This is a genomic window from Pseudomonas sp. WSY_20, assembly GCF_043104335.1.
GTDB lineage: Bacteria > Pseudomonadota > Gammaproteobacteria > Pseudomonadales > Pseudomonadaceae > Aquipseudomonas > Aquipseudomonas parafulva_B.
Genome location: NZ_JBICKP010000045.1, coordinates 1 through 57,146, shown reverse-complemented (window position 1 = coordinate 57,146; position 57,146 = coordinate 1). Strand labels below are relative to the sequence as shown.

The following is a 57,146-nucleotide window of genomic DNA, read 5'->3' as shown; positions in this document are numbered from 1 at the left end:
CCGCACGCAGCACCGCTGGCTGCGAACGGGCGCGCCACCACAGGGTGAAGCCCAGTAGCGTGGTCAACGCAAGCACAAGGGTCGCCACCTGCCAAGGCCACAGCAGCGCGCTGCTGCCATTGCCCACCACCGGAGTCTCGGCCACCAGGGCGGGGTTGTCCTGCACGGTGATCGAGCGTGCAGGCAGGCCACTGTGCTCGAGGTGATCTTCGCGTGTGTTCCACCAGGTCACTTCCAGCGCAGGTAAGGCCAGCGGGCCGCTGTGGGTAGGGATGAGCGCCTCGCGTTCCTCGCGGGTGGCGGTCATGCCCCGTTCGCTGATCTCGTTGCGCAACAACGGCTGGTCGGGGTAGCGGCGCAGGCCGTTGGCCTCGGTGGGCGGCACTGGCGGCAACTGAGCGCTGGACAGGCCTTCGGCGCGCAGGGTGACGGTGCGGGTCAACGAGTCGCCGATCTGGGTCTGCTGAGCGGCAGGATCGGGGCTCCAGCGTTCCTCCAAGGTCAGGCTATGCGCGGGCAGCCAGGGCAGTCCGGCTGGCCACTGGGCCGGGACGGGCCGTACCGTCAGGCGCAGCGGCAGTGAGCTGACCTGTATCTGGCGGCCGGCACGTCCAGCGCCGTTGCCGTTCTGCTCGGCCTGGCTGCTGGCCGCAGCCGTGGCGGTGAAGGTCAGTGAAGGAATGTCCAGGGTGCCGCTTTGCTGGGCATAGACCGCATAGCGCGTTTCGATCACGCCATGGCGCACACCCTGGATTTCCTTTTCGTAGGTGCGCGATTCGCCCAAGGGCTCGACCTTGGCGTTGTCCAGTTGCAGCGGGCTGAGGCTGCTGTCGTCATACAGCGCCACCGAATGGTAGATGCGCAGGGTCAGTACAGCCTGGGCCTGCACGTAGACATCGGTGCTGTCCAGGGTTGCCTCGATGAATACCTGGGCGTTGTCCTCGCGGTTGGCATCGGCTTGCAGCACTTGCAGGTCCACCGGCTGGCTGAACGACTGCCCCAGTTGCAGAGCAGGAATCTGCAGGCTGCCGCTGCGCCGGGGCAGGAGCGTGATGATCCAGCGGGTGCTGGCGCGGGTTTCGCCATCGAGGGTGTGCAAGCTATTCAGCTGCCGGGTGCTGCGCACCTCGAAGTCGCCTTCCAGGGCTCGCAGGTCAGGCTTGCCGAACTCGGTCACATCCTGGCTTTCGAGGGTCAGCTCCAGGCTCTCGCCGGCTTCCAGGCGGGTACGGTCGACACTGGCCTTGAGCGACGGCTCGGCATGAGCCAGCAGGTTCCAGAGCAGCATGAGGAGAAAGACGCCGCAGCGACTCATCGTGGGGTTTCCTGTTGCAATTGCTGTTCGTACCAGAATTTGCGCCGGAGCAACTGCGCGGGATTGTCGGGGATTTCTCGTAGCCATTGTTCAAGCGCCTGGCGTTGCTCGGCATCCAGCGCGGTGGTGACAGGCGTGTGGGGTGGTTCGACCACATCGTCATCCTCGCCTGGCGGGTTGCCAGGTGCACCCTGGTCACTGCCGTCGCCTTGCGCCGAGGCGCCGTCCCCCGCCTGCTCGTCGGAACCGGGCGCAGGCTCTGCCGGGCTGCCTTGTGCGCTGCTGTTCCCCTCGGTTTCACGGCCTGGCGAACCCTGGGCTTCGGTGCTGGCGGGCTGTTCGGCAGCTTTGCCCTGGCGCTGGGCCAGCATTTGCTCGACCAGGGCCTGATTGTCCAGCGCCGCCTGCAAGTCCGGCTGACGCTCCAGGGCTTGATCATACGCGTCCAGCGCTGCTTCCAGTTCACCACTGTACGCCAGGGCATTGCCGCGATTGTAGTGGGCGGCGGCGGTGTCCACCTGCAGAAAGGCCTCGGCGGCGCCGGCATAGTCGCCCGCCTGGTACAAGGCCATGCCCCGCCATTGAGGGTCACGGAAGCGGCCGGCGGCTTCGGCGGCTCGACCCTGTTCGAGCAGGCGCTGGCCTTGCTGGTCGGGGCGCAGCCACAGATCCTCGAGTTCGAACGCCTGGCCGGGCTGGGGCAGGGCGAGCAACAGGGGCAGGCAGAATAGCCAACCCCGCCGACCGGCACAGGCTGCCAGCAACAGCAATGGAATCAGCAGCCAGTACCCCTGGTCGGCCCAGCTGTCCAGTTGCAAGGTCTGGCCCTCGCTGCGTGTGCTGCGCGGGTTGTCGAACAGCCCGAGGCCGCGCAGGTCCAGGTCATCGATGCGGGCATGCCGGTAGCGCCCGCCGGTGCCGTTGATGAAGCCTCTAAGGGCTGCACTGTCCAGCCTTGGCAACAGGATCGCGCCCTGGTCATCCTTGAGAAATTCGCCGTTGGCCTGGCGCACTGGCGCTCCGTCACGGCTGCCGATGCCCAGCATCAGCAGGCTCGGACCATGGCGACCCAGTGCCTGGCTGATGCCTTGGCGCTCGGCGGCGCTGAGCGAGGACCCGACCAGCAGCAATCGCCCCTGGCCAAGGCCGCTCTGGGCGAGCAGCGCCAAGCCCTTGTGCACGGCAAGGTCTGCCCGTTGGCCGGGCTTGGGCATGATCGAGGGGTCGAGCGCTTCGAGCAGGTTGCGGGTGGTGGCCAGGTCATCGGACAGCGGCACCAGGGTATGCGCCGACCCCGCGTAGACCACCAGTGCGGTCTGGCTGTCACGGCGGTGCTCAAGTACGTCGAGGACCTTGCGGCGCGCCTGCTCAAGGCGATTGGGCGGACTGTCCTCGGCCAGCATCTGCGGGGTCAGTTCCAGCAGAATGACCAGAGGGTCGGCAGGCCGCTGGTGGTTTTCCTCCACGCGTTGCCAACTCGGGCCCAGCAGGGCCAGCACCACCAGCAGCCAGGCCAGGCCCAGGGCTATCCAGGGTAGCTTGCTGGTGGCGCCGCTGCCGCCACCGAGCAGCACGTTGTGGAAGGCCGGGGGCAGGATCATTTGCCAACGCCCGGTGCGCCTGCGCCGGTGCCATAGCTTGAACAGCAACCAGCCGAGCACGGGCACGCTCAACAACCACAGCGGGCGTAGCCATTGGGGCCACAGATCAATCATCGCGGCCTCCTCAGGCGCAGGCGTTTGAGGCGCTGCCGCCATTGTGGGTGCGGTTGCAGAAAGCGCGGCTTGCGCAGCTGGCGCTGCAGCGGGTTGTCCGGCCACTGTTCGCTGATCACCAGCAGCACGCTCAGCAGCAACGCCAGGGCCAGCGGCCAGGCATACAGGGCCTTGGCGGTACGCGCCTGGGTCGGCTGCTGCGCCACAGGTTCCAGCCGGTCCAGCGTGTCGCCGATGGCGTCGAGTTCGGCGCCATCATGGGCGCGGAAATACGCGCCCTGGGTGGTCTCGGCGATTTCGCGCAAGGACGCTTCATCCAAGTCCAGGCTGGGGTTCAGGCCCAGCAGGCCAGGGGTGCCGGTGGCTTGCGGGTCGGCGCCAATGCCGATGGTGTAGATGCGCACGCCCTCCTGAGCGGCCAGACGGGCGGCGGTGAGGGGGTGGATCAGCCCGCCATTGTTGGCCCCGTCGGTGATCAGCACCAGTACCCGGCTCTGCGAGGGCCGCTGGCGCAGCCGCTTGACGGCCAGGCCGATGGCGTCGCCGATGGCGGTGTTCTTGCCGGCGATGCCGATCTGGGCTTCATCGAGGAAGGTGCGCACCGTGCGCCGGTCGAAGGTCAGCGGAGCCTGCAGGTAGGCCTGGCTGCCGAACAGGATCAGCCCCACGCGGTCACCTTCACGGTCCTGCAAAAAGTCGCCCAGCAGGGCCTTCACCAGGTCGAGCCGGCTGATGTCCTCGCCCTGCCACTGCATGTCCGGAAAGTCCATCGAGCCAGACACGTCTACCGCCACCAGTAGATCGCGCCCACTGGCTGCCACCGGCATCGGCTCGCCCAGCCATTGGGGGCGAGCGGCGGCGCACAGCAACAGCAGCCAGATCACGACGAACGGCGCCTGCTGGCGCCAGGTTGGCAGGTTCAGACGGGCGCGGCGCCCCGCCAGGCTTTCGAGCTCGTGCAGGAAGCCGACTTTCAGCACGGGCTCCCCACTGTCGGCGGCAGGCAGGACGAGCCGTGCCAGCCAAGGCAGGGGCAGCAAGGCGAATATCCACGGCCAGGCCAGTTCAAACATGCTTGCGAATCCAGGTTTCCACCGCCTGGCTGAGCCCGGCGATGGCCTTGTCGTCCAGGCGGCATTCGGGCTTGTAGGCCCCTTCGACCAACACCATCCAGCGGGTCAGGCCTGCCGCCGGGCAGCGGTTGTCAAGAAACGCCAGCCACTGCCGGCCATTGAGCGTGTGGCTGTTGGCCAAGGGGTAGTGACTGCGACACAGCCGTTTGAGCAGGGCGTTGATCTGCTGCAGCCAGGCGCCGGCAGGCGCTTTGTCATAAGGGCGGGGCAGGCGCGCCAGTTCCTCGAGGGCGGCCACGCGCACCGGGTCCAGCGGCTGCTCGGTGCGCGGCACCGGCCGTTTGCGGGGGCGCCAGTGACGCAGGCGCCACAGGCCCCAGGCCAGCACGGGCAACAATGCCAGCAGCAGCCACCAACCAGGCGCCGGCGGCCATGGGCTGATCGGCGGGGGCGCGATCAATGGCTGCAACTGGTCAAGCGGGTTCATGAGGCGTTGCCCAGGCGTTGTGCGCTCAGGTAATCGCGCAATTGCTCGATCATCTCGCTTTGCGTGGTCAGGGGCATCAGCAGCACCCTGAGCTTTTGCGCCATCAATTCCCAGCGCTCGATGCGCGCCTCGGCCTGTTGCCGGTAGGCCTGGCGCAGCCCTTGGTCCAGCGTGTCCAGTTCCAGCTGCGCACCCCGTTGCGCGAACCTCAGCAAGCCGGCTGCCGGCAGGGCGTGGTCCAGTGGGTCCGATACCGGCATCAGCAACAGGTCGCAGTGACGGGAGAGCATGGCCAGGTGCTGTTCGCACTGGGGCGTCAACGAGCGCTCATCGCAAATCACGATGGCCAGGCTGCCAGGCCTCAATACTTCCCGCGCCCTGCGCAGCGCAAGGCCGAGGCTATCGGTCTGGGCCACGCCTTCGGTGTGCAGCGACTGGTTGACCTTGGCCAGGCGATTGAGCAGTTGCAGCAAGCTTTGCTTGCTGCGCCTGGGTTTGATCTCGTGGGGATCGTTGTCACCGAACACCAGCCCCCCGATCCGGTCGTTGTGCCCCAGCGCGGCCCAGCCGAACAGGGCAGCTGCCTGAGCCGCCAGTACCGACTTGAACACCAGCCCGGAGCCGAAGAACAGCCGCTGGCTCTGCTCAACGAGAATGAAGATCGGCCGCTCGCGTTCTTCGTGGAACAGCTTGGTGTGGGGCTCTTGGGTACGGGCAGTGACCCGCCAGTCGATATTGCGCACATCGTCACCGGCCTGGTACACCCGCACCTGATCGAAGTCCACACCCCGGCCCCGCAACTTGGAATGGTGCAGGCCCACCAGCGGGCTGCGTTGGCCGGGGTTGGAGAACAGTTGGATTTCGCGCACGCGGTGGCGCATGTCGATGAGTTCGGCAAGGGTGATGCGAATGCCGGGTTCGATCAGCGGGGCGCTGGACATGGGGTCAGGCAACGGCCACGACGTCGAGGATACGCTGCACGACCCGGTCCTGGTCGACCCCCGCCGCCTCGGCTTCGAACGACAGGATGATGCGGTGGCGCAACACGTCGAACAGTACTGCCTGAATGTCCTCGGGGCTGACGAAATCGCGCCCGGCAAGCCACGCGTGGGCCCGTGCGCAGCGGTCCAGGGAAATCGAACCGCGCGGGCTGGCGCCGTAGGCAATCCAGTCGGCCAGTTCGTTGTCGAATTTGGCCGGCGTACGCGTGGCCATGACCAGTTGCACCAGGTACTCCTCCACCGCGTCCGCCATGTACAGACCGAGGATCTCCTTGCGTGCTGCGAAGATCGCCTGCTGGCTGACCCGCCGTTCGGGCTTGGTCTCACCCCCCAGCGCCTCGCCACGGGCCTGGGCCAGGATGCGGCGCTCCACGGCGGCGTCGGGGAAGCCGATCTTGACATGCATCAGGAAACGGTCGAGCTGCGCTTCGGGCAGGGGATAGGTGCCTTCCTGCTCGATCGGGTTCTGCGTGGCCATGACCAGGAACAGCGGCGACAGGTCGTAGGTACTGCGCCCCACACTGACCTGACGCTCGGCCATGGCTTCGAGCAGCGCCGATTGCACCTTCGCCGGCGCCCGGTTGATTTCGTCCGCCAGCACCAGGTTGTGAAAGATCGGCCCCTGCTGGAACACGAAGCTCCCTGTCTCGGGCCGATAGATCTCGGTGCCGGTGATGTCAGCGGGCAGCAGGTCAGGGGTGAACTGGATACGGTGAAATTGCGCCTCGATGCCCTCGGCCAGTTCCTTGATGGCCTTGGTCTTGGCCAGGCCCGGTGCACCTTCCACCAGCATGTGGCCATCGGCCAACAGCACGATCAGCAGCCGCTCGACCAGCTTTTCCTGGCCAAGGATCTGGGAAGAGAGAAAGGTGCGCAGCGCGATCAGCGCCTCACGGTGTTCCATCGGCGACGGTTCCTGATAGAGGACCAGGCGGCTGATGGCAGCGGCCCGGCAAGGGTTGATACTTTAATCCATCCGAGGGGGTGGCGACCAATGGCGGCTTGGAAATTTATCCATCCTCGGCTGCCTGGCACCCGGAAATGTCCTGCCCGATGATCGCCATTGCCTGATGGTTTGGCATCGTGCCGTGGCGCTTGGTTGTGCTTTTCAGCCAGGCAGGTAGCACTACAATGCAGACGCACATCACCGGGAGCCACAGGGCAGACGCTATCGAAATACGTCTGGGCCTATTCTTCGACGGCACGGGCAACAATCAGCACAACACCACGGTGTCGCACGGCAAGGGGGCAAGCTACGACAATGCCTTGAGCAACGTCGCACTGCTGCATGACCTCTATGCGCAGCAACCGGAAGACGATGGGCAGCGCGTCGTGCTCAAGCACTATGTCCAAGGGATTGGCACCCAGGCTGGGGAAGCCGATGACATCTATGCATCGGCCACCGGTCGCGGGCGTACGGGCATCCAGGCGCGTGTGGAGCAAGCGCTGGCCGATATCGCCGCGCTGTTGCGCGACTGGCAGCAAGGCCATCGGCAAACGCGCATCGAGCGGATAAGTGTGGACCTGTTCGGTTTCAGCCGCGGTGCAGCGGCGGCCAGGCATATGGCCAATGTGTTGCGCAACGAGCCCGCGCGTTTGTTTCCACACTGCCCGATCGTCATCCATTTCATCGGCTTGTTCGACACGGTGGCAGCCATCGTTGCACCCCTGCAAGGGGATTTCGACCCCGCCGATACCCGTCAGGGTGGGCTGCAGCTCGGGTTGCCCGAAGGCATTGCCAACCATGTCGTGCAACTGGTGGCCGGGGATGAGCAGCGCCACAACTTTCCCCTGATAGGCAGTGGGCACGACATCGTGCTACCGGGTGTGCATTCGAATATCGGTGGTGGCTATCAGGATGTGGTCGACGAAGACGTGCTGCTGTGCAAGCCCCAGTCCCAGCGGGTAGCGGCTGGGGTGCCTGCACAACAGACCGGCGTCTACACAGCCGTCGCCGCATTGATGGTCACCGCGTTCAAGGACCTTGGCCAACCGCCTGCGCGGGTGGTTAGTTGGGAACATCCTGTGCCTGGTGGGGAGCCCCGTGAACCGCAGAAACAGGTTTATGCCGCCATTGGTCGAAGGCGACAGGTAGCCGGGCAGCTGTCACGGGTCTACTTGAGCATCATGCGCGAGTACGCAGCGCGCGCGGGCGTGCCCTTTGCACCGCTGGGCTGCCACAGGCAGCACGCTGTACCGGAGGAGCTGCGTGGCATCAGCGACAAGTTGCATGCCTATGCGTTGGGGGCCTGCCCATCGCTGGAACTGACCGAGCCGGAGCAAACCCTATTGCGCGAGCGCTACATCCATACCTCGGCGCACTGGAATGCCGTCAAGGGCATGCGCAGCAGTTCACTGGACGTGCTGTTCATCGACCGGCCGGGCGTAGCGGGGCGGGTGGTGCATCCTAATCCTGTCTAGGGTGTTCGGGTGCAGAGTGGGGCTGCCTTGCACCAAATCCGTAGGCTATCGGGTTTTCCGGGGGTGCAGCTTAGCCGCGATGGGCCGCAAAGTGGCTCCCCGACATTCTCGGCTGCAAAGCTGAAATATTGGGGCCGCTTCGCGCCCATTGCGGTCAGTCCGGCCCCCCGGCAAGCCCGCTCCCACAAAGAATCCCTCACACCTCGGTATCCTGAGCCCTGCACGCTATCGATCACAGCGATAACCACTATCGAGCGGCCGGCCTCTCGCCTGGCAGCCCTTGCTCTTATACTCGCGGCCTGATTTAGCCTCTCGTGCGCCTGTCTCAGGCGCCCTGTCATGGAAGTGTGCACAATGCCAAGCGTCAGCCCGGCCCCTCGTGGTCTGCCCGAACACCAACAGCAAAGCCTGCTCCAGCAATGGCTGGCCATTCTCTCCGTGGCCGTGGGCGCGTTCGCCCTGGTGACCAGCGAGTTTCTCCCAGTAGGCGTGCTGAACGACGTCGCCAACGATCTGGGCATCAGCGCAGGGCTTGCCGGGCTGATGGTCACCTTGCCCGGCATCATGGCGGCCCTGGCGGCGCCGACCATTTCTGTCGGTGTCGGCAACCTGGACCGGCGCTACCTGCTGATTGGCCTGACCCTGATCATGATCCTGGCCAACGCCATCGTCGCCTTTGCCGGTAACTTCCACCTGTTGCTGCTCGGGCGCGTGCTGCTGGGGGTGAGTATCGGTGGCTTCTGGGCGACCGCCATCGCCTTGAGCAGCCGCCTGGCGCCCGAGGGCGTCGGGGTGGCCAAGGCCAATTCGATCATCATGGCCGGCGTCACCCTGGCCACGGTCATCGGCGTGCCGGTGGGTACCTGGCTCAGCGGGTTGATGGGCTGGCGGATGACGTTCCTGGTCACCGCTGTGGTAGGGGTGCCGGTACTGCTGGCGCAGGTCATGCTGCTGCCCCGGTTGATGCCGGAAAAGGCGATCCGCATCAGCGACCTGCCGGCGTTGTTCATCAACCCGCAAGCGCGCGTGGGCCTGATTGCCGTGTTGCTGATCGGCCTGGCGCATTTCGCGGCCTACACCTACGTGGCCCCTTTCTTCAAGCAAAGCGCCGGCTTCGATGGCCCAACCATTGGCTCATTGCTGCTGCTCTACGGTGTGGCAGGCTTCATGGGCAACATCTTCGCCGGCTTTGCGGCCAACCGCAGTGTGCGGCATACCCTGCTGCTGGTGGCATTGCTGATAGCCACCAGCACGGCGCTGTTCCCGCACTTTGCCACTGGCATGACGGGCGCTGCCATGCTGATCGCGTTATGGGGCTTTGCCTTCGGGGCGTTTCCTGCCTGCGCGAACATCTGGATGTTCGTGGTCGCGCCCAAGGATGTGGAACGGGGCATGCCGCTGTTCGTGGCCATGTTCCAGGTCATCATCGCCGTGGGCTCGTTCTTCGGTGGTCAGGTGGTCGATCACTTGGGCACCGGCGTGCTGCTGAGTGCGGCCACGGCACTGGTAGGTTGCGGTTTCGTGACGGTGCTGGTGCTCGGGCGCAGTGTCAGCAATGCGATGGTCAGCCAGCCGGGTTGAGCCTGGCAATGATCGACCCGCGTCTGGGCGGTGTGGGGGGATTGGAATGAACGCGGCGCACCGACTAAGGGTCGCATGTTCACACCCTCCAAGAAGGAAACCTGCAATGAAAGCGATGACTCGACTGTTCACTGGCCTGGCCCTGGTTGGCGCGATGGGCGCTTCTGTTGCCTGGGCCGATCAGCCCGGCGCCGACTGGAAAGTGAACAAGGATCAGGCCGAAGCTGCCCTCAAAGGCGCCGGTTACACCCAGATCACCAAGATCGAAGCCGATGACGGTCACTGGGAAGGCGAGGGGATGAAAGCTGACGGCAAGCAGTACGAGTTCAAGGTCGACCCGCACGATGGCCGTATCGTCAAGGATGAACTGGATAACTGAGTTCAGCCTGCATTCAAAGCCCATCAGGCCCACGCAACAGCGTGGGCCTGATGCATTGGGTCAGCGGCGCAGCAGGCGCGAGACTACCATGGCCAGCGCGGCACCGATGGCTACAGCTGCAAACGGCTTTTCCTTGACGAACGACGAGACGCAGTTCACGGCATCACCGTAAGTCTTGGTCACCTGGCCGGCAGCCTGACGGCCTTCGCCTTCGGCTTCCAGGGCCGGATCGTCGATCAGACGACCTACAGCGCTCTGGGCTTTACCGGCAATGTTCTCTGCTACACCTTCGATCTGTTCGCGTTTCATGGTTCGGTCATCCTTTCGCTAACGGGATTGGTTAAATAGCAAAAGGTTAGGGCTTTAGCGCCGCCCATTGGTTCCAACGAAAGCGGTCCCAACTACTGCCGCCCCGTGCACCTGCCGCTGCTACGTGCCCTCACGCACATGCCGTTCCAGGATCCTCGGCCCGCTGCCTTCCTCGCCCAATACATCCTGTGGGTTACGTAGCGGGCATTGCTCCAGCGACAGGCAGCCGCAGCCGATGCAGTTGTCCAGGTTGTCGCGCAACGCCTGGAGCAGACGGATGCGCTGGTTCAGGTCTTCTCGCCACGCGCTGGACATTTCGCCCCACTGAGCCGCCGTGAGCTTGCTGTTGGGCGGGTAGCGCCCCAGCGCCTGCTTGATGTCATCCAGGGCAATACCGGTACGCTGGGCCACCTTGATGATCGCCAGGGTGCGCAGCACCAGCGACGGATAGCGGCGTTGGTTGCCAGCTGTGCGCGTGCTGGCGATCAAACCTTTGCTTTCATAGAAATGCAGTGCCGATACTGCGATACCGCTGCGGCGAGCCACCTCACCTACGGTAAGCATCCGTGTCGAATCTGCTGCCATGCGGGTCGATCTCCAATGAGTGGCTGTGGTGCGTCAGAACGCTGGGGGGAAAGCAGCGGCGCTGGCGGGCATGCGGTCGCGGCGTAGCTGGTTGACCAGGCTGTAGCGATCAGCGGGGTAAAGGTTTTCGCAGACCGCCATCAGGTCGCCGTTTTCCTCGCGGTAGTGGCGCACCACGCACAGCGCCGGTGAACCCGGCTCGGCACTCAATACCTGTGCCTGTTGCAGGGTGAGCGACTGTGCCTGAATGTGCTGGTCGATCACCGCGATGACTCGCCCGTAATGCTGCTCGATCAGGCGGGCAATCAACTGCTCGGGATGTGCCTGGGCCAGCTCGATCACCTGCACGTAGTCGGATTGGGCATAGACGGCGCTTGCACACAGCGCCAAGGCGTGCCCGGCAGAGGTACGGTGCAGCGCCTCGATGCAGAAGTACTGTTCCCCTGGCACCAGTCCCAGGCGCTCGGCCTCTTCAGGGGCGGCCACGAATTGGCGGATATCGCGAATCTGACGCAAGGGTGCCTGAAGATGATGGGAGAGCTCTGCCAGGTTCGTGATCGATTGCCGGTAGCCAATCTGGGGGTGGCGCGCCTGGACACGTGTCCCAACGCGCTTGCGCCGGGACACCAGGCCCAGGCTCTGTAACTGCTCGACCGCCGCGCGAACCGTGTGCCGGCTTACACCATACAGCGCGCACAGCTCCATTTCAGTGGGCAACAGGCCCCCGACCGGGTAGCGGCTGCTGGCGATTGCCTCGATCAAGTCCTTGGCCACGGTGGCATAGCGGGCTTGGTGCATGGGTCGAACCTGTCTGGATGTTGTACAAAGGCGCCAGTGTACCAGCCGTCGGTCGCTCCCGAGCCAAGCTCCCCTCCATGGCCTCATTGCCCCTTGTGCGACCTCAGTAGCAACGCTGCCACCGCACAGCCGAGCAACGCCAGGCAGGCCAGGTAGAACGCATCGCTGTAGGCCATCAGGTAGGCTTCGCGGCCGATGGTGCCCGACAAACCTTCGAGCCACTGCTGTGAGTGCCAGAGCCATGTCTGCACGGTCGGGTCCAGGCGCGCGTGCAACTGCGGCTCGAACACGGTCACGTGCTCATGGATGCGCGCACTGTGCAGGCGTTCGCGCGTGGCCACCAGTTGGGTCAGGCCGGCCGTGCCGATGGCGCCACCCAAGTTACGCAGCATCGAGAACACCGCCGAGGCGGACCCGGCCTCGCGCTTGTCCAGCCCGGCCACTGCCAACACGGACAACGCGACCATGATGAAAGGCTGGCCGATGCCCCGCACCACGGTGGAAGGGATGATCACATTGTCGGCACTGTCAGCAGTCAGGCTGGCGCCCATCCAGCAGCCCAGCGCCATGATCATGAACCCGCTGGCCACCATGAACTTTGCGCTGGTCCACCTCATCAGGCGCGGCATCAACGGCGCCAGCAGCAGCTGCATGAGCCCGTAGGCGATCAACGCCACACCCACGTCTCGTGCACTGAAGCCCTGCAGTTGCGACAGGTAGTTGGGCACCAGAAACACCAGCCCGAAGGTGGCGGCGCCGAATATGAACATCGCCAGGCTGGCCACGCCGAAGTTGTAACGGCCCAGCAACCGCAGGTTGATGAACGCGCGCGGGCCGAACAGCTGGGTTGTCACGAACAGCACCAGGGCCAATGCCGACACCACGGTCATGCCGGTGATGAACGAAGACCCGAACCAATCCAACCGGCCGCCTTCTTCCAGCACGATCTGCAGCCCGCCCAGGCCGATCACCATGGCGGCGATGCCCAGCCAGTCACCGTGGCGCAGCAGCTGCAACTTCATCGGCCTGGCCTCGATGGACCAGGCAATGGCGCACAGCAACGCGATACCAGGAAACAGCTGCAGGTAGAAGATCCAGCGCCAGGAATAGGCATCGGTCAACCAGCCGCCGATCGAAGGGCCCGCGGCCTGCGCCACGCTGTTGGCCAGGCTGAACAAGGCCATGCCCATGGCCATCCGGCTGGCCGGCAATTCGGTGATGATCAGCTGGAACGACAGCGGAATCAGGACGGCACCGGCGGCGCCCTGAATTACCCGGATCACGATCATGGTTTCAAGGTTCGGCGCCCACGAACAGGCCACCGACGCGATCAGAAAGACCAGCGAGCCCGTCCACATCACCCGGCGCAGGGAGAACACCTCCACCAGCCAGGCCGTCAAGGGGATCATCACGATCTCTGCCACCAGGTAGGCAGTGGATATCCATGAGCCTTCCTCGAAGCTGGCGCCTAGCGAGCCGCGTATCTCGGGCAGTGCGGCGCTGGTGACGTGCACGTTCATGCCGGCCATGAAACAGCCGAACAGCCCGCCCAGCACGGCCACCCAGGCGCGCAGGGATACCGGTTGTTCAGTGCGCATCGGCAGGCTCCGGCGTACGCGTGTCGACGGTGGTTACCACCGACATGCCGGGCAGTATCTGCGGCCCGTTTGCGGGCAAGTCGAGCAGGATGCGCACCGGAAAACGCTGGACGATCTTGGTGAAGTTGCCCGTGGCATTGTCCGACGGCAGCAGCGCGAAGACATTGCCCGAGGCCGGCGAGAAGCTCGCCACCTGACCTTTGAATGCATGGCCAAGGAAGCTGTCCACCTGAACCTGCACAGGCTGCCCTGGGCGCATCCGAGCCAACTGGGTTTCCTTGTAGTTGGCCACGACATAGGCTTGCGCCACCGGCACCACCGCCAGCAACGGCTGGCCTGGCGCCACGTATTGCCCTGCACGCACGCGGCGTTGGCCCACTACGCCTGCCACCGGGGCGCGCAGTACGGTGTCTTGAGCGTCCTGTTCGGCCAGCCGGCGTTCGGCGCTGGCGCTTTCGAAGGCGGCCTGGCGCTGCTGCAAGTCGGCCTCGACCTGGGCAGCGCCGGCCTTGGCCATCCGTTGCTGTGCCTGTTGTTCACGCCATGCTGCCTTGGCCCCTTGCTCGACAGCCTTGGCCTGGTTGGCGGCGGCCAGCGCCTGCTCCAGCCGTTGGGTCGTGGCGGCCTCATCGCGTACCAAGCCCTGGTAGCGCTGCAGGTCCAGCTGGCTGCGACGACGTTCGGCGCTGGCACTGTGCACGGCGGCCTCGGCCTTGAGGGTTGCCTGCGCCTGCTGCTCGATGCGCTGCATGGCCAGCTCGCGGTGAGCCCGCGCTGCGTCTATGGCTGCCTGCGCCTGGCGTTCGGCAGCGCGCGCGCGATCCCTGCGGGCCTGGTAATCGCGATCCTGCAACCGCACCAGCACAGCGCCGGCTTGAACCGGCTGGTCATCTTCGACCTCTACCGTCGCCACATAGCCTGCCACGCGCGAACTCAATGCCACCCAATCGGCGCGGATGTAGGCGTCATCGGTACTTTCCAGGTAGCGCCCGGTGGTGAACCAGTAGCCAGCGAGCGCCAGTAGCGCCAGCACGCCCAGGCCTGCGCCGCCGGTATAAACCAACCGCCGTCGCGGGCGAATGGTCGCATGCTCGGCAGTCGGGGTGGGGGTGGGCGTTTCTACAGCAGCGTTCATGGTGGGGTTCCATTGTCGAGTGGAGGCAGTTGCGCTTTGCGAGCGGTGGGCGTTGGGTGGTGAGCGGTGCCTGGGGCGTGGCGGATTCACCATCCCCCGCCCAGTGCGCGAAACAGGTCGATCTGCGCCCTGGCCACCTTGCCGCGCGCCTCGAGGAGCTGGTCATGCAGGGCAATCAGCTCGCGCTCGCTGTCAAGCAGGGCCAGCCCGTCCTGGGTGCCCGCACGGTAGCTGGCCTCTGCCAGGGCGAAGCCACGCTGGCTGTGCTCAAGCGCGGCCTGCAGCGAAGACAGGTGCTGCTGCTCACCGGCATGACGGGCCAAGGCCTGGCGCACATCCTTCAGGGCCTTGAGCGCGACGCTGCGATAGTGAGCGCGCTGGGCCTGCTGCAAAGCCTGGGCCTTGCCCAACCGGGCACGATTGGCTTGCAGGTTGGGAAATTCCCAGCTGATCAGCGGGCCGACGCCGAACGTGATGGCGCGGCTGGCACCCAGGCCATTGACGTGGCGATCAGCACTAGCCAGCTGGGCGCCAAAGCGAACCTTGGGGTACAGGTCGGCGCGCACGATGTCCGTTTCCAGGCCGGCGGCTTGCAACGCTCGTTCAGCCTGGCGTACGTCGGGGCGCCGCTCGAGCAGGTGCCAGCCATCGCCTGTGGGCAGCGCTGCCGTAAGCGAAGGGATGGCAGCGCAGGGTTGGGTGTGATCGACCGTGACCTCACCCGCCAGCGTGCTCAGCTCGAACAGTGCCACCTGGCGCCGCGCCTCGAAAACGGGTATCCGGGCGCGAACCTGCTCACGCAGGCCAAGCAGCCGCTCACCGTCCAGCGCCGTAGCGATGCCGGCCTGACGCTGGCGGTCGCTCAACAGCAGGCTGCGATCAAGGGTGTGTAGGGCTTGCCTGGCTTGACTCAGGCGAGCGGTGTAGACGCATTGTTCGATGTAGGCACGGCTGGTCTGGGCTGCCACCTGCAGCCCCACGGCATCGTGTGCGGCGGCCGCGGCCTGCGCTTGCGCCTTGGCGCGATCGATTTGGGCTTGCACCTGCCCCCACAGGTCCACCTGATAGGCCAGCTCCATGCCCGGATTGAACTGCCAAGAGGAAGTAGCTCGGCTGTCACGGGCCTGGGCCAGGGTCTGATCGTCACTGTCCCTGCCGTAGGTCGCAGCAATGCCCAGCGAGGTGGCAGGCAGGCGCTGCGCCTGGAACTCGCCAATGCCGGCCAGCAGTGCGCGCACGTTGGCTTGAGCCTGAGCCAGGTCCTGGTTATTGGCCAATGCGCGCTCCACCCAGTACTCGAGTTGCGGGTCCTGGTACAGCTGCCACCAGCGCCCGGGTAAAGGCTGTGCGCTAACCCCGGCCTGGGTCTCGGTCAAAGGGTTGACCCGCATGGCCGCAGGGGGCTGTTCGCAGGCGACGGGGTGCGTGCAACCTGCCAGCAGGCCGAACGTCAGCACAGTGCAAAGGCGTACGGGGGAGGGGATCATCGACAAAGTGGGCATCATGAGCATCGCTTGGCAGTCATGATGCAACGTTAACGAGACCGGTCAGGCCAAGGCTGCCGCAAGCGGGACAACCGTGCGCGCCAGCCGGACAACCCGAGCCGTTTCAGCGGGGGCGTGCGCTACCGTCCTGCCAGTCGCTGGGCGCGTACCCCAGGATACGCTTGAACATGGCTGCAAAGGCGCTGGGGCTCTGGTAGCCGTGTTCGAGCGCCACATTGATGATCGGCCGACCTGCCGCCAGGCACTGCTGGCTCAACATCACCCGCGCCCGAGCGCGCCATTGGCCGTGGGACATGCCCAGCTCGCGCTGGAACAGCCGGGCCACATTGCGTGTGCTCATCTTCAGCGCCGTGGCGCACTGTTCAAGGGAATGTTCCTCGGCCGGTGCCTGCAGCATGCGCTCGCACCAGGCCCTCAGGCGTGGGTGCGTCGGCAGTGCTATGAACGTGTCGATGCGCCTTGCGTGGGCGAGCTCGCCCAGTATGAGCGCCCGTACGTGCTCCCCCTCCCGGATACCGAGCATGCGCGAGGCGGCCAGGATCAACTCACGCAGCAACCCCGTCACCACGATCACCTGGCAGTGGTCGACGTGGGGCGCCAGCAGCAGGGAGCGCATGCTGACGACGCCTTCCATGACAATCGCATGGCTGACGCCGGCCGGCACCCACAGCGCATTGCCCCCATGAATCACCCAGCTTCCCGAATCGGTATTCACATGCACAGTGCCACTGGCTGCGTAGATCAGCTGGTCGTGGGCGTGGCAGTGGCTGGCCACGTGATCGCCGGGGGCGTAATCCATTTCGAGTGTTTGCATGGCGGGATCCATTGTGGGAATGGATCCAATTGTAAGGATGGATTGTGTGTAGATGTTGCAAAGCGTGGGGTAGCGTGCGTGCTAAGTGCGATTGAATTGCTTGATCTTCTTAAGAGTTGAGGCTTGATTGCGGATTATTTGGTTTTTGCAGTTGTAACTGTGTAGCCGAGCGGAGTGTCTAGGGCGCTCAACGGTCTATCCCGGGCATGCCGGCTGTCGAGGGAGGTCGGCATGCAGGAACTGGACGTTACAAGCCTTCCTCAAGCGCGAGCAGTGCTTCGACGGTCTGCCGACGTCGGATCAAGCGCACGGCCTGGCCTTCGATCATCACCTCTGGCAGCAAGGGCCGGCTGTTGTAGTTGGACGACATGGAGGCACCGTAGGCACCGGCATCGTGAATCACCAGCAAGTCGCCGACCTGGGCCTGGGGCAAGTCCTGAGGGCAGAGTGCCTGGTCATCCTGAGTGAACACGTCGCCTGATTCGCACAGTGGGCCGGCCACCACGGTCGGTTGCCGCGGGCGGTCCACGGGGCGGCCATCGGCATCGAGCAGGGTCATGGCATGGTAGGCCCCGTACATCGCAGGGCGCATGAGGTCGTTGAAGCCAGCATCGACCAGCACGAACGTGTTGCGGCCCACCTGCTTGACGGCACGGACTTCGGTCACCAGATAGCCCGACTCGGCCACCAGAAAACGCCCTGGCTCGATCTCCATGCGCACCGGGTGGCCCAGCAGCGCTTCTATTTCCTGGCGTGCCACTGCCCAGGTTTGCGCGTAGCGCTGCAGGTCCACCGGCGTGTCGGTAGTGCGGTACGGCGTCGAGAGCCCACCGCCGATCGAGAACGCTTCGATATCGGTGTCCAGGCGCGCGATCAGCTCGATCATGGCGCGAGCCACCTGCTCCAGATGGGTGTAGTCCACGCCGGAGCCGATGTGCATGTGCACGCCCACCAGGTGCAGGCGATGGGCCCTGATGCAGGCGAGCGCCTGCGGCAAGTCTTCATGCCAGATGCCATGCTTGCTGTTCTCGCCCCCGGTATTGGTCTTGCGGCTGTGGCCATGGCCGAACCCCGGGTTGATGCGCAGCCAGACACGGTGCCCTGGCGAATGCTCGCCCAACTGGCGCAGCATGTCGATGGAGCCTGCATTGACTTCGATCTTTTCCACGATCACGCGTGCCAGGGTAGCGCGGTCCAGCACGTCGCAGGTCAGCACCACCCCCGCAGGCTCGCCCGCCACACTGGCGCCGGCTGCAAAGGCGCGTTCCATTTCCCCAAGCGATACTGCATCGAGTACCAGGCCGTGCTCGCGCATCAAGCGCAACACCTGCAGATTGGGATTGGCTTTCTGGGCGAAGCGTACGGTATCGAATGGCTTGAGCTGTTCTATCCGGCTGAGGATGGTGGCGGCGTCGTAGGCCCACAGGGGTGAACCGTACTGGCGAACGGCGTTGGCTAGGACAGAGAAGGGAATGGTCATGATCGAATGGCTCGGCACAGGTGGAAGCCGACAGCATGGCCCGTAGACTCGATTCAGAAAAATAGCTATTTTTGCGCCGTCCATTCATGTCTGATATGCCCTGAGAATGCAGTCGGTGCTCCCATGAAACTCTCCGCCCGCCACATCGAAGTGTTCCGCGCCATCATGGCCTCAGGTAGCGTCACAGGCGCGGCGCGTCTGTTGTTCACCTCGCAGCCGACCATCAGCCGTGAGCTGGCGCGGTTGGAGCACGTGACGGACCTGCATCTGTTCGAACGCACGGCCGGTCGGTTGGAAGCCACCGCCCAGGCGTTGCTGCTGATCGAGGAGGTAGAGCGGGCGTATGTGGGGCTTGAGCGCATCGAGCGTTTTGCCCAGGCCATTCGCAACTTCCAGCAGGGCCAGTTGGCCGTTACCTGCCTGCCGTTGTTTTCGCAGACCCTGCTGCCCAAGGTCTGCCAGCGTTTTCATAAGCAGCACCCTGGGGTGAGCGTAAGCATCAAAGCCCAGGAGTCGCCGCTGCTGGAGGAGTCCCTGGCCACCCAGCAGCATGACCTGGGCCTGACGGAAGTCGCGCAGATACCCCGTGGGGCGAGCGGGGAATTGCTGTTCAGCGCCGACATGGTCTGCGTGCTGCCTGAGCAACACCCGTTGCAGGCCAGGTCACGGCTGAGCCTGGCGGATTTCCATGAGGTCGATTTCATCAACCTGGCCAGCCTGGACACCTATCGCCAGCGTCTGGACCACCATTTTCGCGCGGCTGGAGTGAACCGTCGCACGGTCATCGAGACCACCAGCGCCGCCTCGGTGTGCGCCATGGTCAGGCAGGGCCTGGGCGTAGCCATCATCAACCCCCTGAGCGGGCTGGAGGCCGCTCAGAGTGGCTTAACCATCAGGCCGCTGGACATCTCGATCGCCTACCAGGTGATGCTGGTCAGGCCAGACCATCGACCGGCCTCGGCGGCAGTCGAGCCGTTCTGCCAGACACTGCGCGAGCAGGCGCAGGCGATGCAGCGCGCCCTGGCTTAGCCCCCGTGGCCCGCGGCAAGCCTGCCCAGTGATCGACGGATCAAAGCTCGCAGACGAAAGTGCCGGTGCCGCTCAGGATGTTCTCCAAGGTTTGCCTGATCTCGTCCAGGTCGCTCAGCGTGCTGGTCAGGTTGATCTGAAGCACCTCATCACCGCGCAAGGCGTCCCGGTCACCTGCTGCCACTTCGATCAACAGGCTCGTTGCCTTCAAGGTCACTTTCAAGCCGTCCAGGGTCGAGGGCTCATCGTCCAGGGTCAGATCAACCGTGTCTTCGTCAGGGTAGCGGGTCAGCAAGAACATCTGACCTTTGTCACTGTGGCAGCACAGGGTTGCCATGTTGTCCTCCTCTTCATCGCAGGGGGTGGCGAACAGCACGGCGGTGTCGATTTGCATGGCAAGCTCGGATCTAAGGAAACGGAAGGGAATTCTGACAGTCTTGCTTACATGCATAAACGTAAAGTTACCGCCCCTTGAACGAAATTGTCGCAGCGCTGCAAGCCTTGATGACCGGTCAGTCGTTAAGCTTCGCCCAGTCCTGGGCGTGCATGCACACGCTCAACGCCTGGTTTTCATCGTTCGCCCTGCCTGCAATCGTCTATCGTTGACCCCGGCACGGCGCACGCAGCGACGCTTCAACTATTACAAAGCCCAAGCGGAGTACCACAGATGGCGTTCTTCACCGCGGCCAGCAAAGCCGACTTCCAGCATCAACTGCAAGCGGCCCTGGCGCAGCACATCAGCGAACAGTCCCTGCCACAAGTGGCGCTGTTCGCCGAGCAGTTCTTCGGCATCATCTCTCTGGACGAACTCACCCAGCGCAGGCTTTCCGACCTGGCGGGCTGCACCCTCTCGGCCTGGCGCATCGTCGAGCGTTTCGACCCCGAGCACCCGCAGGTGCGCGTGTACAACCCCGATTACGAGCGCAACGGCTGGCAGTCGACCCACACGGTCGTCGAGGTGCTGCACCATGACCTGCCGTTTCTGGTGGACTCGGTCCGCACCGAACTGAACCGACGCGGTTACAGCATTCATACCCTGCAGACCACGGTATTGAGCGTGCGCCGCAACGCCAAGGGCGAGTTGCTGGAACTGCTGCCCAAGGGCACCCACGGTGAAGGGGTAGGGCACGAGTCGCTGATGTACCTGGAAATCGACCGCTGCGCCAACGCTGCGGAGTTGAGCGTGCTGGCCCGGGAAATCGAGCAGGTGCTGGCCGAGGTCCGCGTGGCGGTCGATGATTTCGAACCGATGAAGGACAAGCTGCGGGAAGTCGTGGCGCTGGTCGAGCAGACCCCGTACGGGCCGGCCCAGCATGAAAAGGGTGAGGTCAAGGCATTCCTTGAGTGGTTGCTGGACAACCACTTCACCTTCCTGGGATACGAAGAGTTCACCGTCCAGGCCGATCAGGCTGGCGGGCAGATGGTCTACGACGAGCAGTCGTTCCTTGGCCTGCCGCGTCGGCTGCGCGTGGGCTTGACCCCTGAAGAGTTGCGCATCGAAGATTACGCCGTGGCCTACCTGGCCGAGCCACTGCTGCTCTCCTTCGCCAAGGCTGCGCTGCCAAGCCGCGTACACCGCCCGGGCTACCCTGATTACGTGTCCATCCGCCAGCTCGATGCCTCGGGTAACGTGCTCAAGGAACACCGCTTCATGGGCCTGTACACCTCCACGGTGTACGGCGAAAGCGTTCATGCCATCCCTTACATCCGGGTCAAGGTCGCTGAAGTCGAGCGCCGTTCCGGCTTCGATACCAAGGCTCACCTGGGCAAGGAACTGGCGCAGGTGCTCGAAGTGCTGCCGCGCGACGACCTGTTCCAGACCCCGGTGGATGAGCTGTTCAGCACGGTCATGTCCATCGTGCAGATTCAGGAGCGCAACAAGATTCGCGTCTTCCTGCGCAAGGACCCGTACGGACGCTTCTGCTATTGCCTGGCCTATGTACCGCGTGAAATCTATTCCACCGAGGTTCGCCAGAAAATCCAGCAGGTGTTGATGGAGCGCCTGAAGGCCAGCGATTGCGAATTCTGGACCTTCTTCTCCGAGTCGGTACTGGCCCGTGTGCAGCTGATTCTGCGGGTGGACCCGAAGAACCGCATCGACATCGACCCACAGCAGCTCGAGCGTGAGGTCATCCAGGCCTGCCGCTCCTGGCAGGACGATTTCTCGGCGTTGGTCGTGGAGAACTTCGGCGAGGCACAGGGCACCAACATCCTGGCCGATTTCCCCAAAGGTTTCCCGGCCGGCTACCGCGAGCGCTTCGCCGCCCATTCGGCGGTGGTGGACCTGCAGCATGTGCTGGCCCTGTCGGAAAGCAAGCCACTGGCCATGAGTTTCTACCAGCCACTGACGCGGGTTGGCGAGCGCACCCTGCACTGCAAGCTGTACCACGCCGACACCCCCCTGGCGCTGTCGGACGTGCTGCCAATCCTCGAAAACCTCGGCCTGCGCGTGCTGGGCGAGTTCCCGTATCGCCTGCGCCACGCCAATGGCCGCGAATACTGGATTCACGACTTCGCCTTCACCTACAGCGAAGGTCTGAGCCTGAACATTCAGGAGCTCAATGACACCTTCCAGGATGCGTTCATCCACATCGTCGGTGGCGATGCCGAAAACGATGCCTTCAACCGTCTGGTGCTGACAGCGGGCCTGCCATGGCGTGACGTGGCGTTGCTGCGTGCCTATGCACGCTACCTGAAACAAATCCGCCTGGGCTTCGACCTGGGCTACATCGCCAGTACGCTGAACAACCATACCGACATCGCGCGCGAGCTGACCCGCCTGTTCAAGACGCGTTTCTACCTGGCCCGCAAGCTGACCCAGGATGACCTGGAGGACAAGCAGCAGCGGCTCGAGCAAGCGATCCTCAATGCGCTGGACGAGGTGCAGGTACTCAACGAAGACCGCATCCTGCGGCGCTACCTGGACCTGATCAAGGCCACCCTGCGCACCAACTTCTATCAGCTCGATGCCAACGGCCAGAACAAGTCGTACTTCAGCTTCAAGTTCAACCCCAAGCTTGTGCCCGAACTGCCCAAGCCGGTGCCCAAGTTCGAGATCTTCGTCTACTCACCCCGGGTCGAGGGGGTGCACCTGCGCTTTGGCAACGTTGCGCGCGGTGGCCTGCGCTGGTCGGATCGCGAGGAAGACTATCGCACCGAGGTGCTGGGCCTGGTCAAGGCGCAGCAGGTCAAGAACTCGGTAATCGTGCCGGTCGGCGCCAAGGGCGGTTTCCTGCCACGGCGCCTGCCACTGGGCGGCACGCGTGACGAGATCGCGGCAGAGGGCGTGGCGTGCTACCGCATCTTCATCTCGGGATTGCTCGACATTACCGACAACCTCAAGGACGGTGGCGTAGTACCGCCGGTTGGCGTGGTGCGTCACGACGATGACGACCCGTATCTGGTGGTGGCGGCCGACAAAGGCACGGCCACATTCTCGGACATCGCCAACGGCATCGCCATCGACTATGGTTTCTGGCTGGGTGATGCCTTCGCATCGGGTGGCTCGGCAGGCTACGACCACAAGAAAATGGGCATCACCGCACGTGGGGCCTGGGTTGGCGTCCAGCGTCACTTCCGTGAGCGCGGCATCAATGTGCAAGAAGACCCGATCACCGTGATTGGGGTGGGCGACATGGCAGGCGACGTCTTCGGTAACGGCCTGTTGATGTCCGACAAGCTGCAGCTGGTAGCGGCCTTCAACCACCTGCATATCTTCATCGACCCCAACCCGGAGCCGGCCTCCAGCTTTGCCGAGCGCAAGCGCCTGTTCGACTTGCCACGTTCGGCATGGACCGACTACGACACCAGCATCATGTCCGAAGGCGGCGGCATTTTCCCGCGTAGCGCCAAGAGCATCGCCATCACGGCGCAGATGAAGGAACGCTTTGCCATCGAGGCCGACCGCCTGACGCCCACCGAGCTGCTCAATGCCCTGCTCAAGGCGCCTGTGGACCTGCTCTGGAACGGTGGCATCGGCACCTACGTCAAGGCCAGTGGCGAAAGCCACGCCGATGTGGGCGACAAGGCCAACGACGCCTTGCGTGTCAACGGCAACGAGCTGCGCTGCAAGGTGGTAGGCGAGGGCGGCAACCTGGGCATGACCCAGCTTGGCCGGGTGGAATTCGGCCTGCACGGCGGCGCCACCAACACCGACTTCATCGACAACGCCGGCGGCGTGGACTGCTCCGACCACGAGGTCAACATCAAGATCCTGCTCAACGAGGTGGTGCAGGGTGGCGACATGACCGAGAAGCAGCGCAACCAGTTGCTCGGCAGCATGACCGAGGAAGTGTCTGGCCTGGTGCTGGGCAACAACTACAAGCAGACCCAGGCGCTGTCGCTGGCAGCGCGCCGCGTGCGCGAGCGCATTGCCGAGTACAAGCGCCTGATGGCCGACCTCGAGGCCCGCGGCAAGCTTGACCGGGCCATCGAGTTCCTGCCTTCAGAGGAACAGCTGGCCGAGCGCCTCGCCGCAGGCCAGGGCCTGACCCGTGCAGAGCTCTCGGTGCTGATCTCCTACAGCAAGATCGACTTGAAAGAGCAGCTGCTCAAGTCCCAGGTGCCGGACGACGACTACCTGACCCGCGACATGGAAACCGCGTTCCCGCCGTCGCTGGTCAGCAAGTTCGCCGACCCCATGCGCCGCCACCGTCTCAAGCGCGAGATCGTCAGCACCCAGATCGCCAACGACCTGGTCAACAACATGGGCATCACCTTCGTGCAGCGGTTGAAGGAATCGACCGGCATGAGCCCTGCCAACGTGGCCGGGGCCTACGTGATCGTGCGCGACATCTTCCACCTGCCGCACTGGTTCCGTCAGATCGAGGCGCTGGACTACCAGGTTCCTGCCGAGATCCAGCTGACCCTGATGGACGAACTGATGCGCCTGGGCCGCCGTGCCACGCGCTGGTTCCTGCGCAGCCGTCGCAATGAGCAGGACGCTGGCCGTGATTGCGCCCACTTCGGGCCGAAGATCGCCCAGCTTGGGCTCAAGCTCGACGAATTGCTCGAAGGCCCAACCCGCGAACGCTGGATGGTGCGTTACCAGAGCTTCGTCGAAGCGGGGGTGCCAGAGCTGTTGGCACGTATGGTGGCTGGCACCAGCCATCTGTACACCTTGCTGCCGATCATCGAGGCAGCTGATGTGACAGGTCACGAGCCAGCGCAGGTGGCCAAGGCGTTCTTCGCCGTGGGCAGCGCGCTTGACCTGACCTGGTACTTGCAGGAAATCAGCAATCTGCCGGTGGAGAACAACTGGCAGGCCCTGGCCCGGGAAGCCTTCCGCGACGACATCGACCTGCAACAACGCGCGATCACCATCTCGGTATTGCAGATGGCCGATGCTCCGCAGGACATGGATGCACGGGTCGCGCTATGGGCCGAGCAGCATCGGGTGATGGTGGAACGCTGGCGCGCCATGCTCGATGACCTGCGCAGCGCTTCGGGCCATGACTACGCGATGTATGCAGTGGCCAACCGCGAACTGGTCGATCTGGCCATGAGCGGACAGGCGACTGTGATGCCGTCTTGAGTCAATGCTGAACTGAAAAAGCCCCGGCAGTGATGCCGGGGCTTTTTTATTGTTGGGTGCTGTTCACGATGTTGGCGCTCAAAACCCACGGCATCATCAGGCAAACCCACTACTGCGTCATTTGAAACGCCGCTCCACACCTTTCTCGACCAGAATCTTGGCCGAGATCTCTTCCACCGAAAAATGCGTGGAATTGATGTTTGGGATGTTCTCACGGCGGAACAGGCTCTCGACTTCTCGCACCTCGAATTCGCACTGGGCAAAGCTCGAATAACGGCTATTGGGCTTGCGCTCGTGGCGAATGGCGGTCAGCCGGTCGGGGTCGATGGTCAGGCCGAACAGCTTGCTGTGGTGCTTTTTCAATACCGCCGGCAGTTGCAGGCGCTCCATGTCGTCCTCGGTCAACGGGTAATTGGCCGCGCGGATGCCGAACTGCATGGCCATGTACAGGCACGTCGGCGTCTTGCCGCAACGGGACACACCCACCAGGATCAGGTCAGCCTTGTCGTAGTAATGGGTGCGGGCGCCGTCATCGTTGTCCAGGGCGAAGTTCACCGCCTCGATGCGCTCCATGTAGTTGGAGTTGCCACCAATGGAGTGGGATTTGCCCACCGAATACGAGGAATGGGCGGTCAGCTCCTGCTCCAGCGGTGACAGGAACGAGGAGAAGATGTCGATCATGAACCCATTGGAGGTGGCCAGGATCTCGCGGATGTCCTGATTGACGATGGTGTCGAAGATGATCGGCCGCATGCCGTCGCGCTCGGCGGCCGCATTGATCTGCTGGACCATGTTGCGCGCTTTTTCAGGAGAGTCGATGTAGGGCCGGGTGAATTTGCTGAAAGGAATGCTCTCGAACTGCGCGAGCAGGCTCTGGCCCAGGGTCTCGGCAGTGATGCCGGTGCCGTCGGAGATGAAGAACGCGGTTCGTTTCATTTGCGATCGGGGCCTTAGTGATGATGACGTTTCTTGATTATGATAAGTTCGCTTTGCCGAATGCGGCTGTCGGCATTCTCACTTATTTTCCAGGTACAGGCCACATGCGTCCGGCCCAGTCACGAAGACAGGCGGGCGCCGTTGAGCTTTTCCAATACAGCTAGTGGAGAGATCACCTTGGTAGAGTACGTAGTTTCCCTCGAAAAGCTCGGCGTCCATGATGTAGAGCATGTGGGGGGCAAGAACGCATCCCTGGGCGAGATGATCAGCAATCTTGCCGGTGCCGGCGTGTCCGTGCCGGGCGGCTTTGCCACTACGGCTCAGGCGTACCGTGATTTCCTCGAGCAAAGTGGGCTCAACGACCGCATCCATGAGGCGCTCGACGCCCTGGACGTGGACGATGTCAACGCCCTGGCCAAGACCGGCGCGCAGATTCGCCAGTGGGTGATGGAAGCCGAGTTCCCGGCGCGTCTGGATGCCGAGATCCGCACCGCCTTCGCCGAAATGGCCAATGGCAACGACAACATGGCCGTGGCCGTGCGCTCTTCGGCCACCGCCGAAGACCTGCCGGACGCCTCGTTCGCCGGCCAGCAGGAAACCTTCCTCAACATCCGCGGCGTGGACAACGTGATCCGTGCGGCGAAGGAAGTGTTCGCCTCGCTGTTCAACGACCGTGCCATCTCCTACCGTGTGCACCAGGGCTTCGACCACAAGCTGGTCGCCCTGTCGGCCGGTGTGCAGCGCATGGTTCGCTCCGAAACTGGTACCGCCGGCGTCATGTTTACCCTCGACACCGAGTCGGGTTTCCGGGATGTCGTGTTCATCACCGGTGCCTACGGCCTGGGTGAAACCGTGGTCCAGGGTGCAGTCAACCCCGATGAATTCTACGTGCACAAGCACACCCTGCAAGCCGGCCGTCCCGCCATCCTGCGCCGCAACCTGGGCAGCAAGGCGATCAAGATGGTCTATGGCGAAGAAGCCAAGGCCGGCCGTTCGGTCAAGACGGTCGAAGTCGATCGCGCCGAGCGTGCCCGTTTCTGCCTGACCGACGAGGAGGTCGTTGAGCTGGCCAAGCAGGCGATGATCATCGAGCAGCATTACCAGCGCCCGATGGACATCGAGTGGGCCAAGGACGGTGACGATGGCAGGCTCTACATCGTCCAGGCCCGCCCTGAAACGGTGAAGAGCCGCGCCAGCGCCAACGTCATGGAGCGTTACCTGCTCAAGGAAAAAGGCACGGTGCTGGTCGAGGGCCGCGCCATCGGCCAGCGCATAGGCGCCGGCAAGGTCCGCGTGATCAATGACGTGTCCGAGATGGACAAGGTGCAGCCAGGCGACGTGCTGGTCTCGGACATGACCGACCCGGACTGGGAGCCGGTCATGAAACGTGCCAGCGCCATCGTCACCAACCGTGGCGGGCGCACCTGCCATGCGGCCATCATCGCTCGTGAGCTGGGTATCCCGGCGGTTGTCGGTTGCGGCAACGCTACACAGATTCTCAAGGATGGCCAGGGCGTGACCGTCTCCTGCGCCGAAGGCGATACAGGCTTCATCTTCGAGGGTGAACTGGGCTTCGACATCAAGCAGAACTCGGTGGACGCCATGCCCGAGCTGCCGTTCAAGATCATGATGAACGTCGGCAACCCGGACCGCGCCTTCGACTTCGCCCAGTTGCCCAACGCCGGTGTAGGCCTGGCGCGCCTGGAATTCATCATCAATCGCATGATTGGCGTGCACCCCAAGGCTTTGCTCAACTACGCCGGCCTGCCGGCCGACCTGAAGGACAGCGTCGACAAGCGCATCGCTGGCTACGACGACCCAGTCGGCTTCTACGTGGAGAAGCTGGTCGAAGGCATCAGCACCCTGGCAGCGGCGTTCTATCCCAAGAAAGTGATCGTGCGCCTGTCGGACTTCAAGTCCAATGAGTACGCCAACCTGATCGGCGGCAAGCTGTACGAGCCGGAAGAAGAAAACCCGATGCTGGGCTTCCGTGGGGCCTCGCGCTATATCAGCGAAGCGTTCCGCGATTGTTTCGAGCTCGAATGCCGCGCCCTCAAGCGCGTGCGTAATGAAATGGGCCTGACCAACGTCGAAATCATGGTGCCGTTCGTGCGTACCCTCGGTGAGGCCAGCCAAGTCGTCGACCTGCTGGCTGAAAACGGCCTGGCCCGTGGCGACAACGGTCTGCGCGTCATCATGATGTGCGAACTGCCGTCCAACGCCATCCTGGCCGACGAGTTCCTCGAATACTTCGACGGTTTCTCGATCGGGTCGAACGACCTGACTCAGCTGACGTTGGGTCTGGACCGTGATTCGGGCATCATTGCCCACCTGTTCGATGAGCGAAATCCTGCGGTCAAGAAGCTGCTGGCCAACGCCATCGCAGCGTGCAACAAGGCCGGCAAGTACATCGGCATTTGCGGTCAGGGCCCTTCGGACCACCCAGACCTGGCCAAATGGCTGATGGAGCAGGGCATCGACAGCGTGTCGCTGAACCCGGACTCGGTGCTTGAAACCTGGTTCTACTTGGCCGAAGGCCAAAGCGCGACCTGATACCGAAAAATGCGAGGGGCGTCTGGCGCTCCTCGCCTGGTTTTTTCCAGGGCGAGTTCCAGCGATGGATTTCGCCCTTTTTTGTGCGACAAGCAACCGACCTATGCAAAGCAGCAGTACATTATTTCCCGTCGCCTTGCTCAGTGCCGAGCGTCGCGGCGACCTCAGTGAAGATGTCTATCGCATCAAGGCCGGCCTGGGTCCCGATCCCAGCGTGGAGCTGGCCGTGACTCGCCTGGGCCTGGCTGATCAGAGCAGCGCCCAGGGTATCCCGGTCATCCTGCTGCATGGCAGCTTTTCCAATCGGCGTTTCTGGTATTCACCCAAGGGGGGTGGCCTCGGGGCTTACCTGGCCCGGGCCGGCTTCGATGTGTGGATTCCCGAGATGCGGGGGCACGGGCTGTCGCCGCGCAATCGGGATTGGGCACAGAACACGGTGGCTGCCTATGCGCGTGATGACGTGCCGGCCATCGGTGCCTTCGTGCATGAGAAAGCAGGCAGGGCGCCCCTGTGGATCGGGCATTCGTTGGGCGGCACCACGCTGGCGGTCGCCCTGGGTAGTGGCGCATTGGCTGCGCAGCATGTAGCGGGCGTGGCGCTGTTCGGTTCCCAGGTAAGCCGCAGTTACTGGCCGTTGAAAGTGCCTCCGGTGGTGTGGGGCGTGCGCTGGCTGCTTCGCCGCTGGGGGCACCTGTCTGGCGCGCGCTTTGGGCGCGGCCCAGAGGATGAACCCGTCGGCCTTGCCTTTGAACACATGCGCTGGCACGGCTTGTTTGGGCGTTTTGGCGACAAGCAGGGTGATTGGTGGGCAGGCCTTGCGCAAGTCGACGTGCCGACGCTTGCCGTGGCCGCCGCGGCCGACCCGCAGAGCCCACCGTGGGCCTGCCGCATGTTGTTCGAGCAATTCGGGGGTGCACGCAAGCAGTTCCTCTGCCTTGGGCCTGGGGCGGGCTTCGAAGCCTTTGGCCATGCGGACATGCTGGCCAGCCAGGCTGCTCACGTGCAGGTATGGCCGCTGGTAGAACGCTGGTTACGTGAGCCCGGGTTGCCGGTGCATGCCTCCATCGAGGCCTTGGCGCTTGTGCCAGCTGTATGAAAGGCGCTGACCGAGCGGTCTCGGGTGACTGCGGTGTGCTCCAAGGTGTAGCCTTGGCCCACAATCGCTTTCGTTATGACTGACAGGAGCTTGCCATGCAGCATTACGTAACGCCCGACCTGTGTGACGCCTACCCGGACCTCGTGCAGGTGCTGGAGCCGATGTTCAGCAACTTTGGTGGCCGTGATTCGTTCGGCGGCCAGATCGTCACCATCAAGTGCTTCGAGGACAACTCGCTCGTGCGTGAGCAGGTCGAGCTCGATGGCCGGGGCAAGGTGTTGGTGGTCGACGGCGGCGGTTCGCTGCGTCGCGCCCTTTTGGGCGACATGCTCGCCGAGAAAGCGGCTAAAAACGGCTGGGAAGGCTTGGTGATCTACGGTTGCGTACGCGACGTCGATGCACTGATCCAGACCAACGTAGGTGTACAGGCGCTGGCCAGTCACCCGCTCAAGACCGACAAGCGTGGCATTGGCGACCTCAACGTCGTGGTGAATTTCGCGGGCGTTACCTTCAGGCCCGGTGAATACGTCTACGCCGACAACAACGGCGTGCTGGTCTCGCCAAGCCCGCTGCAGATGCCGGAGTGACGCGCCGCAGGCGCTGATGGAGCTTTGATGTTCGAGGAAGACAACGCGCAGTGGGGGCTGGTGCATGCCCTGGTGCTCGACGGCAAGGGCGGGGCACGCGCCATCGCCCGAACCGAGCTGGGCGACTTGCAACTGCAGCCTGAGCAAAGCCTCTGGTTGCACTGGGATCGCAGTCATCCCCAAACCCGGTCTTGGCTGCTTAGCGAAAGTGGCCTCAGTGAATTCGCCTGTGAGCTGTTGCTTGAAGAGAACACGCGGCCGCGCTTGCTGCCGATGGCCGACGAGCAATTGTTGCTCTTTTTGCGCGGGGTCAACCTCAACCCTGGCGCCGAGCCTGAAGACATGGTTTCGGTACGCATCTTCGCCCAGGCCCAGCGCGTGATTTCCCTGCGCTTGCGCCCGCTCAGGGCCAGCGACGAAATCCTGCTGCAGCTGGAGCAGGGCAGGGGGCCCAAGACCGCTTCCGAGCTGCTGTTGCTGATGGGCGAGCTACTGACCGAGAAAGTCCAGGGTTTGGTCAGCGACCTGTCCGAGCTGGTCGATGTCGAAGAAGAAAAGGTAGAGGCTGACGAGCGGCACCAGCCTGATCAGGGCAGCTTGCAACAGATCCGCCGCCGCGCGGCCGGGCTGCGACGCTTTTTGGCCCCGCAGCGCGACATTTATGCACATCTGTCACGCAACAAGTGGAGCTGGTTTGCCGAGAGCGATGCTGACTACTGGAACGAGCTGAACAACAGCCTGATCCGCTACCTCGAGGAGCTCGAACTCACCCGCGAACGTGCGGCACTGGTGCTCGAGAGCGAAGACCGCCGCCGCAGCGAACGCATGAACCGCACCATGTACCGGTTCGGCATCATCACCTGCATCTTTTTGCCAATGAGCTTCATCACCGGGTTGCTGGGCATCAACGTGGGTGGCATTCCTGGGGCGCAGAACCCTTATGGGTTTCTCCTGGCGTGCCTGGTGGTAATAGGGCTGGCAGCAGGGCAATGGTGGTTGTTCCGGCGCTTGCAGTGGGTGTAGCCACCGGCGCGCCGGCGGCCTGGTCGACGCAAGGTGTGACCCGTCGCCAAGCCGTCTCGTCTCTTGCTGATACTACGCGAGGTGCCCATGCACGATCCGTTTGAACAATCCCTGCGTGACCTGCTCAAGGCATCCCCGTCCGGCAATGACCGCCATGACCAGGATGATGCCGCCTGCCTGGGTCGCGTGCTCAAGACCGCCAACCGCCAGGTTGGCGCCGGTGATCTGTTCAGCTTGCTTGGCCGTTGGAGCCAGGCGCTGATGATCGCCATCAACAATGGCTCGGCGCACGTCGCGCCGGTGCGTAGACATTCTTCCCGCAACGCTGCCGCTGGCAGCAAAGCTGATAAGGCCGACTGAATATGGAACTCGATCTCTGGACCCAGAGCCTGGTCACCGCCATGACCGCCCTATGGACCAAGGTGGCGAACTTCATCCCCAACCTGTTCGGCGCGTTAGTCGTGGTGCTGCTGGGCTTCGTGGTAGCCAAACTGCTCGATACCTTGCTCTCCAAACTGCTGGCCAAGCTTGGCCTCGATCGCCTGATGGCTGGTACGGGGCTGACCAAGATGCTGGGCCGCGTTGGCATTCAGGTACCGATTTCCACGCTGATCGGCAAGATCGTCTACTGGTTCGTGCTGCTGATCTTCCTGGTGTCGGCCGCCGAGTCGCTGGGCCTGGAGCGTGTCTCCGCCACGCTCGACATGCTGGCCTTGTACCTGCCCAAGGTATTCGGTGCCGCGTTGGTATTGCTCGCGGGCGTTCTTCTGGCGCAGGTGGCCAACGGCCTGGTGCGCGGCGCCGCCGAAGGCGTAGGGCTTGAGTACGCCGCAGGGCTTGGACGCATCGTTCAGGGCCTGGTGATCATCATCAGCATTTCGGTGGCAATCAGCCAACTGGAGGTCAAGACCGACCTGCTCAACCATGTGATCGTCATCGGCCTGATTACCGTTGGTCTGGCCGTTGCGCTGGCCATGGGCCTGGGTAGCCGCGAAATCGCGGGTCAAATCCTGGCCGGCATCTATGTCCGCGAGTTGTTCCAGGTGGGCCAGCAGGTGCGCATTGGCGAGGTCGAAGGGCATATCGAGGAGATTGGCACGGTCAAGACGGTGATTCTCACCGACGATGACGAGCTGGTTTCCCTGTCCAATCGGGAATTGCTCGAGCAGCGGGTCAATAGCCGCTGACCGAACAAAGCTGTTAATGTATGCCGCCGCAAAAAACGGCCCTCCGGGCACTTGCGGCGACATTGACCTGACTGTCGGCCAGATCCGTTTTGAATAAAGTTCCCACGCCGCCCATGCGCTACGACCCCCGCGAACTCACCGACGAAGAGTTGGTGGCGCGCTCGCATGAGGAGCTGTACCACGTCACCCGCGCGTATGAGGAACTCATGCGTCGCTACCAGCGAACCCTGTTCAACGTGTGTGCACGTTATTTGGGGAACGACCGAGACGCGGACGATGTCTGTCAGGAAGTGATGTTGAAAGTGCTCTATGGCCTGAAGAATTTCGAGGGAAAATCCAAATTCAAGACCTGGCTTTACAGCATCACCTACAATGAATGCATCACCCAGTACCGCAAGGAGCGCCGCAAGCGCAGGTTGATGGATGCCCTGAGCCTGGACCCCGTCGAAGAGGCGTCCGAGGACAAGGCACCCAAGGCTGAAGAAAAGGGCGGGCTGGACAAGTGGCTGGTCCATGTGAACCCGATCGATCGGGAAATCCTGGTGCTGCGATTCGTCGCCGAACTGGAGTTTCAGGAGATCGCGGACATCATGCACATGGGGCTCAGCGCGACAAAAATGCGTTACAAGCGTGCGCTTGACAAGCTTCGGGAGAAATTTGCCGGTCTCGATGAAACTTAACGACCAGCAAATATCTCTAACGAACCGGCGAGTTCTGCTAGACTCGCCGACGAGTTGTCCCCCCGGTTTTGGTGGGACTGCTTAACTATCACCAGATGGGGATTTAACGGATGAAACTGAAAAACACCTTGGGCTTGGCCATTGGTTCGCTCGTAGCCGCCACCTCGATTGGCGCTATGGCACAAGGCCAAGGCGCCGTCGAAACTGAAATCTTCTACAAGAAAGAATTCTTCGACAGCCAGCGTGACTTCAAAAACGACGGTAACCTGTTCGGCGGCTCCATCGGTTACTTCCTGACCGACGACGTTGAACTGCGTCTGGGCTACGACGAAGTCCACAACGCTCGTGGCGACGACGGCAAGAACATCAAGGGCTCCAACACTGCCCTGGACGCCGTTTACCACTTCAACAACCCGTACGACGCCATCCGTCCGTATGTTTCCGCTGGTTTCTCGCACCAGTCGATCGGCCAGACCGGCCGCGGTGGTCGTAACCACTCCACCTTCGCCAACGTTGGCGCTGGCGCCAAGTGGTACATCACTGACATGTTCTACGCCCGTGCCGGCGTTGAAGCTCAGTACAACATCGACCAGGGCGACACCGAGTGGGCTCCAAGCGTTGGTGTTGGTCTGAACTTCGGCGGTAGCCCGAAGAACCAGGCTGCTCCTGCACCTGCTCCAGTTGCTGAAGTCTGCTCCGACTCCGACAACGACGGCGTTTGCGACAACGTCGACAAGTGCCCAGACACCCCGGCTAACGTCACTGTTGACGCCGACGGCTGCCCGGCTGTTGCCGAAGTCGTTCGCGTTGAGCTGGACGTCAAGTTCGACTTCGACAAGTCGGTCGTTAAGCCAAACAGCTACGGCGACATCAAGAACCTGGCTGACTTCATGAAGCAGTACCCACAGACCACCACCGTGGTTGAAGGTCACACTGACTCCGTAGGTCCAGACGCTTACAACCAGAAGCTGTCCGAGCGTCGTGCTAACGCTGTCAAGCAGGTTCTGACCCAGCAGTACGGCGTAGAATCCAGCCGTGTTGATTCGGTTGGCTACGGCGAAACCCGTCCGGTTGCTGACAACGCCACCGAAGAAGGCCGTGCTATCAACCGTCGCGTTGAAGCTCAGGTAGAAGCCCAGGCCAAGTAATTGGTTTGAAGCCTCATGAAAAACCCGGCCTCGGCCGGGTTTTTCTTTGCCTGCCTGACAGCACGTGATGTCTAGCAGGCAAGCACTGGTATAAGGCCCAACCAAGGCAGTGTTTGCCTGCTACACATTTGTCTATACGTTCACCTGCAGCAAACCTGCAGGCCAACATCGGGCTGTCCTGTCCCGTCAGCGATAGCTATAATCGCCCCCTCACTCACCCCGAGTCTTGTCTGCCCATGTATAACCTGGCCCGCCAGCTGCTGTTCAAACTGTCACCGGAAACTTCTCATGATCTGTCGTTGGACCTGATCGGTGCCGGCGGCCGACTTGGCGTGAACGGCAAGCTGTGCAAGCGCCCGGCCTCATTGCCGGTGAAGGTCATGGGCCTTGATTTTGCAAATCCGGTAGGTCTGGCGGCTGGCCTGGACAAGAACGGTACGGCTATTGACGGCTTCGCCCAGCTGGGTTTCGGGTTCGTCGAGATCGGCACCGTCACGCCTCGCCCGCAACCGGGCAACCCCAAACCGCGCCTGTTCCGCTTGCCAGAGGCAACTGCCATCATCAACCGCATGGGTTTCAATAACCTGGGTGTTGATCATCTGCTGGGCCGTGTTCGCGCTGCACGTTATACGGGTGTGCTGGGTATCAATATTGGCAAGAACTTCGACACCCCCGTCGAGCGTGCGGTGGACGACTACCTGATCTGCCTGGACAAGGTCTACAGCGCGGCCAGCTATGTCACGGTCAATGTCAGCTCTCCAAACACACCGGGGCTGCGCAGCCTGCAGTTCGGGGATTCGCTCAAGCAATTGCTCGATGCCTTGGCAGAGCGGCGGACGCAGCTGAGCGTGCGCCATGGCCGGCACGTTCCCTTGGCCATCAAGATTGCCCCTGACATGAGCGATGAAGAAACGGCACTGGTAGCCGCTGCGCTTGTGGAGTCAGGCATGGACGCGGTCATCGCGACCAATACCACGCTCGGGCGTGAGGGCGTGGAGGCGCTGCCCTATGGCGGCGAAGCGGGCGGACTCTCAGGTGCGCCAGTGCGCCAGAAAAGCACGCGTATCGTCCAGGTATTGGCTGGTGAAATGGGCGGCAAGCTGCCGATCATCGCAGCTGGGGGCATCACGGAAGGAAAGCATGCGGCAGAAAAAATCGCCGCAGGTGCGAGCCTAGTGCAGATTTACTCAGGCTTCATCTATAAAGGGCCGGCACTCATTCGTGAAGCCGTGGACGCCATCGCCGCCATGCCCAAGCGGTAAGCCCGCCAATAAAAAAGGGCCCCTTTAAGGGGCCCCTGGGCCTCAGCCCGACGCCCTGGTGGGGCGTGCCTGGTAAATCGGGTAAATGTCCTCTATCAGCCTACGGCGTGATTTTCGTTGAGCCTGTGGATACCGGCGGTGCCAGTCATACCGTCCCAGTTGTCACCGCGGCCCTCCCGCCAGCCATTGATCCAGGCTTGACGAACAGATGGCAGGGTAAAGGGGCAAAGCTCCCGGGATTTGCCGGTGACTCCATATTGGTAGCCACGTGAAAATGCTCTTTCCAACGGATCACGCTTAAGTCTTCTCATAGGGTGTTGCCCTCACTTGTTGACTGTAATGTCCCGTCGGCCTCCTGGAGGCCGGGCAGAATCGTTCTGCCGGTGTGGGCTCGCTGCCGGCGTCGCGAGCCTGAAGTGCCGCTTCGTTGCGATGCGACCTGTGCTCAGTTCTAACCAATGCGGGTGACGGTGGGAATGATCGATTTGTCATAAGCACGTAACCTTTCCAAGGGTCAGGGGATAAGTAAATAAATGCGACTCATCCTTATTCCCGCTGTAAGCCTGCAGAATCAAGGGTTCGTCGAAGTTTGACGCCATTTTGCCATCGCCCTTGCGATGCGTTTGAAATAGCTCGAAATGCGACGAAGGGTCACATCGGCCCCGTCTTCGCAAGAATTTTATGTACTGCTCGATGATCTAAGCTGTCTGTGCCGTCGGGCAGAGATGGGTAAGTCGGGCGGCCCGGTCATCGCGCCTCCGCAAGGGGCAGATGGCCACTTGCACACCTGTTGAAAAGGCGTGCAGGTAAACAGGGCGTTGCGATGCGTCGCAGCGCCAGTCTAATAGCCCTAATGTGCTGGATAACTCATGTCGGACCGTTTCGAACTCTACCTCACTTGTCCCAAAGGCCTTGAAAGCCTGCTTGCAGAAGAGGCCCGCAGCCTGGGTCTGGACGAGGTCCGTGAACACACCTCGGCCATCCGCGGGGCTGCCGACATGGAGACCGCCTACCGCTTGTGCCTGTGGTCTCGGTTGGCAAACCGCGTATTGCTGGTACTCAAGCGTTTTTCCATGAAAAACGCCGACGACCTGTATGACGGTGTCAACGCCGTGGAGTGGGCTGATCACCTGGCCGCCGATGGTACCCTGGCAGTTGAGTTCAGCGGTCATGGGTCGGGAATCGACAATACCCATTTCGGCGCCCTCAAGGTCAAGGATGCCATTGTCGACAAACTGCGCAACCGTGACGGGCTACGCCCGTCGGTGGAGAAGATCGACCCGGATGTGCGCGTCCACCTGCGCCTTGACCGGGGCGAAGCGATCCTGTCGCTGGACCTTTCCGGCCATAGTCTGCATCAGCGGGGTTATCGCCTGCAGCAAGGTGCAGCACCGCTCAAGGAAAACCTAGCCGCCGCGGTGTTGATTCGCTCCGGCTGGCCACGCATCGCGGCCCAGGGCGGCGCACTGGCCGACCCCATGTGTGGTGTCGGCACCTTCCTGGTCGAGGCGGCCATGATCGCCGCGGACATCGCTCCCAACCTCAAGCGTGAGCGTTGGGGGTTCACGGCGTGGCTGGGCCATGTGCCCGCGCTCTGGCGCAAGGTGCATGAACAGGCGCAGGCGCGCGCCGAGGCTGGCCTGGCCAAACCTGCATTGTGGATCCGCGGCTATGAAGCCGATCCGCGCTTGATCCAGCCAGGGCGCAACAACGTCGAGCGTGCAGGCCTGAGCGATTGGGTGAAGATCTATCAAGGCGAAGTGAGCACATTCGAGCCGCGTCCGGACCAGAACCAGAAAGGCTTGGTCATCAGCAACCCACCCTACGGGGAGCGTCTGGGTGACGAAGCCAGCCTGCTTTACCTTTACCAGAACCTTGGCGAACGCCTGCGTCAGGCATGCATGGGTTGGGAAGCTGCCGTCTTTACCGGCGCTGCGCAGCTGGGCAAGCGCATGGGCCTGCGTAGCCACAAGCAGTACGCATTCTGGAACGGTGCACTGCCCTGCAAACTGCTGTTGTTCAAGGTCCAGCCGGACCAGTTCGTCACCGGCGAGCGCCGGACCGAACAGCCGCAAGCCCCGCAAGCACACGAGCCGGCGCCATTGGCCAGCGAGCCTGCACGCCTGTCCGAGGGTGCGCAGATGTTCGCTAACCGCCTGCAGAAAAACCTTCGGCAACTGGGCAAATGGGCTCGCCGCGAACAGGTCAGCTGTTACCGTCTGTACGATGCGGATATGCCCGAATACGCCCTGGCTGTAGACGTGTATCAGGACTGGGTGCACGTGCAGGAATACGCGGCACCGCGTTCGATCGACCCCGACAAGGCACAGGGTCGTCTGCTCGACGCGCTGGCAGCCATCCCCCAGGCCCTTGGTATTTCGCCACAACGCGTAGTGCTCAAGCGCCGGGAGCGTCAAAGCGGAACCCGCCAGTACGAGCGCCAGGGCACGGAAGGTCGTTTTCAGGAAGTGTCGGAAGCTGGGGTCAAGCTGCTGGTCAATCTTACCGACTACCTTGATACCGGCCTGTTTCTGGACCATCGGCCGATGCGCGTACGCATTCAGCGTGAGGCGGCCGGCAAGCGTTTCCTGAACTTGTTCTGCTATACCGCGACGGCGACTGTACATGCCGCCAAAGGCGGGGCGCGCAGCACCACTAGCGTCGACCTGTCGAAAACCTATCTGGACTGGGCGCGGCGCAACTTGGCGCTCAACGGCTTTTCAGAGCGCAATCGTCTGGAGCAGGGCGATGTCATGGCGTGGTTGGAGGCCGAACGTGAAAGCTACGACCTGATCTTCATCGACCCGCCCACGTTCTCCAACTCCAAGCGCATGGAAGGTGTGTTCGACGTCCAGCGCGACCACGTTCAGTTGCTGGACTTGGCGATGGCGCGTCTGGCCCCAGGTGGCGTGCTGTATTTTTCCAACAACTTCCGCAAGTTCCAGCTCGACGAGCACCTGTCTGCTCGTTACGCCGTGGAAGAAATCACCGCCCAGACGCTTGACCCGGACTTCGCCCGCAACAACCGCATCCACCGTGCCTGGAAGCTGCAGTTGCGTTGATGCGCCGTTGCCTGTGCCCTTGCAGGGCACAGGCCATGCAGGTCACTTGGCGGCTGTACTGGCGCCTGCGCTGGGCTGGCGGTAGAGGTCCAGCAGCACCTGGTCAAGCACTTGAGAGGCGCCCCACGGTTTGGGGTCGTTGAGGATAGCAGCCACTGCCCAAGTATGGCCGTTGCTGTCACGGCTGAAACCAGCGATTGCGCGTACGGTGTTGAGCGTACCGGTCTTGATGTGGCCCTCACCGGTCATGGCGGTACGCTTGAGCCGTTTGCGCATGGTGCCATCCATACCCACCAGCGGCAGCGAGCTCATGAACTCGGCAGCGTAAGGGCTTTTCCAGGCCGCTTGCAGCATGGCTGCCATCTCACGAGTGCTCACGCGCTCGGCCCGGGATAGGCCTGAGCCGTTTTCCATCACCAGATGCGGTGCAGTGATGCCTTTCTTGGCCAGCCACTGGCGTACGACACGCTGCGCGGCACGGGCGTCATCGCCATCGGCATCGGTCCGGAACTGGGCACCCAGGCTCAGGAACAGCTGCTGAGCCATGGTGTTGTTGCTGTACTTGTTGATGTCACGGATGATTTCGACCAAGTCCGGTGAGAATGCACGCGCAAGCAACCGGGCGCTTTTGGGCACGTTTTCGATGCGATCGGCACCTTGGATGGTACCCCCCAGCTCGCTCCAGATGGCACGTACCGCACCGGCGGCATAGGTCGGGTGATCGAGCAGCGAGAGGTAGGTCTGGGAGTTGCAGCCATCGCCCAGTTGACCACTGACCGTCACGGTGATGCCGTCCGGCTGTGGCACGGGGTTGTAGCGTACGTCGCCGGCGCAGTTCTTGCTGTTGATAGCCTTGACCTGATTGTCTATGCGAATGCTGGCAATCGGTGGCTCCACGGCAACGCTGACCCTGCCGCCATCGTTGCGCGCCACGAAGCGCAAGGCCTTGAGATTGACCAGCAATGCGTCAGGCTTCACCAGGAACGGCTTGTTCTGATCACCCCCGTCGTCATTGAATTGCGGAAGATTGGGCTGCACGAAATGGCTGCGGTCGAGCACCAGGTCACCTGTAATGGTGCGCACACCGTTGGCGCGCAGGTCACGCATCAGCAACCACAGCTTTTCCATGTTCAGCTTCGGATCGCCTCCACCTTTGAGATAGAGGTTGCCGTTGAGTACACCGTTGCTGAGCGTGCCGTCGGTGAAGAACTCGGTTTTCCACTGGTAGGTCGGCCCCAGCAGCTCCAGGGCAGCATAGGTGGTGACCAACTTCATGGTCGAGGCAGGGTTCACGGACACGTCGGCGTTGAACACCGTGGCTGTGCCGGGGCCATCCAAGGGCAGCATCACCAATGACAATGCCGTGTCTTGTAGCTTATTGGCCTTGAGTGCCTGCTGCACCTTGGGTGGAAGGCTTGTATTGACCGCAGCGGCCTGGCTGGTCAGGGCCAAAGGCAGCAACAGGCCGGCGAGTAGGATGGGGCGGAGCGTTTTGATCATGATCAACGGATACCCTGCAAAGAGGAGAAAGGGCATTGGGGCTGTAGAGGAATGATGGCCCCAGAACGAATGCACACGCATTATGCCCCAAGCCCCCCGGGGTTGCGCCAGTTCGATGCACATGGGTTTCACATCGGACCGCTACGGTGAGTTTGTTCTGCACTGCGGCTTGTGTGCAGATCCGAAAGTAAAAAGGCCACCCCTGGGGGTGGCCTTCTGCGAACGAACCCGACAGAGATTACTCTGCCTTGTTGATCGGCTTTTCCGGGTACCAGGCGTCGAGCAGTGGGCTGACTTCGACCTTGGTCAGTTCGCTGCGGCCTTTGAGCCAGCTTTCGACGGCAGCGCGCTGCTCTTCGGTGACCGAGCCACGCTTGACCGAGCACACCAAGCCGTAATCGTCACCGCCGACATAGTCGAGGCCGTTGGCATCCATGGCTTCGGCAAGGAACGCGTCGAGGAATGCATCGATTGCCTGGTCATCCAGATCCTCTTTGAATTCCAGGTTCAGCTCGAAGCCCAATTCCTGAAACTCGTCGACACACAGCTTTTTGCGCAGACGACGGGAGCGGTTTGTGGCCATGAAACAATCCTCTTAGGTAATAACGCCGCGCAGTCTATCAGTTAACACGTCCGGTTGCCCGCCTGCGTGCACGTGGTTGTCGACAAGTCCAGCGTCAGCGCTCGGTGCACACGGCGCATGTGCCTGGCCAGGGCTTGTCGTCGCACTCGCACTTGGGCAGGGGTGAGGTCCTCACTTTCAAGGGCGGCGCAGGCCCGCATCAGCGCTGCCGCTTCCAGCATGCGTGCTGCGCTCAGGATTTTGTGCGCTTGGGCGGCGATGGCCTGTTGATCTTGATCAGGCTTCAGGTCCATCAAGAGCGTGAAGTCTGTCTCCAGGCTTCGTTGCAGCGTCTGCAGGAATCGCAGATGATCAGCCGGGTCATGCCCAACCACCGCGTTGAGTCCATCCAGGCAATAGGGTTTGCGTCGGTTCTTTTTTCGGCGCTGCATGTTCACTGCTGCAAGGTGCTGACTTAGGGTGCTGAGGCTGATGGGTTTGAGCAGGCAATCGTCCATGCCCGAGTCAAGGCATTTGCGCCGTACCTCGGGTTGTGCGTTGGCGGTGTAGCCCAGGATCGTGCAGCGTCTGCGTCCTGTTCGTTGCTCTTCGGCACGTACCGCAGTCGCCAATTGGTAGCCGTTCATGTGGGGCATGTTGCAATCGAGTACCAGCACATCGAAGTCGCCTGCACGCCATGCCGACAGGCCTTCGCGACCGTCCTCAGCCGTCGCGTGCTGCAGCCCGAGGTAACCGAGCTGCTGCGCCATCAGTTGCAGGTTAGCAGGGTGATCGTCGATCACCAGCACTTTGAGGTGAGGGTCGGGTGTCAGCAAGCGTTCGGCAGCTGGTACCGGTGCCGATTGCACTGCAGTGTCGGCCTGTTGCAGCGGCATCTTCACCCGGACTTGTGTGCCCAGGCCTTCCAGGCTCTTGATACTGAGGTCGGCTCCCATCATTTCGCAGAGTGTGCGGCAGATAGTAAGGCCCAACCCGGTGCCGACGCGTGCGCCCTGGCTGTGCGGGTTCGCCTGAACGAACGGATGGAATAGCCGTTCTATGTCGTCCGGGCGGATACCAATGCCGCTGTCGCGCACCTCCATGTCTAACAGCGAGCTGGCGCTGTCTTCGTTCTGTAGTAGCTTGGCGTGGATGCGTACCTGCCCGTGCTCGGTGAACTTGATGGCATTGCTCACCAGGTTGGACAGCACTTGCTTGAAACGCAAGGGGTCCAGCAGGACATGACAACGTGCCGCGGGCTCGATGATGACTTCCAGCGCCAGTCCTTTCTGCCTAGCCTGGCCTTCGAATATGCGCCCTACCGACTCGAGCAATTCAGCCAGGTCGACCACTTCAGGGACCAGCGTGAGGTGCCCTGACTCTATGCGCACGATGTCCAGGATATCGCCAATCAAGCCAAGCAGGTCCTTGGCCGAATGGTGGGCCAGCTGAAGGGCGCCGCGATCGACCTGACCCTGTTCGGCGCGCTTGACGGCGAGTTCGAGCATGCCGATGACGGCGTTCATGGGCGTGCGGATTTCATGACTGATGGTTGCCAGGAACGTGCTCTTGGCCCGGTTGGCGTCATCGGCCTGCTGCTTGGCTTGACGCAACTCGTTGACCAGCTGGCGGCGGTCGCTGATATCGATCCATCCGCCAATGATGCCCTGTACCTCGCCCAACGAATCCCGGTAGGGCAGGATCCAGTGGTAGATGGTGATTTCCCGGCCCTTGATGCGCAAGGGACGGTCCATGATCAACGGCGTACCAGCCGCCATCACCTTGGCGTAGTCGTTCTGGATTTGTCGGGTCTGTTCGCAGTCGGCAAACAGGCTGCTCTCCAGTTGCTTGCCCAGGACCTCCTCGGCGCTGGCCTGGACCGCTTCGAGGTAGCTGTAGTTGCAGCTTTGCAGGCAGCCTTCGCGATCACGGACGTACATCGGGTGTGGCGTACCGTTGAGCAATGCGCGCATGAATGCCACCTGATCGTTCAGGGCGCGCTCTGCTTGCTGGCGTTGACGGATCTGCAAACGCAGGCGGGCATTCCATAATAGGGCCAGCAACAGCAATACCGCCGCACCCAGGGCTACCAATACCGTCAAGCGGCGCACCCCCTCGCCCTTGGCATCTTCGAACAGGGTGAAGCCTCGCCAGCGGTTGTTGATTACCCCCAGCTCTTCAGGTGAAATGCTCGAAAGTGCCTTGTCCAGTATTGAAATGAGGGTTTTGGAGGGGGTACTGGTGGCCATTGCATAACTGGCAGGTTCGCTGCCCACTGTGGTGCGGATGATCAGGTCGGGATTGCTGGCCAAGGCATGGTTGGCGTCGATCAGTGTGGTGATGACCGCATCTACTGCTCCGCTGTTGAGCAGGGCCATGGAGTAGTACGAGCTTTCCGTTTCTATCCAGCCAATTTGCGGGTGGTAGCGCGAGAGCATGGTGTCCAGGGCGCTGTAGCGCGTGATTGCTATCCGCTTCCCACGCAGATCGTCCAGCGAAGTGGCTGCCGCGTTGTCCTTGTGATTGACCAGCACGTAGGTGCTGTCCAGATATGCCTGACTGATCTGCAGATCGTTCTGGTCGATGCCGCCGCTTGCCAGTGCAGCGATCACATCGGCGCGCCCGTCCTTGACCCGGGCAATCATGTCCGCGATGCCACTGGCCCGTTGCACCTCGAAACGCAAGCCCGTACGCAGGCTGATCAGTTCCAGCAGGTCGGCGGTGATGCCGCGGAAATAGCCCGATTTGTCGAAGTAGGACAATGGCGCCGCCGTACCGTCGACAACGACACGCATGACTGGATGACGCTGCAACCACTGCTCTTCGGTACGCGTCAGTCGAAGCTTGCGGTCGGTCAAAAGCAAATCGCTGCCTGCACTCCAGCGTTTGAATATGCTCGAACGCAGGGCGGGGGACTGACTGTCGAGCGCAGCATTGACCAGCGCGAGCAGTACCGTGTCTTGCTTGCGTAGGGCGAAGCCGAAGCCAAATGCTTCATGGTTGCCAAAGCTGGCCATACGCAGCCTTGGCAGGTGCCCGCGGTTGAGTTGATAGTGGGTGGAAATCGTGTCGCCGATGAAGACATCGGCCTGGCCGAACGCCACCGCATTCAAGGCTTCGCTGGATGATCCGAAGGCCAGGATCTTGGCATCGGGATAGACACTGAGTACTTCTTTCCTGGGCAGGTAGTGATACAGCATGCCAAGGCGCATGCCTGCCAGGCCAGTGTCCAGCGCCCGATGTTCGTCCTCTCGCGTGACCAGCACGGGTTGGTCGATGGCGTAGGCGTGCGACAGCACCACGCCTTCATAGTTGGCGTCATAGCCGTTGGCACTGCCTAGCAGATCGATGTCGCCTTGTTTGAGCGCCTGCAGCGCCGCTTGGCGGCTTGGATAGCGCAGCACGCGTACCGGCAGGTCAAGCGCCTTGCCCAGCAGGCTGGCGTACTCTGCGGTAAGGCCTTGGTAGTCGCGCCCCCCACTGCTGATGTCAAAAGGTGGATAATCCGGGGCAGAGGTGCCGACCACCAGTTCGTGGCGAGCATTCAGCCATTGCTGTTGTTCAGGGGTGATCGCAGGCATGGCGGGCCGTGCGGTGGAGCGAGCGACCAGGGACAGCTGGGACGCGCCTTGCTGCCCGGCGTTCGCCAGGTTGCCTGGCAGTGTGGCGACCAGGAGCAGGAGGGCGATAAAACGTGCCATGGAGCCCTCAGACCAGTGCGTTGCGCTTAGCCATGTCGATCAGATCGACCAGCGTGCTGGCTTCGAGTTTGTGCATGAGGCGTTTCTTGTAGGTACTGACCGTCTTGCTGCTTAGAAACATGCCTTTTGCAATCTCCTTGTTGGTTCGCCCTTGTGCGAAAAGTTGAAGAACCATCAATTCCCGATCATTGACGGTACTTAGAAGTTGCAGGTCGTTGTCAACAGGTGCATGAGTCTGCATCGCCTGGCTGGGAAAGTAGTTGTACCCAGCCAAAACCGCCTTAACCGCGCTGAGTAATTCGCTCAGGTCTTCTTGCTTGCAGACATAGCCCGCTGCCCCTGATTGCATGCAGCGCACTGCGAACAGCGCTGGCGACTGCGCGGTCAGCACCAGGATTTTCTGTGACATCGCCATCGACTGAAACCGTGCCAGTACTTCCAAGCCATCGAGCTTGGGAATGCTGATATCCAGGATGATCAGGTCTGGATTGGTTTCGCGAATCATCTGCATGGCATCCACGCCGTTGTCCGATTCGCCAGCGATTTTGTAATTCTGATTTTCCAGAAGCATGCGCACTGCCAGCCGGATTACCGGATGGTCGTCGACGATGAATATGGAGTACATGTTCTACTTCCCTGCTATCAATGAGGGTGACAGTTGGCACCTTAACCCAGTTGAAAGCGGCAAGTAATGCGGGGGCGGCTCAATAACCGTATATAGGAAATGGCCTACAAATTTAACAAAAACTACTTACGTACGGTTGCATCAACAAGCAAAGTCAAACCTTGTTTGTTAGCTGATGTTTATGGTTTGAACTTGGCATCCAAGGTTGGTTGAATTGGATGTAAGTCTTTCCTGATTCACCCGTTTGAAAGCGCAGGCCGACAGATTTTCTGCGCATCTTCATGCAGAGCCGGAACGCCCTGTCATCTCCCGTGCCATTTCGCTGGCGTAGCTGTCGGTCATACCGGCTATGAAATCGATCATGCGCAGGAAAGCCTGATAAAGCGAACCATGGGGGTCGGGGGCATTGTTGCCTAGCAGGTCCAATACCCTACGGCTCTTGAACGAGGGAGTGCGCCCCCCATGTTGCTCCAGTGCGGCGCCACAGAAGGTGTTCAACAGGATTTCCAGCGTGGTGTAGGCACCGATTTCGTGAAGCGTCTTGCGCTTGTCCTGAAAAATCTTGTTTCGCGCCATCGCCTTGGCGTGCAGTACGCAACGTTTAGCGGGGCCGTGCATGTGCTCGACAAGATCACCGGTCAAATGGCCGGCGAGCAGTGCATCCTGCTGTTCCACGAAGGCCTGCGCCGCCGCATTGGTCAGGTGTTCGATAGCCTTGCCGCGCAGGATCGCCAACTTGCGGCGCCTCGAGTCACTTGGACCTAGCTGCCTGTAGGTTTCCGGCAGGTCGCTGCCTACCAGATCGAGTAACAGCGCTTCAACTTCAGCGTACTGCAGAAGCTCCATTTCCAGGCCATCTTCCAGGTCGATCAGGCCATAGCAGATGTCATCGGCAGCCTCCATCAAATACACCAGGGGATGCCGTGCCCAGCGCTGATCGTCTACTTGGGGCAGGCCCAGGCGACCTGCAATCTGTTCCAACAGCGGCAATTCGCTCTGGTAACTCCCGAACTTATGTTTTTTGTAGCCCAGGGCATCGGCATGACGCGCGCTCCAGGGGTACTTGAGATAGGTTCCGAGGGTGGCATAGGTCAAGCGGGTGCCCCCATCGAACTGGTGGTACTCCAGCTGCGTCAGTACCCGAAAGCCTTGGGCATTGCCTTCGAAATTGAGGAAGTCGGCACGTTCATCATCGCGCATGTCGTCCAGCCAACCACGATTGGCGGCCTGCTGAAACCAATGACGGATGGCATCTTCACCGGAGTGTCCGAAGGGGGGGTTGCCGATGTCATGGGCAAGGCAGGCCGACTGCACCACCATGCCCAAGTCACTCGGATCACACCAGTCGGGCAGGCTTGTACGTAGCGTTTCCCCAACGCGCATGCCAAGGGACCGGCCTACGCAACTCACCTCCAGCGAATGGGTCAGGCGCGTGTGAATGTGATCGTTGCTGGTGACAGGATGAACTTGCGTCTTGCGCCCCAGGCGACGAAATGCGCCGGAGAAAATGATGCGGTCATGGTCTTTGTGAAACGGGCTGCGTCCCAATTCTTCAGCACTGTACTGAGCTTTGCCCAGGCGTTCGCGGGTGAGCAGGGTATGCCAATCCAAGGCGCAGTCTCCAGAAGGGGTTGCAGCGAAGCATACGCCGTGTCAGTGGTTCTTGTCCGCGAACAACCACTGACGCGGCGTGAGGTGGGGATCACCGGCGACGACGGTTGCTCTGCATGAAGAGCTTGACCAAGGGAATCAGGCTGGCACCTAGGCGGACAAGGCGGGGAAGACCACCACTTCGAACGCCCTTGCCTGTCAAAAAGCCCATGGCCACTACCGCCCCTATGCCCCACAAGGGTGCATGCTTGATGCCAAGCCCGGCATGGAGCGAGCTTCCCATGCCGCGTATGCGCCGCACAGGTTCGAGCAATTGGCCGGTTTCATGGCGGATTTCCTGGCGGTGCATTTCCATGCGCAGGCGCAGCAGCGCTTTGCGCAGTTCACGCGGATTACGTGTATTGGGCAAGTCAGGCAGGTTCATGGCAGAAGGCGCTCCCGATCTTTGGCCAGTTCCTCAAGCGTGGAGTGGAAGGGCGAGGACTCGTCGAACACCGCGCTTTTCAGGCGCAGGCCACAGTACAGCGCTGCCAGTCCATAGAACACGCACAGACCAATTATGCCGGCCAGGCGATAACTGTCCCAGAGCAGAACAAGCACCAAGCCGGAAAGCGCTGTCAACAGCAGCAGCGCAAAAACCAGCGCCAGGCCTGCGAACAGCAACAGGCGCAGGGTTCGTCCTTTCTGCTCCTGCAGTTCGATGCCGAACAGTTCTATATGGCTGTGCAGCAGCCCAAGAACAGCTGCACCGAGCCGCTTGCCGGTGGCACCGGTGCCGATGGCGTCATTGTCCATGAAAACCCCTTAACGACGGTTCGCCAGCAGGCCGATTAACAGGCCAACGCCGGCGGCGATACCAATGGCATGCCAGGGTTTTTCCTGGACATACTGCTCGGCGCTGCCCAGTGCCTCCTGGCTGCGTTCGCGCAATGATTCCTGGGTGACTTCCAGCGCCTCGCGTGCTTGCGCCAGGCGCTCGTGCATCTGTTCGCGCAGCACTTGCGCCTGGTCACCTGCCAGGTTGGCGGTATCGGCCAGCAGCTTCTCCGTGTCGCGGACCAGTGCCTGGAAGTCAGCCATCAGTACATCTTGTGCATGCTTTGCCGAATTGCTGGCCATGTGTCTCTCCCTGTCGGTTGATGTTGGTACTTCGAGTGACGTGGCTACTGGAAGGTTCAAGTCAGCACACTGGTACAGGCTTTGCTTGGTTTATGCATCGTTGCAGGGCGCCCTCTCAACGCGCTGCGCTGCTTCGGGGCGCGTGCCACCCGCCACGCCTAAACATTAACCCAAATTGCCCAGACTGCCAGATTGGGCTCCCGTCCATTCGTGGCAAGTGCCCATAACCGCCTTGCCAGGCACCGAAGCGGTGCAGGAAGGGGGTCGATTGAGCATTGTTGGTGCCGCCGACAGGTGCTGCTGCTTCATGGATATGACTTCAAGCGCGATTCAGTCTCAGGTAAACGGTTCAAATACGTTGTTCATCCTGGTAGGCGCCATTCTGGTGCTCGCCATGCATGCCGGCTTCGCGTTTCTTGAGGTTGGCACCGTACGCTACAAAAATCAGGTCAACGCCCTGTCCAAGATTTTGAGCGATTTCGCCGTGTCGGCGATCGCCTATTTCTTCGTCGGCTATTGGGTGGCCTACGGGGTTGCGTTTTTCCAGCCTGCCGCAACCCTGGCGGCCGATAATGGCTACGCCTTGGTCAAGTGCTTTTTCCTCCTGACGTTCGCAGCTGCCATACCGGCGATCATCTCTGGCGGGATTGCGGAGCGAGCGCGCTTTGCACCCCAACTGTGCGCCACGGCATTGATCGTGGCACTGGTGTATCCCTTTTTCGAGGGGATAGTGTGGAATGGCAACTTTGGCGTCCAAGCGTGGTTACAGGTGCATGTCGGTGCGCCGTTCCATGATTTTGCTGGCTCGGTGGTGGTACATGCCATGGGCGGCTGGCTGGCGCTGGCTGCGGTTGTGCTACTGGGCCCCAGACGCGGGCGCTACCGTGAAGGGCGATTGGTCGCGTTCGCGCCCTCGAGCATCCCGTTTCTGGCCTTGGGCTCTTGGATACTGATCATCGGCTGGTTCGGCTTCAATGTGATGAGTGCGCAAACCTTGCAGGGCGTCAGCGGCCTGGTCGCTATAAATTCATTAATGGCCATGGTTGGCGGCACGCTGGCCGCGCTGCTGGTGGGTCGCAACGACCCAGGGTTCCTGCACAACGGCCCGCTGGCAGGGCTGGTCGCCATTTGCGCAAGCTCCGACATCATGCATCCCGTGGGCGCGCTGGCTACGGGCCTGGTGGCCGGAGTTCTGTTCGTGTGGGCATTCACCGCCGCGCAGAACCGTTGGAAGATCGATGATGTTCTGGGTGTGTGGCCCCTACATGGGTTGTGTGGGGTATGGGGCGGAGTCGCCTGCGGTATTTTTGGGCAGGTCTGGATGGGGGGGCTGGGTGGGGTCAGCGTTTACAGCCAACTGCTGGGAAGCCTGGCCGGTGCAGCCATGGCGCTGCTGGGTGGCCTGGCCGTCTATGGCGTGATCCGCAAGGTACTTGGCTTGCGGCTCAGTCACGAACAAGAGTTTGAGGGGGCAGATTTGTCCTTGCACCGGATAGGCGCTACGAGCCAGGACTGATACTCAAAAGATGCAGACGTCAGTAGGGCGGCATAGAATAACGGCCTGTGCAACTGAGTGAGGATATGTGCCATGTTGCCTGAATGCCAGCTGTTCGGCACCTTGGGTTGTCATTTGTGCGAGGTGGCTGAGGCCATACTGATGCCTTTTGTCGATCATGGATTGCTCGTCGAACTGGTCGACATTGCCGAAAGCGATGCGCTGTTCGAGCATTATGGCCTTGCAATCCCCGTGCTGAGACGTCGCGACAATGCGGCGGAATTGCTTTGGCCTTTCGATGCCGAACAAGTAGCGGCCTTTTTGAGGCACCCAAACCCCTAGTGGAGATTTGACCCTGCTCCACTGCAGAAACATCAATACGATGATCCGATTCAGGCACTGGGCGCAGCCTGAGTGTCGACTCCGCCTTCTGTTATCGGATCTGAACGTCATGTTGCTCACCCCACATTTCACCCTCAACGAAATGACCGTCTCCCAGGTCGCGGCCCGGAACAGTGTTGATAACACGCCTTCCCAGCCGGTCATCGACAATCTTCGTCTGCTGTGCGAAACCCTTGAACAGGTGCGTGCCCTCTGGAACGCGCCGATCATCATCAGCAGTGGATACCGCAGCGAGCAAGTTAACCGGTTGCTCGGCGGCGCCTCCAACAGCCAGCACATGCAGGGGCTCGCCGCTGACTTCACGGTCGTCGAGCGTTCTCCCAGGGACACGGTGCACCGCATCAGCACAAGCCCGATCGCGTTCGATCAGCTCATACTGGAATACGACCGCTGGGTGCACCTGTCTGTAACCCCTGGCATTCCACGCCGACAGGTGCTCACCCTGCGCAAGGGAGGCGGTTACCTCGCGGGTCTGGTATGAGACGGATTGACGGCAACGGAAGGATGTTCGTATGCTGTACATAAATACAGTATCAGGGTGAGCCCATGCTCAACGTCGAGCAATTGAAGTACAGCGTCAATCGGATGCCCATCGACAGGGTGGCCGACGCTGTCCTGGAGCTGCGGCTTGAAGGCCTGGTCACCGACGACCGTACGCCTTTCGGCAAGGTGCATTTCAACACCTGCTTTGCCGAGGTCGAGGCGCTGTTCCAGCGGGCTGGCTACCACCGTGGGCTGGATGTGGTGGGTTATGAAGGGCTGGTGTATGCGCTGTACGACCCCAGCCGCTGGGAGCCCGTCCAGGTGCTGCGCTGGCTCAAGGCGCGCAGCGAGTCGCTGGCCCAGGCTGGCTGATCGGCGGGGCTTGAAGGATAATACGCCGCCAAGCCAGGTTCCGAGCCCGACGATGACGCCATTCGACCCCGCCCGACTGCAAGCCAGCACGGTATGTCTGCCTCCTGGTCCATGGGCTACGGTGCTCGATTGCTTGTGCGATCACTTCAAGGCCATTGACCGTAGCCAGTGGGTGGACCGTTTTGCTCGGGGACGGGTGCTGGGCGCAGACGGCCAGGCTATTTCGGCCGGTCATCCCTACAAGCGCGGTCTGCGTCTGCACTATTTTCGCGAAGTGCCGAACGAGCGAGTGATTCCCGTGCAGGAAGCGATATTGCATGTGGACGAACACCTGGTGGTAGCTGACAAACCCCATTTTCTGCCGGTCACCCCAGGGGGTGCGTACGTGGAGCAGACCTTGCTGCGCCGTCTCATCCATCGGCTGGACAATCCGCACCTGGTGCCCCTGCACCGCATCGATCGGCACACGGCGGGGCTGGTGCTGTTCTCGGCCAACCCTGAGTCACGCAGCACTTACCAGCGCTTGTTTCCAGAGCGGCGGATCGAAAAACGCTATCAGGCCATTGCCGCAGCGCTTGGGCAGCATACCTTCCCACTGGTGCACCGCAGCCGCCTAGAACACGGGGAGCCGTTCTTTCGCATGCATGAGGTGCAAGGGCCGGCCAACAGTGAGACGCACGCCCGCGTATTGGAAAAGAACGAGGAGCAGTGGCGGTATGAGCTCTCGCCTGTCACGGGCAAGACGCATCAGCTGCGGGTGCACATGGCTGCTTTAGGAGCAGGCATCAGCAACGACCCGTTCTACCCAGCATTGCTTGATGTAGAGGATGACTATCAACGGCCGCTGAAGTTGCTGGCGCAAAGCCTGAGTTTCGATGATCCGTTGACCGGGCAGGCCCGTCGTTTCGAAACCCGTCTGCGGCTTGACTGGTAACGTTGGTCATGCAAAGGGTCGACGATGCCGACCCTCGCGAGTTATCCGATCTAGCGGTTAAAGCGCTCCACCAGTGAATATTGGCTACCGGCCGTGCTGTTGAGGGCCTCACTCAGCACTGCCGAGTGCTGTGCCTGCTCGGCAGTTTGGTCGGCCAGGTCGGCAATGGTGCTGATGTTACGGCTGATCTCGTCGGCCACCGCAGTCTGTTCCTCGGTCGCAGCGGCAATTTGCGTGGCCATGTCGGTGATGTTCGCCACGGCTTCACTGATGCCCACTAGCGCCTCGTCAGCCTGCATGACCCGATCAACACCTTCCTGGGCCTGGCGGTGCCCACTTTCCATGGTCGTCACGGCGTTGCTGGCAGTTTGCTGGAGCTTGGCGATCAGGCCGTGAATCTGCCCGGTCGATTCAGCCGTGCGCTGGGCCAGCTGCCGCACTTCGTCGGCAACCACGGCGAAGCCCCGGCCCATTTCGCCTGCCCGTGCCGCTTCGATGGCGGCGTTCAACGCCAGCAAGTTGGTCTGGTCGGCAATGCCCTTGATGACATCGACCACACCGCCGATCTCGTCGCTGTCCTTGGCCAATTGCGTCACGGTCTGCCCAGTTTCTCCAACTGCGGCTGACAAGCGTTCGATGGCTGCCCGGGTTTCACCGGCAATTTGACGGCCCTGGCCTGTCAAGCGATTGGCCTGCTGGGTCGCATCGGCGGTGCGTTGTACATGGTTGGCCACCTCCTGGGTGGTGGCGGCCATCTGGTTCACTGCGGCAGCGACCTGTTCGGTTTCCACACGCTGGCGCTCTAGGCCTGATGAACTCATATGCGCCAGCTCGTCTGACTGCCGCGCCTGATCGCTCAGGTGCTCGGCGCTGTCCTGCAACCGTGTCAGGCAGGTCTTCATCCGAGCATCCTGGCTGAGCATGGCCATTTCCAGGCGCGCCTGCACGCCACGGCTGTCGGTATACATCTGCGCAATCAGTGGATCGGACGTGGTCTGTTCGGCCAGGCGCAACAAGCGCTTGAGCCCACGTTGTTGCCAGGTCAGGCCGAGCAGGCCCAGGGGGACCGACAACGCTGCCGCCAAGGCAAAACCCCATGAGTGTCCGAGCCAGTTGCCGATGAGGAAGCCTATCTGGCTGATCAGGATGAATGGCAACCAGTCCTGCAACACGGGTAACCAACGATCACGGCGCGGCACAGCAGGCTTGCCTTGGTTGATACGCTGGTACAGGGCCTCGGCCCGGCGAATTTGCTCAGCAGTGGGCTTGACGCGCACCGACTCGAAGCCGACGACCTGATTGTTGTCGAAAATCGGTGTGACGTACGCATTGACCCAGTAGTGGTCACCCGACTTGCAACGGTTTTTGACGATGCCCATCCAGGGCAGCCCCTGCTTGAGGGTCTGCCACATGTGAGCAAACACGGCAGGCGGCACATCAGGATGACGCACCAGGTTGTGCGCTGCGCCCATCAATTCATCGCGGGTGAAGCCACTGATTTCGATGAAGGCATCGTTGCAGTAAGTGATCACGCCTTTGGCATTGGTGGTGGAAATCAACCGCTGCTTGGCAGGGAAAGTCCGTTCTCTCTGGGTAATGGGCTGGTTGTTGCGCATGGCTAGGATGTCCGCAGGGCTTTGGACTGGTATCGGCACGGTGCGCGCTTTATTGAGGGAATATTTCCAGGAATTGACCCATGGCAGTGCATGGCAGATACGGGTGGGCTACTGGCATTTCGCGGTCGGTTCCCACTGCGATTTTCATAGGTACTTTGGTGGAGGGGAGGCTAGCAAGGGCAGATTGGAAGAAGGAGGGTGCCAGCCTGCGCACAGACTGGCACCCGCGCGCGGCCTACGCGGCGATCAACTGACGCAGCACGTAGTGCAGGATTCCACCCGCCTTGAAGTACTCCACTTCATTGAGGGTGTCGATCCGGCAGAGCACGTCGATCTGCTCCTTCGTGCCGTCTTCGCGGAGGATGGTCAGTGCCAGGCTCATGCCCGGCACAATGGCAGCCCCCTCCAGGCCAGTGATATCGATCTGCTCTCTACCCGTCAGGCCGAGTTGTTTACGGTCCTGGCCTGCCTTGAACTGCAACGGCAGCACGCCCATGCCAACCAGATTGGAGCGGTGAATACGCTCGAAGCTTTCGGCCAGCACTGCCTTCACGCCAAGTAAATTCGTGCCCTTGGCAGCCCAGTCGCGGCTGGAGCCTGTGCCGTATTCCTGGCCGGCGATCACCACCAGGGGCGTGCCTTGCTGCTGGTAGCGCATGGCGGCGTCGTAGATCGAGAGTTTCTCGCCGCTTGGCACATGCACGGTATTGCCGCCTTCTTCGCCTGCAAGCATCTCGTTGCGGATGCGAATATTGGCGAACGTACCGCGCATCATGACTTCATGGTTGCCGCGCCGTGACCCGTAGGAATTGAAATCACGAGGCTCCACACCCTTCTCGCGCAGATAGCGACCCGCAGGGCTATCGGCCTTGATATTGCCGGCCGGAGAGATATGGTCCGTTGTGACCGAGTCGCCCAGCAACGCCAGGATGCGGGCGTTGTGGATATCGGTGATCCGAGGCGCCGGTCCTTCGATACCTTCGAAGAAAGGGGGGTGCTGAATATAGGTCGAGTCTTCTTGCCATACATACGTGGCAGCCTCTGGCACTTCGATAGCCTGCCACTGCTCGTCGCCCGCGAACACTTCGGCATATTCCTTGTGGAACATGGCCGTGCTTACCTTGGCCACAGCCTCGGCGACTTCTTGCTGGCTAGGCCATATGTCCTTCAGATAGACCGGCTGCCCGTGCTTGTCGGTGCCCAATGGATCCTGGGTCAGGTCGACTTTCACGCTACCAGCCAGTGCATAAGCCACGACCAGAGGCGGTGAGGCGAGCCAGTTGGTCTTGACCAGTGGATGCACGCGTCCTTCGAAGTTACGGTTGCCGGACAACACCGAGGCGACGGTCAGGTCGGCGCTGCTGATGGCGTTTTCGATAGGCTCGTCCAAGGGGCCTGAGTTGCCGATACAGGTGGTGCAGCCATAACCGACGAGATCAAACCCGAGCTCGTCGAGGTAGGGCGTGAGACCCGCCGCCTCGAAGTATTCGGTGACCACCTTGGACCCCGGTGCCAGCGAGCTTTTCACCCATGGCTTGCGCTGCAAACCTTTCTCGAGGGCTTTCTTGGCCACAAGGCCGGCCGCCATCATCACACTGGGGTTGGAGGTGTTGGTGCAGGAGGTGATAGCCGCAATGACCACGGCGCCGTCGCGCAGGGTGTGGGTCTGGCCTTGGTGACTGTAGTCGGCTTCGCCCGCCTGATCGGCATTGCCCACGGCAACGCCACCCCCGCCCTCGCTCTCAAGCCTGCCGACTTCCTTGGCGGCAGGTTTGGGTTGCAGCTCGACGAACTGTTCGAACGCCTGCTTGACCTGGGCTAGGGCAACCCGGTCTTGCGGACGTTTGGGGCCGGCCAGGCTGGACTCAACCTCATTCATGTCCAGCGCCAGCGTGTCGCTGAAGATGGGCTCCTGCCCAGGCAGGCGCCACAACCCCTGAGCCTTGCAGTAGGCCTCGACCAGTTGCACGGTTGCTTCAGGTCGACCCGACAGGCGCAGGTAATCCAGCGTCACTTGATCGACGGGGAAGAAGCCACAGGTTGCGCCGTACTCCGGAGCCATGTTGGCAATGGTGGCGCGGTCAGCCAAGGGCAGTTCGGCCAGACCGTCGCCATAGAACTCCACGAACTTACCTACCACGCCTTTCTTGCGCAGCATCTGGGTGACCGTCAGCACAAGATCGGTGGCTGTGATGCCTTCGCGCAGCTTGCCCGTGAGCTTGAAGCCGATGACCTGTGGGATCAGCATCGACACAGGCTGGCCAAGCATGGCGGCCTCCGCTTCGATGCCCCCCACGCCCCAGCCCAGCACGCCCAGCCCGTTGATCATGGTGGTGTGGGAGTCGGTGCCGACCAGCGTGTCCGGGAAGGCATAGGTGCGGCCGTCGGCTTCGCGGGTCCACACGGTACGCCCCAGGTATTCGAGGTTCACCTGGTGGCAGATGCCAGTGCCAGGCGGTACCACACGGAAGTTATCGAAGGCACTCTGGCCCCAACGCAGGAACGCATAGCGCTCGCCGTTGCGTTGCATCTCAATGTCGACGTTCTCGCCAAAGGCCTGCGGTGTCCCATATCGATCGACCATCACGGAGTGGTCGATCACCAGGTCCACAGGCGAGAGCGGGTTGATGCGCTGGGGATCGCCGCCAGCCTTGGCCATGGCCGCGCGCATGGCGGCGAGGTCCACCACGGCTGGCACGCCGGTGAAGTCTTGCATCAGTACACGCGCAGGGCGGTACTGGATTTCGCGGTCCGAGCGCTTTTCAACGAGCCACTGGGCCAGTGCCTGCAGGTCTTCGCCGGTAACGGTCTTGCCGTCCTCCCAGCGCAGCAGGTTCTCCAGCAGCACCTTGAGCGACATGGGCAATTGCTGCAGGTCCCCGAGCTGCCGAGCAGCTTTCGGAAGGCTGAAGTAGTGATAGGTCTTGTCACCGACATCGAGCGACGTGAGGGTATTCAGGCTATCGAGCGAGGGCATTGCCAACTCCTTCTGAGCCGGTGCCCCGGCAACGTCTCTAAGGGCTGCCGGTGGCACCGCTGTGTACAGGCCCGCACGGCACGGGTCCGACTGAATGGTCAGGTTAGTCCTGTTTGCCTGACCTGACCCTTTTCTGGACCAGCGGGGCATGTCCCAGGTTCCGATCTTCCTTTATCATCGCCGCCCTGCCGGCGCCTGTGTCGCGCCAGCCGTCGTGGAGTGAGAGATGGAAACCCTGTTCATGCATTGCCGGCCCGGCTTCGAGGGTGAGGTGTGCGCCGAAATCAGTGAACATGCCGCCCGCCTGGGGATTGCCGGCTATGCCAAAGGCAAGCCTGGCAGCGCCAGCGCCGAGTTCGTCTGCAGCGAGCAAGGCGGTGCCGAGCGCTTGATGCAGGCAGTGCGGTTCAACCAGCTGATTTTCCCAAGGCAGTGGGCGCGTGGCGCGTTCATCGAGTTGCCCGAGAGCGATCGTATCAGCGTGTTGTTGGCGTACCTTGCCGACCAGCCGGTGTTCGGCAGCCTGTGGCTGGAGGTGCTCGACAGCAACGAGGGCAAGGAACTGTCGACGTTCTGCCGCAAGTTCGAAGCACCATTGCGCAAGGCGTTGGAAAAGGCCGGTCGCCTGATGGATGACCCGAATCGCCCACGACTGCTGTTGACGTTCATCAGTGGCCGCCGGGTGTTCGTCGGGCAGGCTTTTGCTGACAACAGTGCCTTATGGCCGATGGGCATTCCCCGCTTGAAATTCCCCCGTGAAGCGCCCAGTCGCTCGACCTTGAAGCTGGAGGAGGCCTGGCATCAGTTCATCCCACGCGAGCAGTGGGAGCAGCGGCTGGGCGATGACATGACCGGTGTCGACCTGGGGGCCTCACCGGGTGGGTGGACGTATCAGCTGGTACGGCGGGGCATGTTGGTGACGGCCATCGACAATGGTCCGATGGCCGAGAGCTTGATGGACACGGGGCTTGTCCAGCATTTGATGGCCGATGGCTTTACCTGGCAGCCCAGGCACCCGGTGGATTGGATGGTGTGCGACATCGTCGAGAAACCGGCGCGCACCACGGCCTTGATCGAGACGTGGTTGGGGGAGGGGTTGTGCCGCGAGGCGGTGGTGAACCTGAAGCTGCCGATGAAGCAGCGGTATGCTGAGGTACGGCGGTTGCTCGATCGCATGGAGGCGACATTCAAGGCCCGGAAGGTGAGGGTGCTGATTGCGTGCAAGCAGCTGTATCACGATCGTGAAGAGGTGACGTGTCATTTGCGGCGGGTTGATTTGAAGGGGCGGTGAGGGTCTAACGAGGCCGAGCCAGGCGTGGCCTGTACTGCTTTGCGCTGAATCGGCCGCGATGCTCGAAATCAGGCCAAATCGATCCGTTGCCGTTGCCGTTGCCGTTGCCGTTGCCGTTGCCGTTGCCGTTGCTTTGGCTTTTGCTTCTAAGCGCGCGGTAGCACAG

The 57,146-nt window shown here is 62.0% G+C and carries 49 protein-coding genes (1 of these 49 running past the window's edge); 22 read left to right on the top strand and 27 right to left on the bottom strand.

What is annotated here, in order from left to right:
- The 6 genes in view from ACF8E5_RS11540 to ACF8E5_RS11515 are tightly spaced (at most 4 nt apart) and all read right to left on the bottom strand, a layout consistent with a single transcriptional unit that may run on beyond the window.
- A protein-coding gene (locus tag ACF8E5_RS11540) for a BatD family protein (RefSeq protein WP_392475296.1) crosses the window boundary here: on the bottom strand, positions 1-1,315 show its 5' portion. The gene continues 314 nt to the left of window position 1, outside the view; 1,315 of the gene's 1,629 nt are visible here — the first part of the coding sequence; it begins with the start codon at positions 1,313-1,315; its stop codon lies beyond the left edge, outside the window.
- Entirely contained in the window at positions 1,312-3,030 is a 1,719-nt protein-coding gene (locus tag ACF8E5_RS11535) for a tetratricopeptide repeat protein (protein ID WP_196186477.1), read from the bottom strand. The genes ACF8E5_RS11540 and ACF8E5_RS11535 overlap by 4 nt, the downstream gene beginning before the upstream one ends.
- Positions 3,027-4,103 carry a VWA domain-containing protein gene (locus ACF8E5_RS11530; RefSeq protein ID WP_078478242.1) on the bottom strand — a complete coding sequence of 359 codons (1,077 nt, stop codon included), beginning with the start codon at positions 4,101-4,103 and terminating at the stop codon, positions 3,027-3,029. The genes ACF8E5_RS11535 and ACF8E5_RS11530 overlap by 4 nt, the downstream gene beginning before the upstream one ends.
- On the bottom strand, positions 4,096-4,590 hold the full coding sequence (locus ACF8E5_RS11525) for a DUF4381 domain-containing protein (RefSeq protein ID WP_182140589.1): 495 nt from the start codon (positions 4,588-4,590) through the stop codon (positions 4,096-4,098). The genes ACF8E5_RS11530 and ACF8E5_RS11525 overlap by 8 nt, the downstream gene beginning before the upstream one ends.
- A complete protein-coding gene (locus ACF8E5_RS11520; RefSeq protein ID WP_392475295.1) occupies positions 4,587-5,531 on the bottom strand; it encodes a DUF58 domain-containing protein in 945 nt (314 codons plus the stop codon). The genes ACF8E5_RS11525 and ACF8E5_RS11520 overlap by 4 nt, the downstream gene beginning before the upstream one ends.
- Before the next feature lie 4 nt (positions 5,532-5,535).
- Positions 5,536-6,495 (bottom strand): MoxR family ATPase, encoded by a 960-nt coding sequence (locus ACF8E5_RS11515; protein WP_023533720.1) that lies wholly within the window; start codon positions 6,493-6,495, stop codon positions 5,536-5,538.
- A 227-nt stretch (positions 6,496-6,722) separates the two neighbouring features.
- Between ACF8E5_RS11515 and ACF8E5_RS11510 the strand changes: the two genes are divergently transcribed.
- The 3 genes from ACF8E5_RS11510 (at position 6,723) to ACF8E5_RS11500 (ending at position 9,972) form a co-directional block, all read left to right on the top strand.
- Positions 6,723-8,012, top strand: a complete 1,290-nt coding sequence (locus ACF8E5_RS11510) for a DUF2235 domain-containing protein (RefSeq protein ID WP_196186480.1) — start codon at positions 6,723-6,725, stop codon at positions 8,010-8,012.
- A 354-nt stretch (positions 8,013-8,366) separates the two neighbouring features.
- Complete coding sequence (locus tag ACF8E5_RS11505; protein ID WP_058604510.1) at positions 8,367-9,593, top strand: MFS transporter; 1,227 nt, start codon at positions 8,367-8,369, stop codon at positions 9,591-9,593.
- Positions 9,594-9,699: 106 nt separating this feature from the next.
- Positions 9,700-9,972 (top strand): PepSY domain-containing protein, encoded by a 273-nt coding sequence (locus ACF8E5_RS11500; protein WP_023533665.1) that lies wholly within the window; start codon positions 9,700-9,702, stop codon positions 9,970-9,972.
- A gap of 60 nt (positions 9,973-10,032) precedes the next feature.
- Here the strand turns inward: ACF8E5_RS11500 and ACF8E5_RS11495 are convergent, their stop codons facing one another.
- The 8 genes from ACF8E5_RS11495 to lysA form a co-directional block, all read right to left on the bottom strand.
- Positions 10,033-10,281 (bottom strand): CsbD family protein, encoded by a 249-nt coding sequence (locus tag ACF8E5_RS11495; RefSeq protein ID WP_023533700.1) that lies wholly within the window; start codon positions 10,279-10,281, stop codon positions 10,033-10,035.
- A 120-nt stretch (positions 10,282-10,401) separates the two neighbouring features.
- On the bottom strand, positions 10,402-10,866 hold the full coding sequence (gene soxR / locus ACF8E5_RS11490; protein ID WP_058604511.1) for a redox-sensitive transcriptional activator SoxR: 465 nt from the start codon (positions 10,864-10,866) through the stop codon (positions 10,402-10,404).
- A 33-nt stretch (positions 10,867-10,899) separates the two neighbouring features.
- Positions 10,900-11,664: a GntR family transcriptional regulator gene (locus ACF8E5_RS11485; protein WP_058637647.1), complete on the bottom strand. Its 765-nt coding sequence runs from the start codon at positions 11,662-11,664 to the stop codon at positions 10,900-10,902.
- 83 nt (positions 11,665-11,747) lie between these two features.
- On the bottom strand, positions 11,748-13,262 hold the full coding sequence (locus ACF8E5_RS11480; protein WP_058637646.1) for an MDR family MFS transporter: 1,515 nt from the start codon (positions 13,260-13,262) through the stop codon (positions 11,748-11,750).
- Entirely contained in the window at positions 13,252-14,397 is a 1,146-nt protein-coding gene (locus ACF8E5_RS11475; RefSeq protein WP_392475294.1) for an HlyD family secretion protein, read from the bottom strand. The genes ACF8E5_RS11480 and ACF8E5_RS11475 overlap by 11 nt, the downstream gene beginning before the upstream one ends.
- Before the next feature lie 86 nt (positions 14,398-14,483).
- Complete coding sequence (locus ACF8E5_RS11470; protein WP_392475314.1) at positions 14,484-15,899, bottom strand: efflux transporter outer membrane subunit; 1,416 nt, start codon at positions 15,897-15,899, stop codon at positions 14,484-14,486.
- Between the two features lie 106 nt (positions 15,900-16,005).
- Entirely contained in the window at positions 16,006-16,716 is a 711-nt protein-coding gene (locus tag ACF8E5_RS11465) for a helix-turn-helix domain-containing protein (RefSeq protein WP_197844327.1), read from the bottom strand.
- A gap of 247 nt (positions 16,717-16,963) precedes the next feature.
- Positions 16,964-18,196, bottom strand: coding sequence for a diaminopimelate decarboxylase (lysA, locus tag ACF8E5_RS11460; protein WP_197844326.1), 1,233 nt, complete (start codon positions 18,194-18,196; stop codon positions 16,964-16,966).
- 123 nt (positions 18,197-18,319) lie between these two features.
- On the opposite strand from lysA, the gene ACF8E5_RS11455 reads away from it, so the two are divergent.
- The gene (locus ACF8E5_RS11455; RefSeq protein WP_197844325.1) at positions 18,320-19,225 is read left to right on the top strand and encodes a LysR family transcriptional regulator; all 906 of its coding nucleotides are present in this window, start codon (positions 18,320-18,322) and stop codon (positions 19,223-19,225) included.
- A 40-nt stretch (positions 19,226-19,265) separates the two neighbouring features.
- Here the strand turns inward: ACF8E5_RS11455 and ACF8E5_RS11450 are convergent, their stop codons facing one another.
- Positions 19,266-19,619, bottom strand: coding sequence for a hypothetical protein (locus tag ACF8E5_RS11450; RefSeq protein ID WP_058604518.1), 354 nt, complete (start codon positions 19,617-19,619; stop codon positions 19,266-19,268).
- Between the two features lie 77 nt (positions 19,620-19,696).
- Here ACF8E5_RS11450 and ACF8E5_RS11445 point away from each other — a divergent pair, with 77 nt between their 5' ends.
- Together ACF8E5_RS11445 and ACF8E5_RS11440 are read left to right on the top strand one after the other, a co-directional pair.
- Positions 19,697-19,831 carry a hypothetical protein gene (locus ACF8E5_RS11445; RefSeq protein ID WP_256675187.1) on the top strand — a complete coding sequence of 45 codons (135 nt, stop codon included), beginning with the start codon at positions 19,697-19,699 and terminating at the stop codon, positions 19,829-19,831.
- A 61-nt stretch (positions 19,832-19,892) separates the two neighbouring features.
- Positions 19,893-24,758: an NAD-glutamate dehydrogenase gene (locus tag ACF8E5_RS11440; protein ID WP_392475293.1), complete on the top strand. Its 4,866-nt coding sequence runs from the start codon at positions 19,893-19,895 to the stop codon at positions 24,756-24,758.
- 117 nt (positions 24,759-24,875) lie between these two features.
- Here the strand turns inward: ACF8E5_RS11440 and ACF8E5_RS11435 are convergent, their stop codons facing one another.
- Complete coding sequence (locus ACF8E5_RS11435; RefSeq protein ID WP_027916539.1) at positions 24,876-25,694, bottom strand: pyruvate, water dikinase regulatory protein; 819 nt, start codon at positions 25,692-25,694, stop codon at positions 24,876-24,878.
- Positions 25,695-25,871: 177 nt separating this feature from the next.
- On the opposite strand from ACF8E5_RS11435, the gene ppsA reads away from it, so the two are divergent.
- The 9 genes from ppsA (at position 25,872) to ACF8E5_RS11390 (ending at position 35,230) form a co-directional block, all read left to right on the top strand.
- On the top strand, positions 25,872-28,247 hold the full coding sequence (ppsA, locus tag ACF8E5_RS11430; protein WP_058637640.1) for a phosphoenolpyruvate synthase: 2,376 nt from the start codon (positions 25,872-25,874) through the stop codon (positions 28,245-28,247).
- A 103-nt stretch (positions 28,248-28,350) separates the two neighbouring features.
- A complete protein-coding gene (locus ACF8E5_RS11425) occupies positions 28,351-29,343 on the top strand; it encodes an alpha/beta fold hydrolase (protein WP_230384527.1) in 993 nt (330 codons plus the stop codon).
- 95 nt (positions 29,344-29,438) lie between these two features.
- Positions 29,439-29,930: a ribonuclease E activity regulator RraA gene (gene rraA / locus ACF8E5_RS11420; RefSeq protein ID WP_058604522.1), complete on the top strand. Its 492-nt coding sequence runs from the start codon at positions 29,439-29,441 to the stop codon at positions 29,928-29,930.
- 27 nt (positions 29,931-29,957) lie between these two features.
- Positions 29,958-30,953, top strand: coding sequence for a zinc transporter ZntB (locus ACF8E5_RS11415; RefSeq protein WP_058637639.1), 996 nt, complete (start codon positions 29,958-29,960; stop codon positions 30,951-30,953).
- A gap of 87 nt (positions 30,954-31,040) precedes the next feature.
- The gene (locus ACF8E5_RS11410) at positions 31,041-31,313 is read left to right on the top strand and encodes a hypothetical protein (RefSeq protein ID WP_023533663.1); all 273 of its coding nucleotides are present in this window, start codon (positions 31,041-31,043) and stop codon (positions 31,311-31,313) included.
- A 2-nt stretch (positions 31,314-31,315) separates the two neighbouring features.
- On the top strand, positions 31,316-32,140 hold the full coding sequence (locus tag ACF8E5_RS11405) for a mechanosensitive ion channel domain-containing protein (RefSeq protein WP_058637638.1): 825 nt from the start codon (positions 31,316-31,318) through the stop codon (positions 32,138-32,140).
- 113 nt (positions 32,141-32,253) lie between these two features.
- On the top strand, positions 32,254-32,820 hold the full coding sequence (gene sigX, locus ACF8E5_RS11400; RefSeq protein ID WP_023533721.1) for an RNA polymerase sigma factor SigX: 567 nt from the start codon (positions 32,254-32,256) through the stop codon (positions 32,818-32,820).
- A gap of 110 nt (positions 32,821-32,930) precedes the next feature.
- Positions 32,931-33,968 (top strand): OmpA family protein, encoded by a 1,038-nt coding sequence (locus ACF8E5_RS11395; RefSeq protein ID WP_023533705.1) that lies wholly within the window; start codon positions 32,931-32,933, stop codon positions 33,966-33,968.
- 236 nt (positions 33,969-34,204) lie between these two features.
- Positions 34,205-35,230, top strand: coding sequence for a quinone-dependent dihydroorotate dehydrogenase (locus tag ACF8E5_RS11390; protein ID WP_058637637.1), 1,026 nt, complete (start codon positions 34,205-34,207; stop codon positions 35,228-35,230).
- Positions 35,231-35,325: 95 nt separating this feature from the next.
- Here ACF8E5_RS11390 and rmf read toward each other — a convergent pair whose 3' ends face one another.
- Entirely contained in the window at positions 35,326-35,541 is a 216-nt protein-coding gene (gene rmf / locus ACF8E5_RS11385) for a ribosome modulation factor (RefSeq protein WP_023533691.1), read from the bottom strand.
- Between the two features lie 558 nt (positions 35,542-36,099).
- Between rmf and rlmKL the strand changes: the two genes are divergently transcribed.
- Positions 36,100-38,292, top strand: a complete 2,193-nt coding sequence (gene rlmKL, locus ACF8E5_RS11380; protein ID WP_196121918.1) for a bifunctional 23S rRNA (guanine(2069)-N(7))-methyltransferase RlmK/23S rRNA (guanine(2445)-N(2))-methyltransferase RlmL — start codon at positions 36,100-36,102, stop codon at positions 38,290-38,292.
- Positions 38,293-38,334: 42 nt separating this feature from the next.
- On the opposite strand, the gene dacB is transcribed toward rlmKL, so the two are convergent.
- The 8 genes from dacB to ACF8E5_RS11340 all read right to left on the bottom strand — a co-directional run bounded on the left by dacB (position 38,335) and on the right by ACF8E5_RS11340 (position 47,410).
- Positions 38,335-39,792 carry a D-alanyl-D-alanine carboxypeptidase/D-alanyl-D-alanine-endopeptidase gene (gene dacB, locus ACF8E5_RS11375; RefSeq protein WP_058637687.1) on the bottom strand — a complete coding sequence of 486 codons (1,458 nt, stop codon included), beginning with the start codon at positions 39,790-39,792 and terminating at the stop codon, positions 38,335-38,337.
- A gap of 238 nt (positions 39,793-40,030) precedes the next feature.
- Positions 40,031-40,375, bottom strand: a complete 345-nt coding sequence (locus ACF8E5_RS11370; RefSeq protein WP_023533709.1) for a YggL family protein — start codon at positions 40,373-40,375, stop codon at positions 40,031-40,033.
- A gap of 41 nt (positions 40,376-40,416) precedes the next feature.
- Entirely contained in the window at positions 40,417-44,055 is a 3,639-nt protein-coding gene (locus ACF8E5_RS11365; RefSeq protein WP_392475292.1) for an ATP-binding protein, read from the bottom strand.
- Between the two features lie 7 nt (positions 44,056-44,062).
- Positions 44,063-44,680 carry a response regulator transcription factor gene (locus ACF8E5_RS11360; RefSeq protein WP_058604528.1) on the bottom strand — a complete coding sequence of 206 codons (618 nt, stop codon included), beginning with the start codon at positions 44,678-44,680 and terminating at the stop codon, positions 44,063-44,065.
- 279 nt (positions 44,681-44,959) lie between these two features.
- Positions 44,960-46,291, bottom strand: a complete 1,332-nt coding sequence (locus ACF8E5_RS11355; protein ID WP_196126920.1) for a deoxyguanosinetriphosphate triphosphohydrolase — start codon at positions 46,289-46,291, stop codon at positions 44,960-44,962.
- Positions 46,292-46,382: 91 nt separating this feature from the next.
- Positions 46,383-46,715 carry a hypothetical protein gene (locus tag ACF8E5_RS11350; RefSeq protein ID WP_027916551.1) on the bottom strand — a complete coding sequence of 111 codons (333 nt, stop codon included), beginning with the start codon at positions 46,713-46,715 and terminating at the stop codon, positions 46,383-46,385.
- Positions 46,712-47,086, bottom strand: a complete 375-nt coding sequence (locus ACF8E5_RS11345; protein WP_144966533.1) for a phage holin family protein — start codon at positions 47,084-47,086, stop codon at positions 46,712-46,714. Before ACF8E5_RS11345 ends, ACF8E5_RS11350 begins: the two co-directional genes overlap by 4 nt.
- A gap of 9 nt (positions 47,087-47,095) precedes the next feature.
- Entirely contained in the window at positions 47,096-47,410 is a 315-nt protein-coding gene (locus ACF8E5_RS11340) for a YqjD family protein (protein ID WP_078478256.1), read from the bottom strand.
- A 307-nt stretch (positions 47,411-47,717) separates the two neighbouring features.
- Here ACF8E5_RS11340 and ACF8E5_RS11335 point away from each other — a divergent pair, with 307 nt between their 5' ends.
- The 5 genes from ACF8E5_RS11335 to ACF8E5_RS11315 all read left to right on the top strand — a co-directional run bounded on the left by ACF8E5_RS11335 (position 47,718) and on the right by ACF8E5_RS11315 (position 51,096).
- Entirely contained in the window at positions 47,718-48,926 is a 1,209-nt protein-coding gene (locus ACF8E5_RS11335) for an ammonium transporter (protein ID WP_392475291.1), read from the top strand.
- A gap of 72 nt (positions 48,927-48,998) precedes the next feature.
- Positions 48,999-49,247: a glutaredoxin family protein gene (locus ACF8E5_RS11330; RefSeq protein ID WP_078478258.1), complete on the top strand. Its 249-nt coding sequence runs from the start codon at positions 48,999-49,001 to the stop codon at positions 49,245-49,247.
- Between the two features lie 109 nt (positions 49,248-49,356).
- A complete protein-coding gene (locus ACF8E5_RS11325; RefSeq protein ID WP_196186676.1) occupies positions 49,357-49,788 on the top strand; it encodes a D-Ala-D-Ala carboxypeptidase family metallohydrolase in 432 nt (143 codons plus the stop codon).
- A 65-nt stretch (positions 49,789-49,853) separates the two neighbouring features.
- Positions 49,854-50,162: a hypothetical protein gene (locus tag ACF8E5_RS11320; RefSeq protein ID WP_058604535.1), complete on the top strand. Its 309-nt coding sequence runs from the start codon at positions 49,854-49,856 to the stop codon at positions 50,160-50,162.
- 52 nt (positions 50,163-50,214) lie between these two features.
- Positions 50,215-51,096, top strand: coding sequence for a pseudouridine synthase (locus ACF8E5_RS11315; RefSeq protein ID WP_392475290.1), 882 nt, complete (start codon positions 50,215-50,217; stop codon positions 51,094-51,096).
- 50 nt (positions 51,097-51,146) lie between these two features.
- Here ACF8E5_RS11315 and ACF8E5_RS11310 read toward each other — a convergent pair whose 3' ends face one another.
- Both ACF8E5_RS11310 and acnA read right to left on the bottom strand, forming a co-directional pair.
- Positions 51,147-52,712, bottom strand: a complete 1,566-nt coding sequence (locus ACF8E5_RS11310) for a PAS domain-containing methyl-accepting chemotaxis protein (protein WP_058604537.1) — start codon at positions 52,710-52,712, stop codon at positions 51,147-51,149.
- 235 nt (positions 52,713-52,947) lie between these two features.
- The gene (gene acnA, locus ACF8E5_RS11305; RefSeq protein WP_392475289.1) at positions 52,948-55,689 is read right to left on the bottom strand and encodes an aconitate hydratase AcnA; all 2,742 of its coding nucleotides are present in this window, start codon (positions 55,687-55,689) and stop codon (positions 52,948-52,950) included.
- 226 nt (positions 55,690-55,915) lie between these two features.
- Between acnA and rlmM the strand changes: the two genes are divergently transcribed.
- Positions 55,916-56,980 (top strand): 23S rRNA (cytidine(2498)-2'-O)-methyltransferase RlmM, encoded by a 1,065-nt coding sequence (gene rlmM / locus ACF8E5_RS11300; RefSeq protein ID WP_197844318.1) that lies wholly within the window; start codon positions 55,916-55,918, stop codon positions 56,978-56,980.
- Positions 56,981-57,146 lie beyond the last annotated feature (166 nt).

Bases quoted from the DNA above. Each gene is read 5' to 3' on its own strand.
- ACF8E5_RS11425 (WP_230384527.1), top strand. From the start codon at position 28,351: ATGCAAAGCAGCAGTACATTATTTCCCGTCGCCTTGCTCAGTGCCGAG.
- ACF8E5_RS11335 (WP_392475291.1), top strand. From the start codon at position 47,718: ATGGATATGACTTCAAGCGCGATTCAGTCTCAGGTAAACGGTTCAAAT.
- ACF8E5_RS11345 (WP_144966533.1), bottom strand. From the start codon at position 47,086: ATGGACAATGACGCCATCGGCACCGGTGCCACCGGCAAGCGGCTCGGT.
- ACF8E5_RS11465 (WP_197844327.1), bottom strand. From the start codon at position 16,716: ATGCAAACACTCGAAATGGATTACGCCCCCGGCGATCACGTGGCCAGC.
- ACF8E5_RS11535 (WP_196186477.1), bottom strand. From the start codon at position 3,030: ATGATTGATCTGTGGCCCCAATGGCTACGCCCGCTGTGGTTGTTGAGC.
- ACF8E5_RS11440 (WP_392475293.1), top strand. From the start codon at position 19,893: ATGGCGTTCTTCACCGCGGCCAGCAAAGCCGACTTCCAGCATCAACTG.
- ACF8E5_RS11340 (WP_078478256.1), bottom strand. From the start codon at position 47,410: ATGGCCAGCAATTCGGCAAAGCATGCACAAGATGTACTGATGGCTGAC.
- sigX (WP_023533721.1), top strand. From the start codon at position 32,254: ATGCGCTACGACCCCCGCGAACTCACCGACGAAGAGTTGGTGGCGCGC.
- ACF8E5_RS11370 (WP_023533709.1), bottom strand. From the start codon at position 40,375: ATGGCCACAAACCGCTCCCGTCGTCTGCGCAAAAAGCTGTGTGTCGAC.
- ACF8E5_RS11485 (WP_058637647.1), bottom strand. From the start codon at position 11,664: ATGCACCAAGCCCGCTATGCCACCGTGGCCAAGGACTTGATCGAGGCA.
- ACF8E5_RS11435 (WP_027916539.1), bottom strand. From the start codon at position 25,694: ATGAAACGAACCGCGTTCTTCATCTCCGACGGCACCGGCATCACTGCC.
- ACF8E5_RS11470 (WP_392475314.1), bottom strand. From the start codon at position 15,899: ATGCCCACTTTGTCGATGATCCCCTCCCCCGTACGCCTTTGCACTGTG.
- ACF8E5_RS11395 (WP_023533705.1), top strand. From the start codon at position 32,931: ATGAAACTGAAAAACACCTTGGGCTTGGCCATTGGTTCGCTCGTAGCC.
- dacB (WP_058637687.1), bottom strand. From the start codon at position 39,792: ATGATCAAAACGCTCCGCCCCATCCTACTCGCCGGCCTGTTGCTGCCT.
- ACF8E5_RS11315 (WP_392475290.1), top strand. From the start codon at position 50,215: ATGACGCCATTCGACCCCGCCCGACTGCAAGCCAGCACGGTATGTCTG.
- ACF8E5_RS11510 (WP_196186480.1), top strand. From the start codon at position 6,723: ATGCAGACGCACATCACCGGGAGCCACAGGGCAGACGCTATCGAAATA.
- rlmKL (WP_196121918.1), top strand. From the start codon at position 36,100: ATGTCGGACCGTTTCGAACTCTACCTCACTTGTCCCAAAGGCCTTGAA.
- ACF8E5_RS11415 (WP_058637639.1), top strand. From the start codon at position 29,958: ATGTTCGAGGAAGACAACGCGCAGTGGGGGCTGGTGCATGCCCTGGTG.
- rraA (WP_058604522.1), top strand. From the start codon at position 29,439: ATGCAGCATTACGTAACGCCCGACCTGTGTGACGCCTACCCGGACCTC.
- ACF8E5_RS11500 (WP_023533665.1), top strand. From the start codon at position 9,700: ATGAAAGCGATGACTCGACTGTTCACTGGCCTGGCCCTGGTTGGCGCG.
- ACF8E5_RS11390 (WP_058637637.1), top strand. From the start codon at position 34,205: ATGTATAACCTGGCCCGCCAGCTGCTGTTCAAACTGTCACCGGAAACT.
- ACF8E5_RS11350 (WP_027916551.1), bottom strand. From the start codon at position 46,715: ATGAACCTGCCTGACTTGCCCAATACACGTAATCCGCGTGAACTGCGC.
- acnA (WP_392475289.1), bottom strand. From the start codon at position 55,689: ATGCCCTCGCTCGATAGCCTGAATACCCTCACGTCGCTCGATGTCGGT.
- ACF8E5_RS11515 (WP_023533720.1), bottom strand. From the start codon at position 6,495: ATGGAACACCGTGAGGCGCTGATCGCGCTGCGCACCTTTCTCTCTTCC.
- ACF8E5_RS11475 (WP_392475294.1), bottom strand. From the start codon at position 14,397: ATGAACGCTGCTGTAGAAACGCCCACCCCCACCCCGACTGCCGAGCAT.
- ACF8E5_RS11410 (WP_023533663.1), top strand. From the start codon at position 31,041: ATGCACGATCCGTTTGAACAATCCCTGCGTGACCTGCTCAAGGCATCC.
- ACF8E5_RS11525 (WP_182140589.1), bottom strand. From the start codon at position 4,590: ATGAACCCGCTTGACCAGTTGCAGCCATTGATCGCGCCCCCGCCGATC.
- ACF8E5_RS11480 (WP_058637646.1), bottom strand. From the start codon at position 13,262: ATGCGCACTGAACAACCGGTATCCCTGCGCGCCTGGGTGGCCGTGCTG.
- ACF8E5_RS11325 (WP_196186676.1), top strand. From the start codon at position 49,357: ATGTTGCTCACCCCACATTTCACCCTCAACGAAATGACCGTCTCCCAG.
- ACF8E5_RS11495 (WP_023533700.1), bottom strand. From the start codon at position 10,281: ATGAAACGCGAACAGATCGAAGGTGTAGCAGAGAACATTGCCGGTAAA.
- ACF8E5_RS11405 (WP_058637638.1), top strand. From the start codon at position 31,316: ATGGAACTCGATCTCTGGACCCAGAGCCTGGTCACCGCCATGACCGCC.
- ACF8E5_RS11455 (WP_197844325.1), top strand. From the start codon at position 18,320: ATGAAACTCTCCGCCCGCCACATCGAAGTGTTCCGCGCCATCATGGCC.
- rmf (WP_023533691.1), bottom strand. From the start codon at position 35,541: ATGAGAAGACTTAAGCGTGATCCGTTGGAAAGAGCATTTTCACGTGGC.
- rlmM (WP_197844318.1), top strand. From the start codon at position 55,916: ATGGAAACCCTGTTCATGCATTGCCGGCCCGGCTTCGAGGGTGAGGTG.
- ACF8E5_RS11320 (WP_058604535.1), top strand. From the start codon at position 49,854: ATGCTCAACGTCGAGCAATTGAAGTACAGCGTCAATCGGATGCCCATC.
- ACF8E5_RS11360 (WP_058604528.1), bottom strand. From the start codon at position 44,680: ATGTACTCCATATTCATCGTCGACGACCATCCGGTAATCCGGCTGGCA.
- ACF8E5_RS11530 (WP_078478242.1), bottom strand. From the start codon at position 4,103: ATGTTTGAACTGGCCTGGCCGTGGATATTCGCCTTGCTGCCCCTGCCT.
- ACF8E5_RS11505 (WP_058604510.1), top strand. From the start codon at position 8,367: ATGCCAAGCGTCAGCCCGGCCCCTCGTGGTCTGCCCGAACACCAACAG.
- ACF8E5_RS11450 (WP_058604518.1), bottom strand. From the start codon at position 19,619: ATGCAAATCGACACCGCCGTGCTGTTCGCCACCCCCTGCGATGAAGAG.
- ACF8E5_RS11310 (WP_058604537.1), bottom strand. From the start codon at position 52,712: ATGCGCAACAACCAGCCCATTACCCAGAGAGAACGGACTTTCCCTGCC.
- ACF8E5_RS11520 (WP_392475295.1), bottom strand. From the start codon at position 5,531: ATGTCCAGCGCCCCGCTGATCGAACCCGGCATTCGCATCACCCTTGCC.
- lysA (WP_197844326.1), bottom strand. From the start codon at position 18,196: ATGACCATTCCCTTCTCTGTCCTAGCCAACGCCGTTCGCCAGTACGGT.
- ACF8E5_RS11365 (WP_392475292.1), bottom strand. From the start codon at position 44,055: ATGGCACGTTTTATCGCCCTCCTGCTCCTGGTCGCCACACTGCCAGGC.
- soxR (WP_058604511.1), bottom strand. From the start codon at position 10,866: ATGGCAGCAGATTCGACACGGATGCTTACCGTAGGTGAGGTGGCTCGC.
- ACF8E5_RS11330 (WP_078478258.1), top strand. From the start codon at position 48,999: ATGTTGCCTGAATGCCAGCTGTTCGGCACCTTGGGTTGTCATTTGTGC.